Annotated in this window: 47 protein-coding genes; 19 read left to right on the top strand and 28 right to left on the bottom strand. The window is 63.5% G+C overall.

Features of this window, described 5'->3' with window-relative positions:
• Positions 1-64: 64 nt before the first annotated feature.
• Positions 65-721: a hypothetical protein gene (locus AB5Y80_RS17315; RefSeq protein WP_368173255.1), complete on the top strand. Its 657-nt coding sequence runs from the start codon at positions 65-67 to the stop codon at positions 719-721.
• Between the two features lie 285 nt (positions 722-1,006).
• Here AB5Y80_RS17315 and AB5Y80_RS17320 read toward each other — a convergent pair whose 3' ends face one another.
• Positions 1,007-1,321 (bottom strand): hypothetical protein, encoded by a 315-nt coding sequence (locus tag AB5Y80_RS17320; RefSeq protein WP_010674057.1) that lies wholly within the window; start codon positions 1,319-1,321, stop codon positions 1,007-1,009.
• A 285-nt stretch (positions 1,322-1,606) separates the two neighbouring features.
• On the opposite strand from AB5Y80_RS17320, the gene dcuC reads away from it, so the two are divergent.
• Together dcuC and AB5Y80_RS17330 are read left to right on the top strand one after the other, a co-directional pair.
• Complete coding sequence (gene dcuC, locus AB5Y80_RS17325; protein ID WP_368173256.1) at positions 1,607-2,983, top strand: C4-dicarboxylate transporter DcuC; 1,377 nt, start codon at positions 1,607-1,609, stop codon at positions 2,981-2,983.
• Positions 2,984-3,120: 137 nt separating this feature from the next.
• On the top strand, positions 3,121-4,260 hold the full coding sequence (locus AB5Y80_RS17330) for a M20 family metallopeptidase (RefSeq protein ID WP_368173257.1): 1,140 nt from the start codon (positions 3,121-3,123) through the stop codon (positions 4,258-4,260).
• A gap of 70 nt (positions 4,261-4,330) precedes the next feature.
• Here the strand turns inward: AB5Y80_RS17330 and AB5Y80_RS17335 are convergent, their stop codons facing one another.
• The 3 genes from AB5Y80_RS17335 to asnS all read right to left on the bottom strand — a co-directional run bounded on the left by AB5Y80_RS17335 (position 4,331) and on the right by asnS (position 8,210).
• Positions 4,331-4,987, bottom strand: a complete 657-nt coding sequence (locus tag AB5Y80_RS17335; RefSeq protein ID WP_368173258.1) for a hypothetical protein — start codon at positions 4,985-4,987, stop codon at positions 4,331-4,333.
• 126 nt (positions 4,988-5,113) lie between these two features.
• The gene (locus AB5Y80_RS17340; protein WP_041215561.1) at positions 5,114-6,457 is read right to left on the bottom strand and encodes an anaerobic C4-dicarboxylate transporter; all 1,344 of its coding nucleotides are present in this window, start codon (positions 6,455-6,457) and stop codon (positions 5,114-5,116) included.
• A gap of 352 nt (positions 6,458-6,809) precedes the next feature.
• The gene (gene asnS, locus AB5Y80_RS17345; RefSeq protein ID WP_039039869.1) at positions 6,810-8,210 is read right to left on the bottom strand and encodes an asparagine--tRNA ligase; all 1,401 of its coding nucleotides are present in this window, start codon (positions 8,208-8,210) and stop codon (positions 6,810-6,812) included.
• 198 nt (positions 8,211-8,408) lie between these two features.
• Between asnS and AB5Y80_RS17350 the strand changes: the two genes are divergently transcribed.
• Entirely contained in the window at positions 8,409-8,753 is a 345-nt protein-coding gene (locus AB5Y80_RS17350) for a hypothetical protein (RefSeq protein ID WP_042016383.1), read from the top strand.
• On the opposite strand, the gene AB5Y80_RS17355 is transcribed toward AB5Y80_RS17350, so the two are convergent.
• Together AB5Y80_RS17355 and bioA are read right to left on the bottom strand one after the other, a co-directional pair.
• Positions 8,741-9,562 (bottom strand): HAMP domain-containing protein, encoded by an 822-nt coding sequence (locus AB5Y80_RS17355; RefSeq protein WP_042016350.1) that lies wholly within the window; start codon positions 9,560-9,562, stop codon positions 8,741-8,743. The genes AB5Y80_RS17350 and AB5Y80_RS17355 overlap by 13 nt on opposite strands.
• A 135-nt stretch (positions 9,563-9,697) precedes the next feature.
• Positions 9,698-10,972 (bottom strand): adenosylmethionine--8-amino-7-oxononanoate transaminase, encoded by a 1,275-nt coding sequence (gene bioA, locus AB5Y80_RS17360; RefSeq protein ID WP_201889828.1) that lies wholly within the window; start codon positions 10,970-10,972, stop codon positions 9,698-9,700.
• A gap of 193 nt (positions 10,973-11,165) precedes the next feature.
• Between bioA and bioB the strand changes: the two genes are divergently transcribed.
• The 5 genes from bioB to htpX all read left to right on the top strand — a co-directional run bounded on the left by bioB (position 11,166) and on the right by htpX (position 16,015).
• Complete coding sequence (gene bioB / locus AB5Y80_RS17365) at positions 11,166-12,254, top strand: biotin synthase BioB (protein ID WP_368173259.1); 1,089 nt, start codon at positions 11,166-11,168, stop codon at positions 12,252-12,254.
• A complete protein-coding gene (gene bioF, locus AB5Y80_RS17370) occupies positions 12,251-13,447 on the top strand; it encodes an 8-amino-7-oxononanoate synthase (RefSeq protein WP_368173260.1) in 1,197 nt (398 codons plus the stop codon). The genes bioB and bioF overlap by 4 nt, the downstream gene beginning before the upstream one ends.
• Positions 13,437-14,240 carry a malonyl-ACP O-methyltransferase BioC gene (gene bioC, locus AB5Y80_RS17375; protein ID WP_041212694.1) on the top strand — a complete coding sequence of 268 codons (804 nt, stop codon included), beginning with the start codon at positions 13,437-13,439 and terminating at the stop codon, positions 14,238-14,240. The genes bioF and bioC overlap by 11 nt, the downstream gene beginning before the upstream one ends.
• A gap of 108 nt (positions 14,241-14,348) precedes the next feature.
• Positions 14,349-15,029: a dethiobiotin synthase gene (gene bioD, locus AB5Y80_RS17380; RefSeq protein WP_368173261.1), complete on the top strand. Its 681-nt coding sequence runs from the start codon at positions 14,349-14,351 to the stop codon at positions 15,027-15,029.
• Between the two features lie 113 nt (positions 15,030-15,142).
• Positions 15,143-16,015, top strand: a complete 873-nt coding sequence (htpX, locus tag AB5Y80_RS17385; RefSeq protein WP_010674070.1) for a protease HtpX — start codon at positions 15,143-15,145, stop codon at positions 16,013-16,015.
• 80 nt (positions 16,016-16,095) lie between these two features.
• Here the strand turns inward: htpX and AB5Y80_RS17390 are convergent, their stop codons facing one another.
• Positions 16,096-17,898 carry an MOSC N-terminal beta barrel domain-containing protein gene (locus AB5Y80_RS17390; RefSeq protein WP_368173262.1) on the bottom strand — a complete coding sequence of 601 codons (1,803 nt, stop codon included), beginning with the start codon at positions 17,896-17,898 and terminating at the stop codon, positions 16,096-16,098.
• 350 nt (positions 17,899-18,248) lie between these two features.
• On the opposite strand from AB5Y80_RS17390, the gene AB5Y80_RS17395 reads away from it, so the two are divergent.
• Positions 18,249-19,910 carry an NAD(P)-binding protein gene (locus AB5Y80_RS17395; RefSeq protein ID WP_368173263.1) on the top strand — a complete coding sequence of 554 codons (1,662 nt, stop codon included), beginning with the start codon at positions 18,249-18,251 and terminating at the stop codon, positions 19,908-19,910.
• Positions 19,907-23,512: a pyruvate:ferredoxin (flavodoxin) oxidoreductase gene (nifJ, locus tag AB5Y80_RS17400; protein WP_368173264.1), complete on the top strand. Its 3,606-nt coding sequence runs from the start codon at positions 19,907-19,909 to the stop codon at positions 23,510-23,512. The genes AB5Y80_RS17395 and nifJ overlap by 4 nt, the downstream gene beginning before the upstream one ends.
• A gap of 161 nt (positions 23,513-23,673) precedes the next feature.
• Here nifJ and AB5Y80_RS17405 read toward each other — a convergent pair whose 3' ends face one another.
• The 6 genes from AB5Y80_RS17405 to AB5Y80_RS17430 all read right to left on the bottom strand — a co-directional run bounded on the left by AB5Y80_RS17405 (position 23,674) and on the right by AB5Y80_RS17430 (position 28,961).
• Entirely contained in the window at positions 23,674-23,889 is a 216-nt protein-coding gene (locus AB5Y80_RS17405; RefSeq protein WP_005313020.1) for a YdcH family protein, read from the bottom strand.
• Between the two features lie 275 nt (positions 23,890-24,164).
• Entirely contained in the window at positions 24,165-24,755 is a 591-nt protein-coding gene (locus AB5Y80_RS17410; protein ID WP_319901259.1) for a hypothetical protein, read from the bottom strand.
• A gap of 11 nt (positions 24,756-24,766) precedes the next feature.
• The gene (locus AB5Y80_RS17415; protein ID WP_010674075.1) at positions 24,767-26,113 is read right to left on the bottom strand and encodes an MATE family efflux transporter; all 1,347 of its coding nucleotides are present in this window, start codon (positions 26,111-26,113) and stop codon (positions 24,767-24,769) included.
• A 122-nt stretch (positions 26,114-26,235) separates the two neighbouring features.
• The gene (locus AB5Y80_RS17420; protein ID WP_368173265.1) at positions 26,236-28,059 is read right to left on the bottom strand and encodes a SulP family inorganic anion transporter; all 1,824 of its coding nucleotides are present in this window, start codon (positions 28,057-28,059) and stop codon (positions 26,236-26,238) included.
• 70 nt (positions 28,060-28,129) lie between these two features.
• Positions 28,130-28,714: a nucleotidyltransferase family protein gene (locus AB5Y80_RS17425; protein WP_368173266.1), complete on the bottom strand. Its 585-nt coding sequence runs from the start codon at positions 28,712-28,714 to the stop codon at positions 28,130-28,132.
• Positions 28,704-28,961: a GNAT family N-acetyltransferase gene (locus AB5Y80_RS17430; protein ID WP_368173267.1), complete on the bottom strand. Its 258-nt coding sequence runs from the start codon at positions 28,959-28,961 to the stop codon at positions 28,704-28,706. The genes AB5Y80_RS17425 and AB5Y80_RS17430 overlap by 11 nt, the downstream gene beginning before the upstream one ends.
• A gap of 154 nt (positions 28,962-29,115) precedes the next feature.
• On the opposite strand from AB5Y80_RS17430, the gene cysM reads away from it, so the two are divergent.
• Entirely contained in the window at positions 29,116-30,006 is an 891-nt protein-coding gene (gene cysM, locus AB5Y80_RS17435) for a cysteine synthase CysM (RefSeq protein WP_010674079.1), read from the top strand.
• A 14-nt stretch (positions 30,007-30,020) separates the two neighbouring features.
• Here cysM and AB5Y80_RS17440 read toward each other — a convergent pair whose 3' ends face one another.
• From AB5Y80_RS17440 to AB5Y80_RS17455, 4 genes are read right to left on the bottom strand one after another with little or no spacing between them, the layout of a single operon-like run.
• A complete protein-coding gene (locus tag AB5Y80_RS17440; protein WP_323913356.1) occupies positions 30,021-31,205 on the bottom strand; it encodes an iron-containing alcohol dehydrogenase in 1,185 nt (394 codons plus the stop codon).
• Between the two features lie 16 nt (positions 31,206-31,221).
• Entirely contained in the window at positions 31,222-31,749 is a 528-nt protein-coding gene (locus AB5Y80_RS17445; protein ID WP_323888807.1) for a hypothetical protein, read from the bottom strand.
• Positions 31,739-32,329 carry a TetR/AcrR family transcriptional regulator gene (locus AB5Y80_RS17450; RefSeq protein WP_368173268.1) on the bottom strand — a complete coding sequence of 197 codons (591 nt, stop codon included), beginning with the start codon at positions 32,327-32,329 and terminating at the stop codon, positions 31,739-31,741. The genes AB5Y80_RS17445 and AB5Y80_RS17450 overlap by 11 nt, the downstream gene beginning before the upstream one ends.
• A gap of 8 nt (positions 32,330-32,337) precedes the next feature.
• A complete protein-coding gene (locus AB5Y80_RS17455; protein ID WP_103243444.1) occupies positions 32,338-33,768 on the bottom strand; it encodes a coniferyl aldehyde dehydrogenase in 1,431 nt (476 codons plus the stop codon).
• 212 nt (positions 33,769-33,980) lie between these two features.
• On the opposite strand from AB5Y80_RS17455, the gene AB5Y80_RS17460 reads away from it, so the two are divergent.
• Positions 33,981-34,274 carry a hypothetical protein gene (locus AB5Y80_RS17460; RefSeq protein WP_010674084.1) on the top strand — a complete coding sequence of 98 codons (294 nt, stop codon included), beginning with the start codon at positions 33,981-33,983 and terminating at the stop codon, positions 34,272-34,274.
• Between the two features lie 54 nt (positions 34,275-34,328).
• Here the strand turns inward: AB5Y80_RS17460 and AB5Y80_RS17465 are convergent, their stop codons facing one another.
• The 8 genes from AB5Y80_RS17465 to AB5Y80_RS17500 all read right to left on the bottom strand — a co-directional run bounded on the left by AB5Y80_RS17465 (position 34,329) and on the right by AB5Y80_RS17500 (position 42,349).
• A complete protein-coding gene (locus AB5Y80_RS17465; protein ID WP_029314241.1) occupies positions 34,329-34,778 on the bottom strand; it encodes a C40 family peptidase in 450 nt (149 codons plus the stop codon).
• Positions 34,779-34,884: 106 nt separating this feature from the next.
• The gene (locus tag AB5Y80_RS17470; protein WP_010674086.1) at positions 34,885-35,799 is read right to left on the bottom strand and encodes a hydrogen peroxide-inducible genes activator; all 915 of its coding nucleotides are present in this window, start codon (positions 35,797-35,799) and stop codon (positions 34,885-34,887) included.
• Positions 35,800-36,096: 297 nt separating this feature from the next.
• Complete coding sequence (locus AB5Y80_RS17475) at positions 36,097-37,062, bottom strand: alpha-L-glutamate ligase-like protein (RefSeq protein ID WP_039039849.1); 966 nt, start codon at positions 37,060-37,062, stop codon at positions 36,097-36,099.
• Between the two features lie 3 nt (positions 37,063-37,065).
• Positions 37,066-38,604 carry an inactive transglutaminase family protein gene (locus AB5Y80_RS17480; protein WP_010674088.1) on the bottom strand — a complete coding sequence of 513 codons (1,539 nt, stop codon included), beginning with the start codon at positions 38,602-38,604 and terminating at the stop codon, positions 37,066-37,068.
• Between the two features lie 3 nt (positions 38,605-38,607).
• Positions 38,608-39,366: an ATP-dependent zinc protease gene (locus AB5Y80_RS17485; RefSeq protein WP_010674089.1), complete on the bottom strand. Its 759-nt coding sequence runs from the start codon at positions 39,364-39,366 to the stop codon at positions 38,608-38,610.
• 82 nt (positions 39,367-39,448) lie between these two features.
• Entirely contained in the window at positions 39,449-40,426 is a 978-nt protein-coding gene (gene cmoB, locus AB5Y80_RS17490) for a tRNA 5-methoxyuridine(34)/uridine 5-oxyacetic acid(34) synthase CmoB (protein ID WP_053288620.1), read from the bottom strand.
• 3 nt (positions 40,427-40,429) lie between these two features.
• A complete protein-coding gene (gene cmoA, locus AB5Y80_RS17495) occupies positions 40,430-41,167 on the bottom strand; it encodes a carboxy-S-adenosyl-L-methionine synthase CmoA (RefSeq protein WP_167824878.1) in 738 nt (245 codons plus the stop codon).
• 333 nt (positions 41,168-41,500) lie between these two features.
• The gene (locus tag AB5Y80_RS17500; protein ID WP_368173269.1) at positions 41,501-42,349 is read right to left on the bottom strand and encodes a DUF72 domain-containing protein; all 849 of its coding nucleotides are present in this window, start codon (positions 42,347-42,349) and stop codon (positions 41,501-41,503) included.
• Positions 42,350-42,777: 428 nt separating this feature from the next.
• Between AB5Y80_RS17500 and aspS the strand changes: the two genes are divergently transcribed.
• The 3 genes from aspS to AB5Y80_RS17515 all read left to right on the top strand — a co-directional run bounded on the left by aspS (position 42,778) and on the right by AB5Y80_RS17515 (position 47,351).
• Entirely contained in the window at positions 42,778-44,544 is a 1,767-nt protein-coding gene (gene aspS, locus AB5Y80_RS17505) for an aspartate--tRNA ligase (RefSeq protein WP_045525291.1), read from the top strand.
• A 100-nt stretch (positions 44,545-44,644) separates the two neighbouring features.
• Positions 44,645-45,385, top strand: a complete 741-nt coding sequence (locus AB5Y80_RS17510; protein WP_039039845.1) for a YebC/PmpR family DNA-binding transcriptional regulator — start codon at positions 44,645-44,647, stop codon at positions 45,383-45,385.
• A 340-nt stretch (positions 45,386-45,725) separates the two neighbouring features.
• The gene (locus tag AB5Y80_RS17515; protein ID WP_323944981.1) at positions 45,726-47,351 is read left to right on the top strand and encodes a phosphoethanolamine--lipid A transferase; all 1,626 of its coding nucleotides are present in this window, start codon (positions 45,726-45,728) and stop codon (positions 47,349-47,351) included.
• Positions 47,352-47,419: 68 nt separating this feature from the next.
• Here AB5Y80_RS17515 and AB5Y80_RS17520 read toward each other — a convergent pair whose 3' ends face one another.
• From AB5Y80_RS17520 to nagB, 3 genes are read right to left on the bottom strand one after another with little or no spacing between them, the layout of a single operon-like run.
• A complete protein-coding gene (locus AB5Y80_RS17520; protein WP_010674096.1) occupies positions 47,420-48,634 on the bottom strand; it encodes an ROK family protein in 1,215 nt (404 codons plus the stop codon).
• Between the two features lie 4 nt (positions 48,635-48,638).
• Positions 48,639-49,784, bottom strand: a complete 1,146-nt coding sequence (gene nagA, locus AB5Y80_RS17525) for an N-acetylglucosamine-6-phosphate deacetylase (protein WP_039039842.1) — start codon at positions 49,782-49,784, stop codon at positions 48,639-48,641.
• 9 nt (positions 49,785-49,793) lie between these two features.
• On the bottom strand, positions 49,794-50,594 hold the full coding sequence (gene nagB, locus AB5Y80_RS17530) for a glucosamine-6-phosphate deaminase (RefSeq protein WP_010674098.1): 801 nt from the start codon (positions 50,592-50,594) through the stop codon (positions 49,794-49,796).
• 272 nt (positions 50,595-50,866) lie between these two features.
• Here nagB and nagE point away from each other — a divergent pair, with 272 nt between their 5' ends.
• The 3 genes from nagE (at position 50,867) to glnS (ending at position 57,107) form a co-directional block, all read left to right on the top strand.
• Positions 50,867-52,321, top strand: coding sequence for an N-acetylglucosamine-specific PTS transporter subunit IIBC (gene nagE, locus AB5Y80_RS17535; protein ID WP_010674099.1), 1,455 nt, complete (start codon positions 50,867-50,869; stop codon positions 52,319-52,321).
• Positions 52,322-52,443: 122 nt separating this feature from the next.
• Positions 52,444-55,107, top strand: a complete 2,664-nt coding sequence (locus AB5Y80_RS17540) for a beta-N-acetylhexosaminidase (protein WP_368173270.1) — start codon at positions 52,444-52,446, stop codon at positions 55,105-55,107.
• A 338-nt stretch (positions 55,108-55,445) separates the two neighbouring features.
• Positions 55,446-57,107, top strand: a complete 1,662-nt coding sequence (gene glnS, locus AB5Y80_RS17545; protein WP_042878130.1) for a glutamine--tRNA ligase — start codon at positions 55,446-55,448, stop codon at positions 57,105-57,107.
• Positions 57,108-57,158: the final 51 nt, after the last annotated feature.

A 57,158-nucleotide genomic window follows, 5' to 3' on the forward strand; every position in this document is an offset into this window, starting at 1 on the left:
AGTGTTAAGGATAGGGTTATGATTAGCTTCTACATTCTTCATACATATAGCTGATGGAGTAGCTATGTCAGATGTGAGTGCTCTAGCTCTAGCTATCGATATAGTACAGGCTACCATTACTAACGGTGATGGTCGTAGGAAAAATGAAAAAATAAGTGCGGCCGAGGTTGAAGAATTATTTATAAAATACATGTCTCAAGGCTGTAGTACCGTTACTCCTGATTATCTGAAAGGAAGTCTAAGCTATCTGAATCCCAATGCAGAGCAGTTAAAAACCCAAAATTCAGGCAGGGATTGGAGGCATGGTGATCTGATCCCTGATGCCATATCTAGAGTCGTGCCTGTAATGCTCGATGCAGGTAATAGTTATGTACCAAATGCAAGAAATTTTTTATTGAATAGTCTTGCGAGTAGATATTCTAGAGGGTGGAAGCGTTTACCTGCGTATCCCCCAATTCCAGATCTATTTCCTGAAAAATCGAGCTTCAAACCTTGGTTCGCTGTCTTTTCAGACATGATTGGTAATTTTCTTTATTTCTACTACCCTGAAGAGCCGCAAGGAATTATAGAGATTCCTTACTCAGGTATTGACTTGATGGGATTCAAAATTTATTGGCGTCATGGTACACTAGGCCTATCTGACATATTGCAGTGGGTTTATTTAGAATGGGTTGTCAGAACATATGTGTGCTGGGAAATGGACCCAAAGAGTAAACGTTAGCTGTTCTAATTGGTGGCTACGGCTACTCAGCCTACTATTCATGGTCCTTCCATCATCAACGTCTCACAGTTCTTGATGCCATAGAGGGTGGTGGCCATGGGAGATCCTTTGTCTGCGGGCCAGCGGCCCGGAAATCGTGCAAGGGCCCGATTCTGGCATTGTGGCCCAGCCATGGCAACGCTGATGGCCGGATGGGCTGGTTTTACCAGTGAGGCTGGTGGGGGGGTTGGCGGGAGGCAGATAGCCAAAACGCGCCGACGGGCGCGTTTTGGGGGAAGAAGGCTATTAGTGCAGGGTGGTCCACTCGTGATCGAAGACCCGTGCCCGCTCCCAGGGGGCATCCGGCAGGCTGGAGGAGAGGCCGGCGTACTTGCCCACGTCATCCATCACGATGGCGGAGAGAATGGGCAGGTGATTTTCGGTGCAATACATGCGGATGCGTTGCAGCAGGGTGCGCAGTTCATCCTGGCACTGCTCCAGCCCGGCCTGCCTGGCCAGTTTGGAGTAACGAATGGTGGTGCGTTCCTTTGCAGACTCGACGAGGATGTCCCACAGCTTGCAGTCGCAGGTCGGGGTGCCTGCGGTGGCTTGGTTTGTCATAACTCTCTCCGGTGCGAAATGGTCGCTCTGTGTCGACGGGCATCTTGGCCAGTTCACCCCGGCGGGATGTTGATCCAACGCAAACAAAGTGGCGGTTGTCGGTCAGGGATACCCTGGGGAGCATTCTAGATCCAGTTCCTTGATGTTAAATGTCGTTTTTGATTTCATTTTCGGAATAAAAATCTACAACCGTTTGCTTTTTCCATCTTTATTGATGGTGATCAAGAGGAAAGGGGAGATCCCCCACTAGATTGCGCTTCTCGATAATCTTGTCAGGAGTGCACCTTGGAACTCGTCTTCGTCTTGCTCGTGCTGATCGCCGTGGTCTACGGCATCGTCAAGGATTACAACCCGCAGGCGGTGCTGGCGCTGGCGGGCATGGCCCTCTTCACCGTCGCCTACTGGCTGGGACTGCACCCCATTCTGCCCGCCGACAAGAGCACCGGCTTCGCCCTGTTCGACCTGTTCGAGGTGTTCAAGGGGATCTTCTCCTACCGGGCGGCGGGCCTTGGCCTCACCATCATGGCGGTGGCGGGCTTTGCCACCTACATGTCCCATATCGGCGCTTCCCAGGCCCTGGTGCGGGTGGCGGTCAAACCGGTGGCGGGCATCCAGTCCAGCTACCTGATGCTGGCCATCTGCTACCTGGTGGCGGTCTTCGTCTCCCTGTTCGTCACCTCCGCCACCGGCCTCGGCCTGCTGTTGATGGTCACCATGTATCCTGTGATGCGCAACCTCGGCATCAGCCCGGCTTCCGCCTGCGGCGTCATCGCCACCTCCCAGGCGTTCGAAATCGGCCCGACCCAGACCAACGCCATCTTCTCCGCCGGCCAGTCCGGCATGGATCCCACCAGCTATTTCGTCGACTACCAGATCTGGCTGGTGGCTCCCATGTTGCTGGTGACCATGGTGCTGCACTTCTTCTGGCAGCGGCACTGTGACCGCCAGGAGGGCTGGGATCCGGCCCTGCACCGTGGCGAGCACGCCGAGCTGGATGAGCAGGGGGCGGACGAGGTGCCTGCGCCAACCTGGTACGGCCTGCTGCCCATCATCCCCTTCGTGCTGATGATGACCTTCTCCAAGCTGCTGGTGACCAGCATCAGCGTCAGCGTGGAGGTGGCCATGCTGCTGTCGGTCTTTATCGGCATGCTGTGCGAGCTGCTGCGCACCCGCTCGGTGCGCACCGCCTTCGCGGGGCTGTCGAGCTTCCTCGACGGCATGGGCAAGGTGTTCGGCCCCGTGGTGGCGCTCATCGTCTGTGCCGAGCTCTTCGCCGAATCCCTCAAGGCCATCGGCGCCATCGACACCCTGCTCCATTCGGCCAGCAATGCCGGCATCGGCAGCGGCCTGATGACCCTGGTGATGGTGGGGCTCATCATGGTGGCGGCGGTCATCATGGGCTCGGGCAACGCGGCCTTCCTCAGTTTCTCCTCCCTGGCCCCCGCCGTGGCGGCCAAGTTTGGCGTGCCGGCGGTGACCATGCTGCTGCCGATGCAGCTCGCCTCCAGCATCGGTCGCACCGTCTCCCCCATCGCGGCGGTGCTCATCGCCTGTGCGGGCATCGCCAAGGTCTCTCCCTTCGTGGTGGTCAAGCGCACCAGCGTGCCCATGGCGGGGGCCCTGGTGACGGCGCTGCTCCTCAACTATCTGCTGTTCATGTAAAGGCTCTGGTGTAGAGGCGGCGGCCAGCTGATCCACGCTGGCCGACCGCCGTTGACGAGGCGGCGCCGAGTGCCCGCCCACTCTTATCGTTGCAAAAACAGTCTGTGTTTTACGCAGATTGTTCCATGGAGAAGACAATGAACGACCTCAAGCGCCCGTTTTCCCTCGATACCTATCTGGCGGATCTGGCCCCGCTCATCAACCTCGACTGCGGCACCCGCACCCCGGCCGGGGTGGCCCGGGTCGCCGACATCATGATGGAGAAATATGAGGCCATCGGCTGGCAGGTGACCCGCCACCAGTTCGCCGCCGAGTGCGGCCCTTGCCTGGAGGCAACCAATGCCCCGGGGGCGGAGCACTACGATGTCATGCTGGTGGGCCACATGGACACCGTCTTCCCCGAGGGGACGGCGGCCAAACGCCCGCTGAAAGTCGAAGGCAATCAGGCCTTTGGCCCGGGCGTCTCGGACATGAAGAGCGGCCTGCTCTCTACCTGGTATGCCTTGAAAGAGCTGGACCCGGCCGTGCTGGCCAGGCTCAAGGTGCTGGTCTGCTGCAACTGCGACGAGGAGATAGGCTCCCCCTGGTCCAAGGAGTGGCTGGTGGAGCGAGCCAGACAGAGCGGCTGCGTGCTGGTGGCCGAGGCGGCGCGCCCGAGCGGGGATCTCATCAGCGCCCGCAAGGGCAATGCCAAGTACCGCATCACCTTCCACGGCAAGGCCTCCCATGCGGGCTCGGCCCTGGCACAAGGGATCTCCGCCATCACGGAGCTGGCCCACTGGGTGCTCGCCATCAACGAGCAGGTCAACATGGAGACCGGCACCACCATGAACGTGGGGGTGGTGCAGGGGGGCACCGGCGTCAACGTGGTGCCCGACTTTGCCGAGGCGATCGTGGATCTGCGCTTCTGGCGCAACGAAGAGGCGCAGGCGGTGCACGACCGGCTCACCTTCATGGCCAACAACCCCTTCCTCGCCGGTTGCCGGGTCGAGGTGGCGCGCCAGAGCTTCAAGCCCGCGATGCGCCCGAGCGGCGACACCGAGGCCCTGATGGCACTGGTGGAGGCGGCAGGCAGGGAGGAGGGAGTCCCCTTCACCTGGCTGGAGGCCGGTGGCGGCTCCGATGCCAACTTCACCGCGGCGGCCGGGGTGCCGTCCCTCGATGGCTTCGGCCCCATGGGGGGCGGCTTCCACTCGGAGGCGGAATTCCTGCTGCTGGACAGCATCGAGCCGCGCATCCGCCTGCTTAAGCGGGTGCTGGGCAAGCTGGCCAAATAGGTCAACGTTAAGGACAAGCAAAACGGGAGGCCAGCGCCTCCCGTTTTTTATGTGTCGCCCTCGTGAGAGGTCATTCCTCGTCCTCCAGCAGATAGGCAAGGTGTTCCTGGCGCGCCACCTGCCAGTGGCCGAGCGTCAGCGGCGCCGCAAACCCGGGGCCGTCGGTCACCATGGTGTGGTACTCCCCCTGCTCGCCGCAGGCATCGAAGCCCCGGGTTGTCGCCAGTTGCTGCAGATCGCTGAGGGTGCCAGCATCGAGCCTGCGCCCCACCCACTCGGGGGCCAGTACCCGGGTATCGACGCAGGAGAGGTGGGCGACGATGCCGCGGGCCAGCATGTCCGCCAGCAATGCCTCGCGGGGTTGTTGCCAGAGCGGGGTGTGAACGGTGAGCCCCAGGGGGCGACAGCGCTCGCGGATCCAGTTCGGCGCGCCCCCCACGCTGTCGATGTCGCCGGTGACGACCCCATCGAGTTGCCACTCCTCTTTCAATGCCGCCAGGGCCCGCTCATAACCGAGATCGAAGGGCGCTTCGATGGTGACCAGCCGATGGGGCAGTGCGAGGGCCACCGCCTGACGGCGAACCTGTGACAGGGGATGGGCGAGAAAGCGGGGCGCTGGCGGGGCAAAGGTGATCAGGGCCACCACCTGATGGCCCGCTTCCCGGGCGTGGCAGAGGGCCTGCATGGCATCTTTGCCGCCGCTCCAGAGCAGGATGACGCGAGACATGGGGGATTTCCGCAAAGAAAAGAGGGGCCATGCTACCCAGAGTGGGGGGCGATGGCAAAGCGCGGGTCGGAGATGCGGGGATAAAAAAGCGGCTCCCACGGGGGAGCCGCTCGCACTGGATGCCTGTTACAGCAGGATGCTGGTCAGGATGAAGCCCAGGGTACAGGAGGTCACCACCCCGATGAGGCCCGGAATGATGAAGCTGTGGTTGATGATGAACTTGCCAATGCGGGTGGTGCCGGAGCGGTCGAAGCCGATGCAGGCGAGATCGCTCGGGTAGGTCGGCAGCACGAAGTAGCCGTAGCTTGCCGGCAGGAAGGCGATGAGCAGTTTGGGTTCGACCCCCAGCGCCAGCCCCATGGGGGCGATGGCGGTGAGCGCCGCGGCCTGGCTGTTCACCAGCTTGGAGATGAGGAAGAGCACCAGGGCGTAGGTCCAGGGCTGGGCCTGTACCACGTGGGCCAGGGTCTCCTTGAGCAGCGGCATGTGGGCCTGGAAGAAGGTTTCGCTCATCCAGGCGACCCCGAACACGGAGAAGATGGCGACCATGCCCGCCTTGAAGACGGCGCCGTTGGCGATCTCCCCTGGCTTGACCTTGCAGCGCATCAGGATGATGGCGCCGGCGATCAGCATCATCATCTGGATCACTAGGTTCATGGAGAGAGGGCCTGTCTTCTCCTTGATGGTGAAGACGGGGCGCAGCGCCTCATCGGCCCCCAGCAGCACCACGGCAGCGATGGCGGCGAAGAAGATCCAGGTGGACCAGTAGGCCTCTTTCGGGAACTTGGTGTTGAGCAGGGTTTCACCACCGCCGTAGATGAAGTCCCGCTGGGCAGGGTCCTTGATCTTGGCCTGGAACTCCTCGTCCTTGTCCAGATCCTTGCCGCGGCGCAGGCTCCACAGGGCCGCCATCATGACACCCATGAGAGAGGAGGGGATGGCGACCATCAGGATGTCGAGCAGACCGTAGGCCTGACCCACGCCGTGAGCCGCCGCCAGGATGGAGACCATGGAGACCACGGCCACCGAGACCGGCGAGGCGCAGATGGCCATCTGGGAGGCAACAGACGCCACTGCCATGGGGCGCTCCGGGCGGATGTTCTTCTGCAGCGCGATGTCGGCGATGATGGGGAACATGGTGTAGACCACGTGGCCGGTGCCGCACAGGAAGGTGAGGGTCCAGGTCGTGAGCGGCGCCAGCAGGGTGATGTACTGGGGGTGGCGGCGCAGCAGACGCTCGGCCACCTGCATCATCAGGTTGAGACCGCCGGCGGTCTGCAGGGTGGCGGCGCAGCCAATGACCGCCAGTATGGTCAGCATCACTTGCACCGGCGGTTCGCCCGGCACCAGGCCGAAGACGAAGGTCAGCAGGAACAGACCGATACCGCTGATAAGACCCAGCCCCATGCCCCCGAAGCGGGTACCCAGCAGCAAGCAGCCGAGTACCACCAAAAATTCCATCAAGATCATTCCATTACCTCGTGTGTTTTATCCATGTCCCCATCGGCCAGCTGCCCGGGATCCGCTGTCATCAATTACCCCTGAAGGGTTAATGGATATTTTGTCACCCCTAAAGGGGTAAAAAATTGCGTTGCTTCAACAACCGGCTTTTTTCCGATTTAAGTGCATAAAAACTACGGTTCAGCCCTTGAACAGGGGTCGCGTCCTGGCGCACACCAGATAAATGACGGGAAAGATGGGGGAGCGCACAGGGTTGGGAATGCAAAAGGCGGGAATAACGGGGGCGGGAAGAGCGAGGCAGGCATAAAAAAAGCCGACCCCGGGGGGTCGGCTTTTGCACGGCGCGAGTGGGCGGGTCGCCTTAGAACTCGGCAGTGCGGGGAGTACGGGGGAAGGGGATCACGTCGCGCACGTTGCCCATGCCGGTCACGTAGACCACCAGGCGCTCGAAGCCCAGACCGAAGCCGGAGTGGGGCACGGTGCCGTAGCGACGCAGATCGCGGTACCACCAGTAGTCTTCCTTGTTCAGACCCATCTCGGCCAGACGGGCATCCAGCACCTCGAGACGCTCTTCACGCTGGGAGCCGCCGATGATCTCGCCGATCCCCGGGGCCAGTACGTCCATGGCGGCAACGGTCTTGCCGTCATCGTTGAGGCGCATGTAGAAGGCCTTGATGTCCTTCGGGTAGTTCTTCACCACCACCGGGGACTTGAAGTGCTCCTCGGCCAGGTAGCGCTCGTGCTCGGAGGAGAGATCGATGCCCCAGGAGACCGGGAACTCGAAGCTCTTGCCGCAGTTTTGCAGCACGTCGATGGCGTCGGTGTAGTCAATCTGGGCGAAGTCGGAGGCGACGAAGCGCTCCAGACGGCCGATGGCGTCCTTGTCCACGTGCTGGGCGAAGAACTCCAGATCGTCGCGGCGCTCGGTCAGCACGGCGTTGAAGACGTACTTCAGCATGGCTTCGGCCAGGGCGGCGTTGTCTTCCAGATCGGCGAAGGCCACTTCCGGCTCCACCATCCAGAACTCGGCCAGGTGGCGGCTGGTGTTGGAGTTTTCGGCGCGGAAGGTCGGGCCGAAGGTGTAGACCTTGGACAGGGCGCAGGCGTAGGTTTCGACGTTCAGCTGGCCGGACACGGTCAGGAAGGTCTCCTTGCCGAAGAAGTCCTTGTCGTAGTCCACCTTGCCTTCGGGGGTGCGCGGCAGGTTTTCCATGTCCAGGGTGGAGACGCGGAACATCTCGCCGGCCCCTTCGGTGTCGGAGGCGGTGATGAGGGGCGCCGCGATCCAGAGGTAGCCCTGTTCGTGGAAGAAGCGGTGAATGGCCTGGGAGAGGCAGTTGCGCACCCGGGTCACGGCACCGACGATGTTGGTGCGGGCACGCAGGTGGCCCTGCTCGCGCAGGTACTCGATGCTGTGGCGCTTGGCAGACATGGGGTAGGTGTCCGGATCTTCGACCCAGCCCACTACCTTGACCTCGGTGGCCTGCAGTTCGAACGCCTGGCCGCTGCCCTGGGACTCGACAACGGTGCCGGTCACTTCGACGGAGCAAGCTGTGGTCAGACGTTGCACTTCATTCTCGTAATTGGCCAGGGTATTGGGGGCGACGGCCTGCACCGGATGGAAGCAGGAGCCATCGGAAACGGCCAAAAATGAGATCCCCGCCTTGGAATCGCGGCGGGTCCGGATCCACCCTTTCACAGTCAGGGTGGTGCCGACCGAATACTTACCGGCCAGCACATCAACTACGGATGCGTGCGTCATCGAAATATTGTCTCCAGCTTGTTCTTGCAGCGCTATTTGCAACACTAGGGGTCTGGCCCGGGCGCAGTTGGCCCACCATGGCAGACTAAGCCGTTCATCTTACCCGCGCAGGTTTGATAAACAAGCAAAAATGTCGGACCCTTGCGGGGATTTCCCCATGCATCGTGCATGGATCATGGCGGCTGGACGGGGGTGAGGGTGAAGGAGCGCAGGCGGGGGCCGGATGGCTGGATACGGGTGTTGCAGGGGCTGGTGATCCTCTGCTGGGGCGGCTTTGTCGCCCTGCTCTCCCTCTATCACTTCGCCCGGCCAGAGGTGGCTTACGGCTTTCTGGTCTATGGGGGCGTCAAGGTGCGCCAGAGCTGGGACCCCCTGCTCACCCCCTGGCTGGAGCGCGGGCTCTGGGGTTGCTGCCTGCTGACCCTGGTGGTGCTGGTGCTGGCCCGTGGCCGCAGCCGTCGGCAGGAAGATGCCCGCCACGTCAATCTCTTCATCCTGCTGCTGATCCTGGTGGCCTGCCTGCTGCTTTACTACCGGGGCTGAGGGCCGTCGCCGTCATCCAGCCCCTGAGAGGTGGGGCGCTTGCCTATCTGGCGCTCCACGCTGTCGAGCATCTGGTTGTAGGCGAGCGCCACCCGGCCAATCTCGTCCCCTTCATCCCCCTCCAGCCTGTGGCCGAAGTCGTTGCGATCGGTGGCCTCCTCCATGGAGCGGGTCAGCTGGTTGAGGGGGCGGACTATCCAGGTGCGGATGACCCAGAGGGTGAGCAGGAGTCCCAGCCCGAAGATGAGGGTGAGACTCAGGGCCGAGGTGAGGATGTTCTGCTCCACCCGGGTAAACAGGGTGTCGAGGGAGTAGTCAAAACGCACCGCTCCCAGCACGGTGTTTTCCGGCACCTGGTGGCAGCTGGTGCAGTCGGTACCGCGAAAATCCTTTCTGGCCAGCAGCGGGCGGGTCACCACCAGCCGGCTGTGCATGCCGTCATGTTCTACCTCCAGGCTCCCCTTGCCCGCCAGCGCCAGGGCATCAAACCTGTCCTTCGGGGCCTCGACGTCACGGCCCGGCCCGTACTGCTTGTTGACCGCCGCCCCGCGCACGATGCGGGCATCTTCCACGTGGGCGTGATCGAGAAACTTGGCGCGCAGGGTGTCGCGGGCGTCCATCTTGCCAGTCAGCATCAGCATGTTGAGGCCGTCGAAGTAGGCCTCGGTCTGCTCGCGGCTCTGTTCCTTGATGAGGGTCAGGATGAGGTCACGCTCGCGCACCGCCTGATAGGCCGCAGAAAACACCAACACCATGGAGAAGATGAAGAGCAGGAAGAAGTTGATCTTGGCAGCAATGGAGAGGCGCATGGGACTGGTACATCTGTTGGGTAAAACCCGCGCAGTCTACTCTCCTCGCCGGACGGGTTTTGGTGTCTTGCTCACATTCTGATGAAAAAGCGCCAAAAGGCCCTGCGTTCTCATGCAGGGCCCGTTCAGCCGGACTCAATATTCGCCGCTGGTGATGGCCTCGTGGATGGCGCCGGTCAATACCCGCAGCTCCTCGGGGGTGATGACGAAGGGGGGCATCAGGTAGATGAGCTTGCCAAAGGGACGGATCCAGGCGCCCAGCTCCACGAACTTGCGCTGGATGCGCGCCACGTCCACCCGCTCCTTCATCTCCACCACCCCGATGGCGCCGAGCACCCGCACATCCGCCACCGCCGGGTGCAGGGTCAGCTCCACCAGTTCGGTTTTGAGTTGGTGTTCGATGGCTTGCACTCGCGCCTGCCACGGGGAGGCGAGCAGCAACTCGATGGAGGCGTTGGCTACCGCGCAGGCAAGCGGGTTGCCCATGAAGGTGGGGCCGTGCATGAAGACGCCTGCCTTGCCGTCACACACGGTGCGAGCCACATGCTCGGTAGTGAGCGTGGCCGACAGCGTCAGGTAGCCGCCGGTAAGCGCCTTGCCCAGGCACATGATGTCGGGGCTGATCCCTGCCCAGTCGCAGGCAAAGAGCTGGCCTGTGCGGCCAAAGCCGGTGGCTATCTCGTCGGCAATCAGCAGCAGGCCAAACTCGTCGCACAGGGCGCGCACCCACTGCAGGTAGCGGGGGTGATAGAAGCGCATGCCGCCCGCCCCCTGGACGATGGGTTCGAGCACGATGGCGGCAATTTCCTCGTGATGATCCGCCACCAGGGTGGCCAGCTCCACCACGCTCTGCTCGTCCCACTGGGCGTGGAAGCGGCAGCTTGGCGCTTCGACGAAATGGTGTTCGGGCAGGAAGCCCTGGTAGAGCTCGTGCATGCCGCCATCCGGGTCGCACACGCTCATGGCGCCGAAGGTGTCGCCGTGATAGCCGCCCCGAAGGGCAACGAATTTGGCGCGGGGCGTCCCTTTGGCATGCCAGTACTGCTGGGCCATCTTGAGGGCCACCTCCACCGCCACCGAGCCGGAATCCGCCAGAAAGACCCGATCCAGCCCCTTCGGGGTGATCTCCACCAGTTTGCGGCAGAGCTCGACTGCCGGGGCATGGGTCAGGCCGCCAAACATCACGTGGGACATCTTGCCGAGCTGGGCGGTGGCGGCCGCGTCGAGCTCAGGCACCTGGTAGCCGTGCACGCAGGCCCACCAGGAGCTCATGCCATCCACCAGCTCGCGCCCGTCCGTCAGGGTGAGGGTCACCCCCTTGGCGCTGGCCACTTCGTAGCAGGGCAGGGGATGGGTGAGGGAGGTATAGGGATGCCAGACGTGGTGCAGGTCGAATTCTTGATTGGTCATTTTGTGTTCTGTTGTCAATTGATTTGATCTGGTTGGTGTTGACAGTCTACGCGCGCTCTCTACACTAGCCAACAATTTCAGCCACTTGGCTTCGCGCACGCCCTGGCGTCGCGCTGTCCAGCTGGCGGGTCTTGCGGCGAACGCTCTCTTGAGCGCGGCGCAGGATCCCACCAATAACAACCGGAAGCCATGTATGAATGCTCTCACCGCGGGTGCCCACACCCTTCGTCACGACTGGACCCTGTCCGAGGTCCAAGATCTCTTTGCCCTGCCATTCAACGATCTGCTGTTCCAGGCCCAGACGGTGCACCGCGCCCATTTCGACCCGAACGAGGTGCAGGTAAGCACCCTGCTCTCCATCAAGACCGGGGCCTGCCCGGAAGATTGCAAATATTGTCCCCAGAGCGCTCGCTACCACACCGGGCTCGAGACCGAGCGGCTGATGGAGGTGGAAAAAGTGCTGGAGCGGGCCCGGGAGGCCAAGGCCAACGGCTCGTCACGCTTCTGCATGGGGGCGGCCTGGCGCAACCCCAAAGAAAAGGACATGCCCTACATCATCCGGATGATTGAAGAGGTGCGCGGGCTCGGCATGGAGACCTGCATGACGCTGGGGATGCTGACCGCCGATCAGGCGGCGCGTCTCGGGGCCGCGGGGCTCGATTACTACAACCACAACCTCGACACCTCGCCGGAGTTCTACGGCGACATCATCACCACCCGCACCTATCAGGACAGGCTCGACACCCTGGAGCATGTGCGCGGCGCCGGCATGAAGGTCTGCTCCGGCGGCATCGTCGGCATGGGGGAGCAGGCGAAAGACCGTGCGGGCCTCCTGATGGCGCTCGCCAATCTGCCGCGCCACCCGGAGAGCGTGCCCATCAACATGCTGGTCAAGGTGAAGGGGACGCCCCTGGAGAACCAGGAGAACCTGGACCCGTTCGAATTTATCCGCACCATCGCCGTGGCGCGCATCATGATGCCGGCCTCCCACGTGCGCCTCTCCGCCGGGCGGGAGAAGATGAACGAGCAGATGCAGGCCATGTGCTTTATGGCCGGGGCCAACTCCATCTTCTACGGCTGCAAGCTGCTGACCACCCCCAATCCGGACGAGAACAGCGACATGCAGCTCTTCAAGCGCCTTGGCATTCGCCCCGCCCAGCGGGCCCAGAAGCCGGATCAGGTTCAAGAGGAGGAGCTGCTGGCCGAGGTGAGTCGCCAGAGCGAGCCGAGCGAACTCTTCTACGACGCCACTCGTCCCCGCGCAGAAGCCGTCCGTACATGATGACCCCCGTTGTCACCGGCCCCTTTGCACTGGGGCAGGCCCTGGCCGAGCGTGAACAGGCCACCCTGCTGCGCCGCCGCACCCCGGTGGAGGCCGCGAGCGGCGGGCGGATCCGGGTCGGGGGGCGGGACTACCTCAACGTCTCTGGCAACGACTACCTGGGCCTTGCGGGTCACCCCGCCATCAAGGCCGCCTTCGCGGCGGGGGTGGCGCAATATGGCGCGGGCGCCGGCGCCTCGCCCCTGGTGACCGGCTACAGCCGCGCCCACCAGCAACTGGAGGAGACGCTGGCCGACTGGCTCGGGGTGGAGGCGGTGCTGCTGTTCAACTGCGGCTTCTCCGCCAATCAGGCGGTGCTCAAGGCCCTGCTCGGCAAGGATCACCTGCTGTGGCAGGACAGGCTCAACCACGCCTCCCTGCAGGAGATGGGGAGCCAGCTCCCCTGCAAGATGAAGCGCTTTTGCCACAACGACATGGCGGCCCTTGAGCGGCTGCTTGAGCCAAACCGGGGCCTGATCGTCTCGGAAGGGGTCTTCAGCATGGACGGGGATCAGGCCCCCTGGGCTGAGCTGGCCACACTCGCATCCCGAAGCGGCAACTGGCTGATGATTGACGATGCCCACGGCCTCGGCGTGCTGGGTGCCGAGGGGCGCGGCACCCTGGCGGCCCAGCGGGTTGCTCCTGCCAGCGTGCACATCCAGATGGGGACCTTCGGCAAGGCGCTCGGGGTGGCCGGCGCCTTTGTGGGTGGCAGTCGCGAGCTGGTGGAGTACCTGGTCAATTTTGCCCGCCACTATGTCTACAGCACCCATATGCCCCCCGCCCAGGCGTGCGCCGTGCGCCAGAGCATCGAGCTGGTACGTGTAGCCGACGAGGCCCGTGCCCACCTGGCTCGCCTTGTCGCCCGGTTCCGGCAGGGGGCGCAGGCGCTCGGCTGGCGGCTTGGGGCAAGCGATACCCCCATCCAGCCGCTGCTGGTGGGGGAGAGCGTCGCTGCCCTGCAACTGGCCGAGCGGCTGCGGGAATGCGGTGTCTGGGCCGGCGCCATCCGCCCACCCACGGTGCCGGTCGGCACGGCGCGCCTTCGCATCACCCTGTGCGCCGCCCATGGCGAAGATGACGTGGATCGCCTGCTCGAGGCCCTGGGGCCCCGCCCATCCACTGACGAGAGAGGGGGCACCCATGGTGCATGAGCGTTTCCAGTCGGTGGACAAGGCGCAGCTCGCCCGCCGCTTCGGGGCGGCGGCCCGCCACTACGACGCCCACGCCCGCTTCCAGCAGGAGGTGGGGCAGTCGCTGCTGGCGCGCATGGACGAGGGGGGCGTGAAAGAGGTGCGCTCAGGGGCCGGGCTGGATCTGGGCTGCGGCACCGGTTTCTTCCTGCCCGCCCTGGCGCCGCGCTGCGAGACGCTGACCGGGCTGGATCTCGCTCCCGGCATGCTGGCCCAGGCGGCCCTTCGCGGCAGCGGAGCCCGCCTGGTGTGCGGCGATGCGGAGGGGCTGCCCTTTGCCGACCAGAGCCTGGACTGGGTTTTCTCCAGCCTGGCCCTGCAGTGGTGCGAGCGGCCGGCCCAGGCCTTTGCCGAGCTCAACCGGGTGCTCAAACCCGGTGGACAGGTCTTCTTCTCGACCCTGCTTTCGGGGTCACTGTGGCAACTGCGGGAGGCCTGGCGGGCCGTGGATGGTCGTGACCATGTCAATCGCTTCCTGACGTTGCCCCAGTTGCAGCAGGCGGCCCGTGACGGGGGCTTCGAGGCCCCGGCACTCTGCCCGCTGACCTGGTCCCTCGCCTACCCGGCGCTCAGCGGACTGCTGCGCGACCTCAAGGGGATAGGCGCGAGCCAGGTCAACGACGAGCGGTCTGCGGGCCTGGGTCATCGCCAGCGCCTGGTGCGACTGGGGGAGGCCTACGAGCGCCACCGTCAACCGGACGGCCTGCTGGCCGCCAGCTACGAGGTCTGCCTCGGGCGCCTGGTGCGGCGCTGACACAAAAAGACCCGGCGCACCCACCCCTTCAGCGGCAGGACGCGCGCCTGCCTTTCACCATGGATATCGGGGCGCCTCTGCGCCCCTGCACTGCATCGAGGAATCATCATGGGGACATCCTATTTCATCACGGGCACGGACACCGACGTGGGCAAAACCCTAGTGGCCCGCACCCTGTTGCTGGCGCTTGCCGCCAGAGGCATTCGCTGCGCCGGGTACAAACCGGTGTCGGCGGGCTGCACCCGCACCCCGGAGGGGCTTCGCAATCTGGATGCCTTGCTGTTGCAGCGGGCGGCCACGGTTGCGCTGCCCTACGAGCAGGTCAATCCCTATGCCTTCGAGCCGCCCATCGCCCCCCATATCGCCGCCCGTGAGCGGGGGGTGAGCATCCCCTTCGAGGGGCTGTCCGCCGGCTTGCGGGAGATTGAGGGAGCTGGGGCCGAACTCGTCATTGTCGAAGGGGCGGGGGGCTGGTTCCTGCCGCTGGATCATCAGCGTCTGCTCTCGGAGTGGGTCGCCCAGGAGCGGCTGCCGGTGATCCTGGTGGTGGGGGCTAGGCTGGGCTGCCTCAACCATGCCCTGCTCACCGTCAGCGCCATTCGCCAGCAGGGGTTGACCCTGGCGGGCTGGGTCATCAACCGGGTGGATCCGCACATGAGCCGCTACGAGGAGAACCTGGACACCTTGAAAGCCATGTTGCCGGCCCCATTTCTGGGGGAGCTCCCCTTCGTGGACGCGGTGAATGAGGTGGATTTGCACCACTGTCTCGATGTGTCGCCCTTGCTCTGAGGCCAGACATTCAGCAAACATTCATCGAGTCTGTCTATTATCTGGGGCAAGTGTGGCATCGGTCGCCCCTGGGGCGCCCCGAACCATGCATCCATATCTCACAAGGAGTCAATATGAAGCGAATTATGCTATTCCTGGTGACCAACCTGGCCGTCATGCTGGTGCTGGGGGTGGTACTCAATATCCTGTTCTCGGTTCTGGGGATCAACAAGTCCAGCATTTCCGGTCTGTTGGTGTTCTGCGCCGTGTTCGGTTTTGGGGGTTCCTTTATCTCCTTGCTGATGTCCAAGTGGATGGCCAAGCGCAGCTATGGCGTCCAGGTCATCGAGCAGCCCCGCAACGAGACCGAGCACTGGCTGGTGAGCACTGTTGCCCGTCAGGCCCGTGAGGCTGGCATCAAGATGCCGGAAGTGGGGATCTACGACTCCCCCGAGATGAACGCCTTTGCCACCGGCGCCCGCCGTGACGACTCCCTCGTCGCCGTCTCCTCCGGTCTGCTCTACAGCATGAGCCGCGACGAGGCGGAAGCCGTGCTGGCCCACGAGGTGAGCCACGTGGCCAACGGCGACATGGTGACCCTGACCCTGATCCAGGGGGTGGTGAACACCTTCGTGATGTTCTTCGCCCGCATCGTGGCCGGCGTCATCAGCAACTTCTTCAGCTCCAACAACGAGGAAGAGAGCAGCAGCACCGGCGGTTTCGCCTACATGATCACCGTGTTCGTGCTGGAGATGGTGTTCGGCGTGCTCGCCTCCATCATCGTCATGTGGTTCAGCCGTCAGCGCGAGTTCCGTGCCGACGCCGGTGCCGCCAAGCTGGCCGGCCGCGACAAGATGATCGCCGCGCTCCAGCGTCTCGCCCGCGGTGCCGAGCCGCAGATGGAGGGTTCCATGATGGCGTTCGGCATCAACGGCAAGCGCTCCATGAGCGAGCTGTTCATGAGCCACCCGCCCATCGAGCAGCGCATCGCCGCCCTGCGTGGCTGATAGCCAGTCATCTAAAGAAAACGGCTGCCCTCGGGCAGCCGTTTTGCATTCCGGGGACGGGGTTTTGCCCCCCGATCACCCTATTTGATCACCAGATCCGTCAGGGGCACGGCGCAGCAGGCGAGGATCTTGCCCTCGGCCCGCTCGGCGGCGCTGATGGCGGGGGCATCGGGGTGATCCACCTCGCCCGAGACCAGGGTCTGCTTGCAACTGCCGCAGATGCCGGCACGGCAGCTCCAGGGCAGCTCTACCCCCTGCTTGTTGGCCTGATCCAGCACGGTGCCCTGGTTGTTGCCCGCAAACTCCCGCTCGCCGATACGCAGTTGCACCGCCTGATGGGGGCGGGCCACCGAGAGCAGGGCCCCGCCAAAGCTCTCCTGGCGGATGCGCCCGGCCGGTACGCCGAGGGCGGTCAGCCGGTTGGCTGCATCGGCCATAAAGCCGTGAGGGCCGCAGATGAACACCTCCCGCTCCTGCAAACCCCGGATCCGGCCCAGATGATCGTCATTCAGACGGCCGCTGAGCCCCTGCCAGTGTTTGTCAGGCTGGCTCAGGATCAGGGTGAGGGTCATTCCCTGCTGCACCATGGCGTGCAGCTCGCTGGCGGCAGGAATGTCTGCCTCGCTGCGACACAGGTGCATGAAGTGGACGTCACCGAGCTCCCCCCGTAGTGCCAGAGTGCGGGCAATGGAGAGCATGGGGGTGACACCGGATCCCGCCGAGAGCAGCAGCAGCCTGCGCTCGGACCCTAAGTGAAACTCGCCGGCCGGGGGGGCGGCCAGCAACCGGTCGCCCACTTGCAGCTCATGGTGCAGCCAGGGCGAGAGGCGGCCATCGGCCAGCTTCTTGACGCTGATGCTGTAACGCTCGGGCCGCTCCGGCGTGGAGCTCAGGGTGTAGCGGCGTTGAACCCGTGTGTTTTTGATATCGAGGCTGATGGGCAGGTGCTGTCCAGGCAGGTAGTCGGGCAGGGGCTCGCCGTCGGCGGCCTCGAACCAGAAGGTTTCCAGATCCCGGGCCAGGGGTTCCCGGGCGACGCACACCAGCTCCCGCTTTTTCGGGGCCGCGTTGGGGTAGACCGGCGCCCGGGCCCGCTCCAGCACCTCGATCTCGCTGCCCGCTTCAATCCACCCCTCGTTCAGGGCCACCAGATTCTGGCCGAAATAGACCTCACCATCTTCGCCACGGCGGTAGCGGGTGAGGGTGGCCAGCGGCTCTTTCAGGGCATTGAAGCGCTCCGTGCCTGCCTCCACCGTGGTCATGATGCAGCGGCTGCACGGCTTGTCCACCCGAAACTCCACCTCGCCGATGCGGATCCGCTTCCAGCCATCCTCTTCGAAGGGGCGGGTGCCGCTCGCCACCAGGTTGGTACGAAACTGGCTCATCTGGTGCAAGGCATCGGATCTCAGGTTGAGATCCTCAAGGGAAGCCTGGCTGATGAGCAGCAAGGGGTAGCCGTCCGCAAAGCTCACCCGGGTGCCGGTCTTCTCCCGAAAACGATCGGATGCCTCCCCGAGCCAGAGCAGGCGCACCGGCTCCCTCGCCACCCGGCTCAGCCACTCATCGGCGTCGGGCCCGGTGTGCAGGGCGGTAAAGCGATCCTCCCAGACACCGGTGTGCTGAGGGGCGCGACTGAACGCCGCCTCCATGAGAGCAAGGGGGGGCAGACCTGGATAGCGCAGTTGCAGCCCCCCCTGGACGGGGGTGGCCACCACCTGCTGCAACTGGGGATGGGTGCGGGCGGTGATAAAGGTGCCATCCGGTTTGACCACCATGTAGCGGCGATCCCCGGCAAGTCCCTCCTGGGTCACCTGGGCGCGCTCCAGCGGCATGCCTGCCGTCGATTTGATGGGGTAGAGATGTATGCTGGCGAGGGTCGGCATGTCCTGGTCCTTGTGCTGTGGCGATTCCTGTGAAGAGGGGAAGATAACGATTCCTGTCCCGGGCGGCAATCTTCTCCTGCTGCCCACGTCGAGGGCGGCGAGGGGGCTCGGGCAACAGGCCCGAATGGCTGCGGGGTGTGACGGGGATCCGGTTGTGAAGGGGGCGACCCATAAAGCGCAACATTTATTGATCCTGATCCACCATGTCGTACAAAAAACGGCCCATCATCGAGCCAGCTTCCAGTTTCTGACGCTTTCGCTTCTTCCCTCTCCGGCCACCGTCTGCCCAGGCAACACGGTATCAAGCGCATTCGGATGGGGCCTGTCACACAAAAAGAAGAAAGCAATGTATGAGCAAACAACTGGATATGACCCCACAGCCGGATCTCTCCCAGAAAACGGGAACAGGCCCGGTCCGTACCCGGCTGCCCGTCTGGCGGCCGGCCCTGCCACCTTGCAACCACGCCTGCCCGGCTGGCGAGAACATCCAGGCCTGGCTTGCCCTGGCCGAAGCGGGCCGCTTTGAGGCGGCCTGGCAACGACTGATCGAAGAAAATCCCCTGCCTGCAGTCCACGGGCGGGTCTGTTATCACCCCTGCGAAACGGCCTGCAACCGTGCCCAGGTGGATGATGCCGTCTCCATCCACGCCATCGAGCGCTTCCTCGGCGACGAGGCGCTGGCCCGTGGCTGGCAGCCTGCGCCGCCTGCCCCCGCCAGCGGCAAGAAGGTGCTGGTCATTGGCGCCGGTCCCTCCGGCCTCTCCTGCGCCTGGCACCTCAACCGGCTCGGCCATCAGGTGGAGATCCGCGAAGCGGGCCCGCTCGCCGGCGGCATGCTGCGCTTCGGTATTCCCGCTTACCGTCTGCCTCGTGATGTGCTGGATCGGGAGGTGGCCCGCATCGTCGCTGCCGGGGTGACGCTGACTCTCAACCACAAGGTGGAAGACGTGCTCAAGGCGCGCGACGAGGGTGGCTTTGACGCCGTCTTCATGGCCATCGGCGCCCATCTGGCCAAGCGGGTCGACATTCCGGCCCGGGAGGCGGGCAAGATCCTCGATGCGGTCAGTTTCCTCGAGCAGGCGAGCCTGGCGGAGGAGCAGGGTTTGCCGCCCCCCAAGCTGGGACGACGAGTAGCCATCTACGGCGGCGGCAACACCGCCATGGACGCGGCCCGTACCGCTCGTCGCCTCGGGGTCGAGGAGGCGATGATCATCTACCGCCGCGACCGGGACCATATGCCAGCCCACGCCTTTGAAGCCGATGAGGCCGAGGAGGAGGGGATCAAGATCAACTGGCTGCGCACCATCCGCCAGCTCGACAACACCAACATCGAGGTGGAGGTGATGGCGCTGGATGCCGAGGGCAAACCGGTGCCCACCGGCCAGTTTGAAACCCTCGAAGCGGACTCCCTCATTCTGGCGCTCGGTCAGGAGGTCGACCTCTCGGTGCTGGAGAGCATTCCCGGCGTGGGGGTCAACAAGGAGGGAGTGGTGCAGGTGGCTGGCAACCTGATGACGGATGTGCCGGGTCTGTTTGCGGGCGGCGACATGGTGCCCTCCGAGCGCACCGTCACCATCGCCACCGGCCACGGCAAGAAGGCGGCACGCCATATGGATGCCTGGCTGCGCGGTCGCCATTACCACAAGCCGCTCTCCCATTTGCAGGCAGGGAAGCCGCTGGTAGGGCCCGAGCAGTTGCAACTCTGGTTCCAGACCCATGCGCCGGCCAGCAGCCAGCCGGTCAAACCGCCCTCGGCGCGGGACGACTTTGGCGAGATCATCGGCGGACTGGATGAGGTGGCTGCCCGTTACGAGGCGGCGCGCTGCTACTCCTGCGGCAACTGCTTCGAGTGCGACGGCTGCTATGGCAGCTGCCCCGAGCAGGCCATCGCCAAGCTGGGGCCGGGTCTGGGGTATCGGGTGGATGCCGAGCGCTGCACCGGCTGCGGTGCCTGCCACGACCAGTGTCCCTGCCACGCCATCGAGTTGCGCCAACCACAGGAGTCCCAATGAAACATGAACTGATCATGGTTGACGGCAACGAAGCCGCGGCCCGGGTGGCGTACCAGCTGAGCGAAGTGTGTGCCATCTATCCCATCACCCCGAGCTCGACCATGGCCGAACTGGCCGACGCCTGGGCGGCACAGGGGCAGACCAACCTGTGGGGCAACATCCCTACCGTGGTGGAGATGCAGAGTGAAGGGGGGGCGGCCGGCACGGTACACGGCGCCCTGCAGGCGGGGGCGCTCGCCACCACCTTCACTGCCAGTCAGGGGCTGATGCTGATGCTGCCCAACATGTACAAGATCGCAGGCGAACTGACCTCGGCGGTGTTCCATGTGGCGGCCCGATCCTTGGCGGCGCAGGGGCTGTCGATTTTTGGCGACCATCAGGATGTGATGGCGGCGCGCAGCACCGGCTTTGCCATGCTCGCCTCCGGCTCGGTGCAGGAGGCGCAGGACCTGGCCTTGGTCGCCCACAGCGTCACCCTGCAGTGCCGGGTGCCCTTTATCCACTTCTTCGATGGCTTTCGCACCTCCCACGAGGTGAACAAGATCACTGCGCTGCACAAAGATGAAATCCGGGCGCTGATCGACAATGACTGGGTGCGCGCCCACCGTGCCCGGGCCCTCAACCCGGATCATCCGGTGATGCGCGGCACTGCCCAGAACCCGGATACCTATTTCCAGTCCCGCGAGAGCGTCAACCCCTTCTACGAGGCGGTGCCGGCGCGGGTGCAGCAGTGCATGGACAACCTCGGCGAGCTGACCGGTCGTCACTACCGGCTGGTGGAGTACCACGGCGCGTCCGATGCCACCGACGTCATCGTGCTGATGGGCTCGGGGGCGGCCACCGCCCGCACCACCGTGGATTGGCTCAACCGGCAGGATCGCAAAACCGGGGTACTGGTCATTCGCCTCTATCGCCCCTTCCCGGTACAGGCACTGCTCGATGCGCTGCCCGAGAGCGTGCGCCGCATGGCGGTGCTGGATCGCACCAAGGAGCCGGGGGCGGGCGGTGAGCCGCTGCTGCTGGATGTGCAGAGCGCGCTGATCGACGGCTTGCAGCGCGGCCTTATCAAGCGGCTGCCCTGGCTCAGTGGCGGTCGCTATGGCCTCTCTTCCAAAGAGTTCACCCCCGCCATGTGCGCGGCGGTATTCGAGGAGCTGGCATCCGATGCGCCGCGCCCGCGCTTTACGGTGGGGATTGTCGATGATGTGTCGGGCCTCAGTCTGGCCTGGCACCCCATCGGCGATCTGGAGCCCGCCAGCCGGGTACGGGCGCTCTTCTTCGGCCTCGGTGCCGACGGCACAGTCGGCGCCAACAAGAACAGCATCAAGATCATCGGCGAGCTGGAGGGGTTCCACGCTCAGGGCTACTTCGTCTACGACTCCAAGAAGTCGGGCTCGCGCACCGTCTCCCACCTGCGCTTTGGCCCCGAGCCCATCGATGCCCCCTGGCTTATCGAGCAGGCGAGCTTTATCGGCTGCCACCAGTGGGGCTTTGCCGAATCGGTCGATCTGCTGGAGCACGCCGCAGAAGGGGCGACCCTGCTGCTCAATGCTCCCTATGAGCCTGACCGGGTCTGGGCCGAGCTGCCCGAGCGGCTGCGCGCCCGCATTCGCTCCCTCAATATCCAGCTCTATTGCATCGACGGCGATCGGGTGGCCGAGCGCAACGGCATGGGCAATCGCATCAACACCATCATGCAGACCTGCTTCTTCGCGCTGGCCGGTATCTTGCCGCGGGACGAAGCGATTGCGCTGATCAAGGAGAGCATCGAGAAGAGCTATGCCCGCAAGGGGCCCGAAGTGGTCGAGCGCAACTTCGCGGCGGTGGACGACACCCTGGCCCATCTGCATCAGGTGGCCATCCCGGCCGGTGAAGAGCAGATCAGCGACTATCCGCTGCCACTGGCTCCGGGTGGCAGCGAGTTTGTGCAGCGGGTTACTGGCGAGATGCTGGCGGGGCGCGGCGATCTGATCCCCGTCTCCATGCTGCCGGTGGATGGCACTTACCCCACTGCCACCAGCCGCTTCGAGAAGCGGGATATCGCCCGCGAGATCCCCATCTGGCACTCCGATATCTGCATCCAGTGCGGCAACTGCGTCTTTGTCTGCCCCCATGGGGCGCTGCGGGCCAAGTTCTACCATCAGGACTGGCTGGCGAGCGCCCCCGAGGCGGCGCAGTCGGTGCCCGTTACCGCCAGGGGCTTCCCCGACAGCCGCTACACCTTGCAGCTCTATCCGGAGGATTGCACCGGCTGTGGCCAGTGCGTGCAGGCCTGTCCGGTGCGGGCCGGAGCGGATGCCCGCCATCAAGGCGAGAGTGCAGAAGGAGAAAGCCATGAAGGCGAGCGCGCCATCGCCATGATGGACAAGGCGCCGCATCTGGCTGGCCAGAAACAGGCGCTGCGCTGGTTCGAGAGCCTGCCCTGGCCTGCCCGCGAGCGGGTGGATTTCTCCACGGTGCGCGGTGCGCAGTTCCTCGAGCCCCTGTTCGAGTTCTCCGGTGCCTGCGCCGGCTGTGGCGAGACCCCGTACCTCAAGTTGCTGACCCAGCTGTTTGGGGATCGCATGTTGGTGGCCAACGCCACCGGCTGCTCCTCCATCTATGGCGGCAACCTGCCGACCACCCCCTGGGCCAAGAACGGCGAAGGGAAGGGGCCGGCCTGGTCGAACTCATTGTTCGAGGACAACGCCGAGTTTGGCTTTGGCTTCCGTCTCACCGCCGATCAGCATCACGGTCAGGCGGTGGCGGCCCTCGAAGCAATGAAGGGGGAGCTGGGCCCAGAGCTAGTCGAGTCGCTGATCAGCGCCCCGCAGCGGCTGGAGTCGGAGATCCGTGCCCAGCGCACCCGGGTGGCGCAAGTGCGCGAGCGGTTGGAGGAGGTAAAATCCGGCAAGGCCCGCGAGCTGCTCTCCTTGATTGATCAGCTGGTGCGGCGCTCGGTCTGGATAGTGGGCGGCGATGGCTGGGCCTATGACATCGGCTCGGCGGGGCTCGACCATGTGCTCGCCTCCGGCCGCGATGTGAACGTGCTGGTGATGGATACCGAGGTCTACTCCAACACCGGCGGTCAGATGTCGAAATCGACGCCGCTCGGCGCCGTCGCCAAGTTCGCGGCGGGGGGCAAGACCCTGGCGAAGAAGGATGTGGCGTTGCAGGCCATCTCCTACGGCAACGTCTATGTTGCCCGCATCGCCTTTGGTGCCAACCCGCAGCAGGCGCTACAAGCGTTGCGTGAGGCCGAAGCCTATCCGGGCCCGTCCCTTATCATCGCCTACAGCCACTGCATCGCCCACGGCATCGACATGGCGCAGGGATTGGCCCAACAGAAGCGTGCGGTCGATTCGGGCCACTGGCCGCTGATGCGCTACAACCCGGTACTGCGCAGCGCCGGGCAGAACCCCTTCAGCCTCGACAGCCTGCGCCCCTCCATCCCCCTTGCGGAATATCGGCAGCAGGAGACCCGTTATCGGGTGCTGGCCCAGAGCCATCCACAGGAGGCACTGCGGCTGATGCAGGTGGCGCAACAAGTGGCGTGGCAGAAGTGGGCCACCTACGAGGAGATGGCCACCCGCGAGGCCAGCCATTTCCATCCGCCGGTGTGATCATGGGGTGAAACAGGTAAGACAAAGCGGGCCATTGGCCCGCTTCGTTTTCCGGTGCCAAGGGAAGTGGCCGTTGCCGCGCCTTGGGGTGGTCAACAAAAAGCCCGGCGTCGGGCCGGGCTGGCAGGATAAGTTGCTTATCCAGGTATTCGTCGAGGCGTCTAGTGTGGATGTTGTTTGAGGATGTCGTATATCTCCTCTTTCAGTTTAAGTTTCTGTTTTTTCAGATCCTTCACCTCGGAGCTGTAGTCGCTGGCGTGGTGTTTCTCCAGCTTTCTGATCTCCGCATCCAGGTCGTTGTGCAAGTCAAACTTCTTCTGGAAATGGACATCACTGCTCTTCAGTTTCGAGATGAGATCTCTGTACTCCGGAAACATGTAATGAAGCCTCCTTGTTGTCGTTTGATTGTGCCTGCAAGACCAAAGTACCCCTTACTGCCGGGGAGAAACGTGATCCCGATCCAATTCGGGGCCACGGATTTGCTGCATGGGAAGGGCGATTTTTAACTGCTTGAATTACAAGATGATTGCCTGCTGACCCAGGGGCAGCAGAGGAAAGAAGCGGGATCCGCTTCACATTCGGGAGGGGGGGCTGCAACGGGGCGGGCAACAGAAAGGGGCGCGAGGCCCCTGACTGGAAACGGGTGAGCCGTTTACTCTTTTTTCTTTTTCTTCTCGGGCAGGGGCTTGCCGTCTCTGGCAATCACCTTGCCTGCCTCGAAACCGATCTGCGCCGCCAGCTCTTCCAGATCCGGCGCCTTGGCTTCGTTGCCGATGGCGTACTGGTAGTTGGCGATGGAGATCTTCTCCGCCACCGGTGTGCCCGGGACGATGGGTTCGCGCCAGCCCTGACCGATGTGGGCCACCAGGGTGCCGTTCATGATGAGCTCGCCGACGATCTCCTGGGTGGGGATGCCCTTGCCATAGGTGAGGCCCTGCGGGTGCTTCTTGCCGACCAGAGGCTCTTGGCTTGCGGGGATCAGCTTGGTGCGGATCAGCCACTTGGGCGATTTGGTCTTGCCCACCGCCTTGCCGGTCTGGTACTCGTTGATCTTGATGGTCTTGATCATCTGGGCCGTGAACTCCTTGGTCAGGGCCTTCTGGGCTTCGCTGGTCTCGTCGATGACGATGGGGGCCACATACCAGGTCTGGGGAGCCTGCGCCTTGGGGGTCGCCGGGGCGGTTTGCGCCATGGCGAGCGGGCTGAGCAGGATGGCCGTCAACAAGAGTCCGATTTTCTTCATGGTGATTCCGCTTATGTTTCGACAAGAATTTTGTTTTGCCAGCGACGACTGCGCCAGCGCCAGAACATGGCCAGACCGCGCACCCACTCGTCGCAGGCGAGGGCCAGCCAGATGCCTACCAGGCCATAGCCCTGCATGATACCAAGGAAATAGGCCAGGGGAACGGCAATGCCCCACATGGAGACGAGCGCCATGTAGAGCGGGAAACGGGCATCCCCGGTGGCGCGCAGGGCGTTGATCACCACCAGATTGAAGGTGCGACCGGGTTCGAGGATGAGGCTGATGAGGAAGAGCTGCGCCACCTGGGTGATGATGTCGGCGTCGTCGGTGAACAGGCTGATGATGGCGCGGCCGTTGAGGGCGGCGGCGATGGCGATGGCGGCGGTGACGATGAGGCCGAGTTTCAGGCTCTTCATCAGTTGGCGATAGGCCTGATCGAAGCGTCGGGCCCCCGCCAGGTGGCCGATGATGATCTCGTTGCCAAGGCCGATGGAGAGGCCGAACAGCAGGATGAACAGGCAGATCTGGAAGAAGTAGGACTGGGTCGCCAGCGCCTTGTCGCCGAGCAGGCCGACGAAGGCGGTCACCACCATGAACTGCAGCATCCAGGAGAGGTTCTCCCCCGCCGCCGGCAGACCGATGTGCAGCACCTTGTCCAGCATGGCGCGGCTTGGGCGGACGATCTCGGGCAGACGCAGCCGGATGCCGGTCTTGCGCGCCACCAGCCACACCAGCAGCACCACCCCGACGATGCGTCCCGCCACCGTGCTGATGGCGACCCCGGCGACCCCGAGCTGGGGCAGGCCGAACCAGCCGTAGAGCAGCAGCAGGTTGCCGACGAAGGTGATGAGGTTGACGATGAGGGTCACGTACATGGCCTGGCGGGTGTGGCCGTGGGCACGCAGGGTGGCGGCCAGGCAGAGGGCCGCCGCCTCCGGCAGCAGGCAAAGCCCGATGATCTGCAGGTAGAGGCTGCCGTCGCTCATCAGGTGGGCAGGCAGGTTCATCAGCGCCAGCATGGTGCCGGCCCCCGCCATGACGCCGACCGCGGCCACCAGTCCCACCAGCAGGTTGAAACCGATGGCGGTGTGGATGACGACGCGGGCTTTTTCCTTGTCTCCCGCCCCCAGATACTGGGTGATCACCACGCTGGTGCCGATGCTGACGAAGCTGAACAGGGTGATGGCGAGATCGAAGACCTGGTTGCCCACCGCGAGGGCCGCCACCCCCTGATAGGAGACGTGGCCCACCATGAAGGTGTTGAGGGCCCCGGTCAGAAAGTGGAGGGCCAGATCGATGAACAGTGGCCAGGTCAGGGCGAAGAGGGAGCCCGGGCCCGCGTGGGATTGAGTCTGCATGGGATATCCAGGTGCTGGCGATGGCCCTCGTCAGGGCCAACTGGAGGGGCATTTAACACCAAGCGGGGGCGGGGTGCAATCCTGGTCGCAGGAGGAGGGGACCTGCGACCAGGGGATGTGTCTCAGACCGGCGTGGCGCCGGCCTCCTGCTCGCTGGGGCGGGTGAGGCGCGCCGAGTCGGGCAGGTCGTCATCGTGCGGCCAGCGGGTGAGCAGGGCATCCGTGGTGCTCTCCACCCCCTCGTCGTCCCGGAACACCGGCTCCCGGTAGCAGCGGGTCATGCGCAGGGCCTGGTACATGTCGGGGCAGAGGATGATGCCATCCTCGCCGACCCGGATACCCGCCTGTTTGAACCACTGGCTCATCTGGCCGTGCCGACCGGCCATCACCATGTGGATGCCGCGCCGCTTGAGCTCCTTGTGCAGCTCTCCCACCATGCTCATCACGCTGATGTCCTGATGGGTGAAGCAGGCCACCGCATCCACCACCAGGCACCTGGGATTGTGGGGATCCTGCACCAGCAGTGCCAGCACCCGCCGCTTGAAGTAGGGGGCGTTGAAGTAGGTGAGCGGGGAGTTGAAGCGGTAGACCAGGATGCCGGGAATCGCCTTGGCCTGCTCGTTGTCCCCCAGGGTACGCACCACGCCCTCGTCGTCCATGCCGAGCAGTTGGTCGGTGGGGCGCATCACGTTGCGCAGGAACTGGAACAGCCCCAGCAGGACCGCGAGGGTGATGCCCGGAATGACCCCCATGGTGAGCACGCTGACAAAGGTCACCAGGGCGAGCCAGAAGGCGGCGCGGTCCGAGTCGCGCAGGGCCCAGAGGCCGCGAAAATCCGTGAGCGACAGGGAGGCCATCACCAGCACCACGCCGAGGGCGGCGGTGGGAATGTACTGCAGCGGCGCCGTCAGGTAGAAGGTGACCAGGGCGATGACGGCGGCGGCGATGATGGAGACCAGCTGGCTCTTGCCGCCGTTGGCGTCGTTGACCGCGGTGCGCGAATCCGCCCCGCTGATGGCAAACCCCTGGGAGGCGGCGGCGGCCAGGTTCGCCATGCCCAGCGCCCTAAACTCCTTGTCCGCATCAATCTCGTAGCCGTTCTTGGCGGCGAAGCTGCGGGCGGTGAGCATCATGGAGACGAAGCTCACCATGGCGAGGTTGAGGGCGGGCAGCACCAGCTCACGGATAAGCCCGGGGGGAAAGTCCGGCATCTGGAAGGCGGGCAGCCCCGAGCCGATGGTCCCCAGGGTGGCGATGTCGACGCGGCCGAGATTGAACAGCCACACCAGAGCCGCCGTCACCACCATGGCTACCATGGAGGAGGGCCAGGCCGGTCTGTAGCGCTTGGCCAGCAGCAGGGTGAGCAGGGCCGTCAGGCTCATGGCCAGGGTGGGCAGATGGGTCTGGGTAATGTAGCTGGTGCCGTTCAGGAGCCGCTCTATCAGGTAGCGCTCGCTGAAGGTGAAGCCGAAGATCTTGGAGAGCTGGCCCACCATGATGGTGATGGCCACCCCGTTGAGCAGCCCCATCAGGATGGGGCGGGAGAGAAAGTCTGCCAGCACCCCCAGCTTGAAGCGGCTGGCGATGAGGCACCAGAAGCCGGTCATGGCGGTCATGGTCATCACCAGTTGCCAGTGACGGGTGGGATCCCCGGCGGCGAGCGGCGTTACCACGGCGGCGATCACCGCGCAGGTGGCGGCATCCGGACCGACGATGAGCTGACGGGAGGTGCCAAAGAGGGCATACACCACCATGGGCAGGATGCAGGAGTAGAGGCCGACGATGGCGCCCACCCCGGCGAGCTCCGAATAGGCGATGGCCACGGGCAGGGCCACGGCAGCGACCGAGAGGCCAGCGCGAAGATCCGGCATCAGCCAGGCCCGCTGGTATTGCAGCAAGGCGGCGAGCCCCGGCAGCCAGCGCTCGAGAGAGAAGAAGTCGCGCATTATTTAACCCATTGAGTTACAAACATCTTTTTCTTAGTGTGCCCAAGGTTGTCGATCCTTTGCAATCCGCTCATGGCCAGTTCACCACAAGGTCAGGCCAGATGCGTTGCCACTCCTTGGCCCTGACCCGTTCGCTAAAGATACGGCTCTCCTGGCGACAGCGCGGATTGGGGCTCACCACCAGGGACCAGTTGGGGGCAAAGCCGTAGGGGGCCAGCCACTCGAACCCGTCATCTGCCAGCAGGCGGACCCCGATGCAGGTGGGTATCTCCACCCAGTGGCTGAGGGCCGAGAGCGAGCTGGCAAAAGGAGGCACCTGCTGGCGCAGATGCATGCGGGCCTGGTTGCGCACCTCCCACTGCTGGCCCGGCATCCTGGCGGCGAGCCAGGCTTCGTGATCGGCCTCCTTCAATCCAGTCGGATCAGCGCTGTCCAGATAGATAAGATCGATGTCGTTGAGCGGGGTGGGCTCGGCCTTGTGATGGAGGTGATCCCAGATGAGGTTGCGCACAAACCCCGCCCCCAGGGCCCAGTCGGGCAGGGCCAGCTCCCGCGCAGCCCGGAGGCAATCCACGCGCAGATGATCAGCCCGCAGCAGGGCCTCGGTGCAGGCCCGCAGGTGCGCCTCCCGCAGCGGCCCTGCGTCAACCTGCATTGCGGCGCAACCAGACGTCGATGTAGCTGCAGCTCGGCACTATGGTAAGCCCCTCAGAGAGGGTCCAGTCGTAGAAGCGGCGGGCCAGCTTGTCGGCAATCCCCTGTCCGCGCATCTCGGGGGGAACCTGGGTGCTGTAGGCGTCCACCGTGGTGGCGTCCAGCCGGCGATAGGCAAGGCGGGAGAGCTTGCCGTCCACGGTGCAGACAAACTGCTGCTGATCGGCCTGGTGAAGGATGTCGCTCATCGGGAGTCCTCTCTGGGTGAATGGGAAGATCAGAACATGGCGGACAGGGTTTGCCAACGCCATTCTTTGCGCCCATGGCGGGCTCGCTTACACTGGCCGGCCTGCGAATGGTCGCAAGGCAAGGTATAGAACATTGAGAGAGGATGGATCCGTCATGGCCTTCGCCACCCTGGACGATCTGATAGGCAACACCCCGCTGCTGGCGCTGCGCCGCATCAATCCGCACCCCGGCGTCACCCTGCTGGTGAAGCTGGAGGGCAACAACCCCGCCGGCTCCGTCAAGGACAGGGCGGCGCTGAACCTCATCAGGCAGGCAGAGGCGAGTGGTCACTTAGCGCCAGGAGCCCGGCTCATCGAGGCCACCTCCGGCAATACCGGCATCGCGCTGGCCATGGTGGCGGCGTCCCGGGGTTACCGGATGCGACTCATCATGCCGAGCAACATGAGCCAGGAGCGGCGCGACGCCATGCAGGCCTACGGCGCCGAGCTGGTGCTGGTGGAAGAGGGCATGGAAGCGGCGCGAGACCTCGCCCTGGCCATGCAGGCGCGGGGGGAGGGGCTGGTGCTCGATCAGTTCAACAACCCCGCCAACCCGGATGCCCACTACCGCTCCACCGGCCCCGAGATCTGGCGCCAGAGCGGCGGGGCGGTCACTCACTTCGTCTCTGCCATGGGCACCACGGGCACCATCATGGGGGTCTCCCGCTACCTCAAGGAGCAGAACCCGGCGGTGGCGGTGATCGGCCTGCAACCGGCCGAGGGGAGCCAGATCCCCGGCATTCGCCGCTGGCCCGAGGCCTACCGGCCCGCCATCTTCGAGCCTGCGCGGGTCGATGGGGTGCTGGATGTGACACTGGAAGAGTCCCTCGTCATGATGCGCCGCCTGGCGCGGGAGGAGGGGATCTGCTGCGGTGTCAGCTCGGGTGGCGCGGTGGCCGGGGCCTTGCGGGTGGCGGCGGAGATCGGGCAGGGGGTGGTGGTGGCGATCATCTGCGATCGGGGGGATCGCTATCTCTCCACCGGGGTCTTCACCCCCGATGTCTGACGGGCAAGGGGCCGCTACTCCCAGGCCCGCTCCAGCAGGGCCAGCAACTGTTCCCTGTCCGCATCCTTGCGGTTGTAGAGCAGGGCGCCGTCGTTGATGGCGAGATCCCGGATCCCGGGCAGCAGCGCCTTGTCGGTGAGGCCCGCCTCCCGCAGGGTGCGGGGCAGCTTGACCGTCTGCCACAGGGTATCGCGCAGTGCCTGCAACGCCTCGATGGTGGCCTGGGGTCTCCCCTCGGCCGGGGTCGCGGCAAAGCGCTCCGGCCCCACCAGGGGCAGCAGCAGGCGGGCCAGCTCGGGGTCGATGCCGGGCCGGTTGTAGTCGAGCACGGTGGGCAGGAAGAGGTTCATACAGAGGCCATGGGGCAGGTGGCAGCGCGCCCCCAGACTGTGGCCGAGGGCGTGCACCAGCCCCACCATGGAGTTGGAAAACGCCATGCCCGCCAAGGTGGAGCCCTCTGCCAGTTGCAGCCGCAGGCCCTTGTCCGTCGGGTGGGCCAGCACCCTGGGCAGGGCGGTGGCAATCTTCTCCACCGCCATCAGGGCCAGGGCGTCACTGACCGGGTTCTTGCCGTTGCCGATGAAGGCCTCGATGGCGTGGGTCATGGCATCCATGGCGGTGGCGGCGGTGATGGGCAGCGGCAGCCCCAGGGTGAGGCGGGGATCCAGCACCGCCAGCCGGGGCAGCAGGAAGGGGGAGGTGAAGGGCACCTTGCGCCCGCTCCCTTCGTCCTTGATCACCGCCACCAGGGTCACTTCGGAGCCGGTCCCCGCCGTGGTGGGGACCACCGCCAGGGGGTTGAGGGGACGGGTCAGGCAATCCGCTCCGGCATAGTCGAGCAGCCGCTCGCCCCCCAGAGTCGCCAGTATGTTCACCGCCTTGGCGGTGTCGATGACGGAGCCGCCGCCAAGGGCCAGCAGGCTGTCACAGCCCAGCTCCCGGTAGTGGCGGGCGATCCGCTCCACCACGGCGGTGGAGGAGTCTGCCGGGATCTCGTCCCAGATGGCGGCGACCGGCAAGGCCCCTTCGGCCATCACATCGGCCAGCAGGGTGGCGAGCCCGCTGCCGCTGACCCCCTTGTCGGTGAGAAGCAAGGGGCGGCCAGCTCCCAATCCCCTCAAGGCATCCGGCAACTGTTCCAGTGCCTGCTCCCCCGCCATCAGCTTGACCGGGCAGAAAAAATCGTAATAACGGCTCATCCCGTTCTCCTCGTGTTCAACCGGTCAGCAGACCCAGATAGATGTGGCAGGCCCGCGCGAGCTTGCGATGCGGGTCCGGGTAGTGGCGAAGCAGGGGCCGCGCGATGAAGGCGGGCAGGATCAGGCTCTGCAACTGCTCAAGCGCCCGCACCAGGTGCATGGCCGCGTCGAGATCCCCCTCCACCAGCAGCCGGTTTTCGCAAAAGGCCTGGTTGATGCCGAGGCGAAAGCTGAGGGCGCGAAAGGCGACGGCGGGGTGCTTGAAGCGCACCCGCAGGAGGTGGTGGCTGTCATGGGCACAGGTCGAGTGCGCCCTGCCAGCCTCCTCACCGCAGTGCCAGCGCCCCGCGAACTTGTAGAGACTCAGCCCCCGGGTCATGCCGTTTACCTCCAGCCTGATGGTGAGGCCGTCCGGCAGGGGGGCAAGCTCGCGGCGCACCGCCTCGTCGACCCGGGCGGCGCGGCACAGAGTGCGGCCGATGATCCAGAGCAGGCTGCCAATCCAGAGGCGTCTGCCGGTGGCAAGCAGGGCGTCAGGGCGCATGGGAACCTCCGCTGATGGCGGACCAGAAGAGGGTGAAGGCGTTCTCCTGCCAGTGGGGGTCTTCTCCCAGTTCAGGCTGATCGACAAAGAGGGAGGCGCAGGCCAGAAACTGGCCCTGGCACACCTCCAGCATCAAGGCAGGCGGGGCCGACATCAGCTCGCCGCTGGCCTGGCCCCGGGCGAGCAGGCTCGGCAGAAAATGCAGGGTCTCCGCCAGGATCTGGCTGCGCAGGGGGCGGGCCAGCAGGGGGGAGTGGAAAAAGCCCAGCACGAACCTGAGCTCACGGGGGTGAGCCTGCATCCAGCCCATGGCCTGGTGCCAGTAGTGGCGGGCCTGCTCCTGGAGCGGCAGGGCGGCATCGGTCTCGGTGATGGCGGCGCCAAGGCGCAGCTTGATGTCCTGGTAGAGGCTCTGGATCAGCACCTCCTTGCTGGGAAAGTGATGAAACAGGGTGCCATTGGCCACCCCGGCCGCCTTGGCGATGCGGGCGGTGGCGGCGCCCTGCAGGCCATCCTCCGCGCACAGAGCCAGGGCGGCATCCAGGATCTGGCGGCGTTTGTCGGTCATGGTTTCTCGCATCTCGCCTCCTAGCGCAGGAACAGGGCCATCATCAGCCGCTGGTACCAGCGCCGATAGGGGGGGTGAATGAGGGAGCCTGTGCTGAAGCGCCCGCGGCGCAGCACGGTCTTGGCCTTGGAGAAGGTGAGAAACCCCTCGCGGCCGTGATAGTGGCCCATGCCGGAGGGACCGATGCCGCCGAAGGGGGCATCGTCCGCCGCCACCTGGAACAGACTCTCGTTGATGGCCATGCCCCCGGCGTGGGTCTCCCGAATGAGGCGGCGCTGCAGCGTCTCGTCCAGGCTCATGAGATAGAGCGCCAGGGGGCGGGGCCGGGCCGCCACATAGGCCAGGGCCTCCTCGATGTCGTCATAGGGCACCAGGGGCAGCAGGGGGCCGAAGATCTCCTGCTGCATCACCTGGCAGTGGCCGGGTACCTCGGTCAGCAGGTGGGGCACCAGTCTGCGGGTGGCGTCATCCCGGGCGGGCGTGACGCAGGGGTGGATCTGGGCGCCGGCCTGCCTCGCCTCCTCCAGCCAGGCGGTGAGCCGCTCGTACTGGGGGGCGTTGATGATGGCGCCATAATCCGGGCTCTCGAGCCCTTTGGGGTAGAGGCGGCGAAAATGGGCCTGATAGGCCTCGATGAAGGCCTGCTCCTGCCCCCTCGGCAGCAGCACGTAGTCGGGGGCCACGCAGATCTGGCCGGCGTTGAGGCTCTTGCCGAAGATCATCCGCTCCACCGCCAGGGCCAGGGGCATGTCGGGGGCGATGAGACAGGGGCTCTTGCCGCCGAGCTCCAGGGTGAGGGGGGTGAGCTGGGGGGCGGCCGCGGCCATCACCAGCCGACCCACCGCCGTGGAGCCGGTGAAGATGAGATGGTCGAAGGGGAGGGCGCTGAAGGCGGCCGCGATCCCCGCATCCCCCTCGATGACCACCACCTCGTCACCGCCGAGGGCCTCATCGAGCAGGGTGCGCAGCACGGCGTTGGTGTGAGGGGTGAACTCGGAGAGCTTGATCATGGCGCGGTTGCCGGCGGCGAGGGCGCCGATGAGGGGCCCGAGGCTCAGCATCACCGGGAAATTCCAGGGCACCATGATGCCGACCACGCCGAGGGGCTGATAGTGCACCTCGACCCTGGCGGGGGCCAGCAGCAGGCCGGAATGACGGCGCTCCGGTTTCATCCACCCCTTGAGCCGTTTCAGGGTGTAGTTGATCTGCATGACGCAGGGGAGCACATCGGCGATCAGGCTGTCGTAATCGCTGCGCTGGCCGTAGTCCCGGGCCAGGGCCTGACACAGTGCCTGCTTGTGGCGCAGCAGCCCCTGCTTGAGGGCGTCAAGTCTGGCGAGGCGGGACGCCAGATCCGGCATGGGGGTGGCCTGGCTGGCCTGCCTGAGCCGATGCAGCTGCTCGGGGAGGGAAAACTTGTCCGGTGAGGCGGGGGTGACGGTGGTGTCCATGGCATGCTCCGCACGAAAAGTGACCGACTGATTAGTCGGTCCAAATCTAGCGATTCGTTGCCGACTTGTAAACTGGGCGAGGGCAGAGGGTGGCTGCCAGTGGGCAGCGTTGCCCGGAACTGTGTCCGGGCTCCCACTTTTGAGGCATCCGGATTGGCCTTCTATCCAATAAGGGGTAATTGTGAGTTACCAACTCGGAGGGAGAACCGCACATGACCAGGGAATTGCATAGCTTGCTGGCCCGGCTGGATGACGTGATCGCGCGCATGCCGGACAGTTTCAATACCTATGAGTTTGCCCAGAAGCTGGCGCTGCAACATCAGCAGGAGTATTTCGCCGCGGGCCACTCCCTGGCGGGCCAGGAGAAGAACCTGCTGCGCCTGCTCCACGAGAAGATTGCCCTGGCGCTGGCGAGCCATGAGGGCGTCATCGAGGGGGCCCTGCTGCCCTGCATGACCCCCTGGGGAGAGCGCGCCACCTCGCCCCGCTGGCACCGCAAGCACTGACCCGACAACAACATGAAAAGGCCCCTCGGGGCCTTTTCATGTTTGGGGTCGCACCTACTGGACCAGCCTGCGGGCCTGCCAGTAGCGGCTGTTCCAGTAGACGTTGTCGAGGCGCGAGCGGATCACGCCCTTGCTGGTGGAGGCGTGGATGAACTCACCTGCCCCGGTGTAGACCCCGACGTGGTACTGCTGCCAGCCGGTCTTGAAGAAGACCAGGTCCCCGTGCTGGAGACGGTATCTGTCCACCGGGCGGCCGAGGCTCGCCTGGGATTCCGTGGTGCGGGGCAGGGTGAAGCCCAGCACCTGGCTGTAGGCGAGCTGGGTGAAGGCGGAGCAGTCGAGACCGGCGCGGCTGGTACCGCCCATGCGATAGGGCACGCCGCGCCACTGCTGATAAAAGTTGTCGAATGCGCCGCTCTGGCGCACGGGAGGGGGAGGCTCCGGCGTGCTGGAGCAGGCGGCGAGAAGCAGGGCCAGCAGGGGCAGCAGCAAGGTGCGAAACATCTCAACTCCTTGATAGGGCACGGGGTTCATCATAGACGATGATCCTGCCTGGAACCTGAATGACAACGGCATTGACGAGTGGCCGCCTGTGGGGGCAGCCACTGGATCACCCCGCCGGTTTGGGGGTAATGAGCGGCGTCAGCAGCTCGGCAATCTTGTAGAAGGTCTGCACCCGGGTGGTGCTGGGGCGCCACACCAGGCCTATCTCCCGATAGGGTTTCTCCCCGGGCAGGGGAATGGCCACCAGGTCCGTGTTGTCGAGGATGCCCGCATCTATGGCCATCTGGGGCAGGAAGGTGGTGCCAAGACCGGCCCCCACCATCTGCACCAGGGTGTGCAGGCTGGTGGCGGCGAAGGGGTTGATCTTGCTCTTGTCCCGCAGCCGGCAGGCGCTCACCGCGTGCTCCGTCAGGCAGTGCTCCCGCTCCAGCAGGAAGATGCTCTGGTTGGGCAGCTCCTTGTAGTCGAACGGCATGTGCAGGCCCGCCGCCATGTGGGAGGGCATCACCATGTGGAAGGGATCCTGGCCGACGGTCTTGCTGTGGAAGCCGCCGATCTCCACCGGCAGCGCCAGGATCAGCAGATCGAGCTGCCCCTGCTCCAGCTGCTTGAGCAGATTGGTGGTGGTGTCTTCCCGCAGCAGCAGCTCCAGATCCGGATAGGCCTTGCCGCACACCTGCAGCAGCTTGCTCAGCAGGAAGGGGGCGATGGTGGGGATGCAGCCCAGGCGCACCGTGCCGTGCATGACGCCCCCCTGCTGCTGCCCCAGCTCCATCAGATCCCGGGCGTCGGAGAGCAGGTTGCGCGCCCGCGCCACGATCTCCATGCCGACCGGCGTCATGATGAAGCTCTTGTGATCCCGCTCCACCAGTTGCAGGTTCATCATGTCCTCCAGGGTCTGGATCCCGGTACTCAGGGTCGACTGGCTGACATGGCAGGCCTTGGCGGCGCGGTTGAAATTCTTGTGCTCGTCCAGAGCGACCAGATACTGGAGCTGCTTCAGGCTGGGCCAACGTTGCATAGGAGAAACCCGATCGATGCTATCTATTTGATTTGATTAATCTACCATCGAGAAGCCCCGTTGTCGTCGACAAATCGGTGCCCCCTGGCAGGCGCACTGCCTCACGCACATGGGGTGGCCTGCGCCGATGGGCTGGTCACCCCTCATTGGTCAGGAGCTTATCCCCTTGTGCCGCGCCATTGAAGGGGCGCCGCCATGGGATGTGACGGGGATCGGCCTTCGGGCGGGGCGCCCTGCACGCAGGGGCGGCCATAAAAAAACGCGCCGGTGGGCGCGTTTTTGCAGAAGGGGGGCGGACTATTCGTCGAAGATACCGAAGTGATCCTTGGCGAAGTTGACCCGCTGCTCCACGTTCATCTTGACCTGACCCAGCTTCTCGATGGTCTTGAGGTTGGGCACCAGGCCGCGACCGTTGGCGATCTGGATGGCAAGGCCCGGACGGGCGTTGAGCTCCAGCAGCATGGGGCCGCGGAACTTGTCCAGCACCATGTCGGTCCCGATATAGCCAAGACCGGACATCTCGTAGCAGGAGGCCGCCAGGTTGAGCAGGGTGTCCCAGTGGGGCACCTTCAGATCGTAGAGATCCAGGCCGGTGTCCGGGTGGTGGCGCAGCGGGTTGCCAAACTGCACCGCCCGCAGGGCGCGGCCGGTGCGCAGGCACAGGCCCACCCCCACGGCGCCCTGGTGCAGGTTCGCCTTGCCGTCGGAAGCCGAGGTGGAGAGGCGCATCATGGCCATCACCGGGAACCCCTTGAAGATGATCACCCGGGCATCGGGGACCCCTTCGAAGGAGTAGCCGTCGAACACGTCGTCGAAGTTGATGAGCCCTTCCACCAGCGCCACGTCGGGCTTGCCGCCGAGGGAATAGAGCCCCGCCAGGATGTTGGAGACATGGCGCTCCAGATCCTGGCCGTTGGCGGCGCTGCCGTTGGGCTTGTAGAAGAGGCCGTCCTCCTGGCGCAGGATCACCAGGATCCCCTTGCCGCCGGAGCCGCGGGCCGGCTTGATGCAGAAGCCCGGCCAGTCTTTCACAAGCTCGGTGATGCGAGTCACGTCGTGCTGCTCGCGGATGGTGCCGATGAGTTCAGGCACCGTCACCCCCGCATCCAGCGCGATGCGCTTGGTCTTGAGCTTGTCATCCACCAGCGGATAGAGGCGGCGCGGGTTGTAGCGGCTGATGTAGGAGTGGTTGCGCTTGTTCATGCCGAGGATGCCTGCCTGGGACAGGCTCCACGGACTGGTGTATTTCTGCCAGAACCACATCTGTTACTTGTCCTTACCCGGGGTGGCACCAGACTTCATCTCGTCCACCAGCGGCTTGAAGCGCTTGAGCTCGCTCAACTTGTAGCCGGTGTAGTTACCCATCAACAGCACGGTCGCCATCAGCACCAGCTGCAGGCCGAGGAAGTTGAAGGTGAGGTGACGAATGAGCTCGTTGTCCATGGCCAGGTAGGCGATGACCGCCACCAGCAGGGAGCCGCCGCCCTGGCGGAACACCTCTTTGGGCCCCTCTTCTTCCCACAGGATGGACATGCGCTCGATGGTCCAGGAGAGGATGATCATCGGGAAGAAGGTGATCTTCATGCCGTCGGTCAGCCCCAGCTTGAAGGCGAACGCCGAGAAGATGCCGATCATCGAGATCACCATGATGATGATCGCCGATATCCGGGCGACCAGCAGCAGGTTGAGCCTCGAGAGGTAGGAGCGGATCACCAGGCCGGTGCCGACGATCAGCAGGAAGCCGATGAGGCCGGTGACCAGCGAGGTCTGGATGAAGGCGACCGCGATCAGCACCGGCATGAAGGTGCCGGAGGTCTTGATCCCCACGATGACCCGCAGGAACACCACCATGAGCACGCCGATGGGGATGAGCAGCAGACCCTTGAACAGGGCTTGCTCTTCCAGGGGCAGGCTGTGGATGGAGAAGTTCATCATCTCGGATTTTTCGAACTTCTGGGCCAGGGCCACGTTGACCGGTTGCTCCTGCTCGATCATCGAGAAGGTGACGCGGGAGTTGTGACCGCCGGTGACGTCCAGGAGGGCGCCGGAGTTGTACTCCCACAGCAGCAGGTTGGCCGGTTGACCCTGTTCACCGCTTTGCGGGTTGAACAGCTTGTAGTCGGTCGGGCTGTTGAAGACCTGCAGGTAATCCACCAGCTCCTGACGGCGACGGCCATCTTCCAGGCTGAGGGCGTGAACCACCCGGGCCGGGACGTCCGCGTTGTTGAGCAGCTCGGCAATCAGATTGGCGCGGCTCTTGTGGGACTTGAGCAGCTCGGCGTTCTGTTCCTGCTTCTCGATCTCCTTGATGATCTCGCGGGTCAGGGTGTAGCCGTCGGCGGAGCGCTCCTGGGCGCGCTCCAGGATCTGCTTCATGGCCGTGGCGTAGGGCTCGCTCTCGATCTGCTTCTCGATGGCGGGCGGCTGCGGGTTGGCGGCGGGCTTGGCATGGGCATCGGCCATCATGTCGACCCGGTAGTAAAGCTCCTGACGGCCGGAGGCGGTGCGGATGGACCACTCGGCGCGGGCATCCCCGTCTTTTTCCACGAACGACAGGCCATAGCCCGGGCTCGCGGCGTTCTCGTTCATCAGGGTGAAGCCGGGCTGGGTGCCCGGAATGGCCAGGGAGGCGATCACCGGCTCGCCGGTGGCCTCGAACTCGAGCTTGGCTTCGATGGACCAGATCTGGCGCTTTTCACCCGGCGTGAGCGGGACGTCCAGCGCGATGTGATGATAGAAGGTCATCCCCAGGCCGACGATGTAGAGCAGGGCGACCAGCAGATAGAACGGCTTACGGGAAACCATGGATTATTTCACATCCTTGAGCTTGGGTTTGGGTTGGATATATTCGCGGGCCACGTCGACCACGGCGATGTCTTTGAGGAATTCACGGCCCAGCAGCACGGGGAAGGTCATGTCGCTGCGGTCCTTCAGGGTAAATTCGGCCTTCTCGGTCATGTCGCCGATGCGCACGGCGAGGCGGACCACGGGGCGTCGGTCGAGATCGTCGGCGGAAGCCTGACGGACCCGTACGTGACGCACCAGGGGCGCTTCAATCTGGATCTTGTCGTCCATCTCCTGGTGGCTCAGGAAGAAGCGCACCCAGTTTTTACCGTTGCGCTCGAAGATGGTGATCTCCTGGGCGCTGATGGAGGAGGTGGTGGCGCCGGTGTCGACCCGGGCCTGGAAGGCGTCGTTGGCGGCGTCAACCCAGATCCACTCCGCTTCACCCACCAGCAGCTTGCCATCGACGGTGTGGCCCTGGCTCGGCGCCGGGCACTTCTCGGTGGGAATGGGCATGGCCTTGGGCGGCTCGGGGGGTAGGGTAGCCAGCTTGCTGTCGACTTTTTTCACGGACTCTTTCATGTTGGTGACATCGGTGTTGAGCTGAACCAGCAGGTGCTGTTGCTGCACATACTGCTTCTGTTGCTGTTCCATGGATGTTTGCAGACGTTGCTCGCTCAACGAGATCTCGTTGCGCAGCTCGGCCAGCGTCAGGGTCGGGGCCGGGGGGGCTTTTTCCATACTGACACACCCGCCGAGACTGAGCAGGGAGAGCAGGGTCATTCCTTTTAATTTGCTTTTCATGTCATTCATTTAACTGTGCTTCCTGGAATTGGGTCAGTGTAACTTCCACAGCCGCCATCGGCTAGTCTTTGGCCTTTCTGGCGATCAGTACGGCACGTTTGGGTGCCGGGTATCCTTCGACCGTGAGTGCAGGATTGTGTGGATCCAGATAGTCACTCAGGGACTCGTTAATCATCCAGTCGGTACGACGCTGTTCGTCGGTGCTGGTCATATTCTCGTCGACGATGCGCACATCGGTGAACCCGCAGCGCTCGACCCAGCGTGTGAGGGCCGCGCTCGAGGGGAGGAACCAGACGTTGCGCATCTTGCCGTAGCGATCGGAGGGCATCAGCACCTGGTTTTCGTCGCCGTCCACCACCAGGGTCTCGAGCACCAGCTCCCCATCGTCTTTGAGCTGGTTGCGCAACTGCTCGATGTGCTCGATGGGAGACTTGCGATGATAGAGCACTCCCATGGAGAAGACGGTGTCAAAGGCCCGCAGCGCCGGCAGCTCCTGGATACCGAGGGGCAGCAGGTGGGCGCGCTGGTCGTTGCCTGCGAAGTGGCGAATGGCTTCGAACTGGCAGAGGAACAGCGGGCTCGGGTCGATGCCGACCGCCAGTTTCGCCCCTTCCCCCACCATGCGCCAGAGGTGGTAGCCGCTGCCGCAGCCCACGTCCAGCACGTAGCGGCCCTGGAGCGGGCTGATGTGGGGCAGCACCCGATCCCACTTCCAGTCGGAGCGCCACTCGGTGTCGATGTGGATGCCGTGCACATGGAAGGGGCCCTTGCGCCAGGGCATGAGCTGGCGCAACAGGCTCTCGGTCTTCTTGCGCTCACCCTCTCCCAGGCTATCGGGGCCGCCGATGGCGACCCGTTCTTTGAGCTCGATCCGGCCGGGGGCCACGACGGGCAGCTTGGCGAGGGCGCGGTTCCAGCGCGGCAGATCCCCGTGCAGGTTGTCGTGCTGCCAGGCGTGCAGCTGGGCGGGCAGGGTGTGCAGCCAGTGGCTCAACCGGTTCTTGGCGATCAGTTGATAAAAATGGGCGAAATCGATCATGGCTTAGTTGGTGTCGCTGGCTTTGATGGCAATCATGGAGCCGAAGTTGAAGCACTGGAACCAGAGGTCCAGGTGGGTGAAGCCGGCGTCCCGCAGGCGCGCCTGATGGACCGCCAGGGTGTCGGTGCGCATCACGTTCTCAAGGGCGGTGCGCTTCTGGCTGATTTCCAGCTCGCTGTAGCCGTTGGCCCGCTTGAAGTCGAGGTGCAAGTCGATGAGCAGCTCGTTGACCTGCTCGTCATCGAAGCGGAACTTCTCGCTCAGGATGAGGATGCCGCCGGGGCGCAGGCCGTCAAAGATGCGCGCGATGAGGGCGGCCCGCTTCTCGGGGGCGACGAACTGCAGGGTGAAGTTGAGCACCACCACGGAGGCGTTCTCGATGGGGATGTCGCAGATGTCCGCCTCCACCAGATCCACCGGTACCTCGGACTTGAAGCCCGAGAGGTGGGCGCGGGCCCGCTCGATCATGGGGTGGGAGAGATCCACCGCCGTGATGTGGCAACCGGGCTGGGTGACGTGGCGGCGCATGGCCTGGGTCGCGGCGCCGAGGGAGCAGCCGAGATCGTAGAGGCGGCTCTGGGGCTGGGCGTAGCGGGCGGCCATCATGCCGATGGCGGAGATGATGTTGCTGTAACCGGGCACCGAGCGCTGGATCATGTCGGGGAAGACGTCGACGACCTGCTCGTCAAAGCAGAAGTCTCCCAGACGGGCGATGGGGGCGGCAAAAATCTGATCGTGCATGCTGACGCAACCTGACAGCCGGTGTGGTGGGCGGCTGTTTTATTCAATTGAATCTTGGGTGGACGGGCATCGAAATGGCGTCGTCACCGGTTGACGAACGGGGTGGCTTGCTCCGGGATCCTTCGGGCTGCCCCTGTTCGCAACGGGCCATGGTCCGGGCCCTCAGGGTGCCGGGCTGGGGTGGGCAACGCATTGCCATGCACCCAGGCCCGGGACCTTACTTGGGGCGCTAGTGTAGAGGAAAGGCGGGCGTTTGTCTTGACGCCAACCCCGGTGGGACCACAAAAAAAGCGGCTTTTTTTGGGGACGGAGAAGGGGCGGAGAGGGGGTCGCTCAAAAGGGCAGCACCCCCTGGCGGGCGCGATCGTTTTCTCCTGGCCAGGGGGCCATCTCCTGGCCGAGCAGGCGGCTGATCTGCCGTGCGAGTTCGGGGGCCCGGGCATTGTCGGCGGTGTGGACAAAGAGGTAGAGATCCTTGCCCTCCTGGAGCCATTGTTTCCAATGTGGCAACCATGGTGGCAAAAAAGGGTGATTGTCCTCGATTTGAGGCAAACCAATCAGGCGCACCACCGGGGCACTCCCTGTGGCCAGCAGATGGACCGGCAACCTGGGTTTCTTGCCCTGGGCATCGATCATGGCGGCCGTGGTGGCGGGCACCGAGAAGAGCGGGCGGCTGTCGAGCATGATGCGATTGATGCTCCGCGCCATCAGCATCCGGTTGAGGGCCCGTTCCGCCTCCCCCTTGGCGAAGAAATCGGGGTGGCGCACCTCGAGGGCATAGGTGAAATCTTGGGGCAGCCGCGCGAAGAAGGCATCCAGACGGGCCAGCCCCTCTGGCCCGAAGCGGGCGGGCAGTTGCAGCTTGAGCAGCCCCAGCTTGTCATGCAGGGGGGCCAGCAGGCGGATGAAGGCCGTCACCTGTTTGTCCGCGCTCACCAGATCGCTCTGGTGACTGATCTCCTTGGGAAACTTGAAGCTGAAGCGAAAGTGGTCGGGGACCGCATCGGCCCAGCGCTGCACCGTCTCCGGGGTCGGCGAGGCGTAGAAGGTGGTGTTGCCCTCCACGGAGTTGAACACCCTGGCATAGTCGGCGAGGTGCTCGGCGGGCCTGGCATTCATCCCCAGCAACTGGCCGGGCCAGGCCGGGTGTGACCACTGGGGCAGGCCCAAATAGAGGCTCATGATGGTTCCTGTCGGCAGGTTGGCGCACTTTTGCCCTCCTTTTTGCGCCAGAACAACAAAAAACTGGGTAAAGGGGGCTGCGGGCCATTTTACCCAAATGGAGGTTTTCCTCTATAATGCCAACCCTTTTGTTTGCCACATTGTCGTAATGCGCGCGACCGAGCCCCCGGGTGACGATGATCGCGGCCCGGCAGTGGCCAGACAACGACGCCAGCCGATACCCCGGCGCCCACTCGTCATCCCGGTCGGGAGCGGGGGCATGTCTGGGGCGGCGGCAAGAATCCGGCTCGGGGAGCCGGATGACCCGAGACAGATTTCAAACCGGGCAAGAAGCAGGATCTGGCCAGCTGTGAGACAGACGGTGCTTGCCAGTCGTGCCCGGCGACCCAGGATGAACCGTCTCTCTACCATTTCGAAGGAAGAAGTCCATGCGCTCTATCTATTGCGGACAGGTCAATGAGGCCCATGCCGGGCAGACCATTACATTGTGCGGTTGGGTCCATCGTCGTCGTGATCTCGGCGGCCTCATCTTTATCGACATGCGCGACCGCGAGGGCATCGTGCAGGTGTTCTTCGATCCGGACAAGCCGGACGCCTTTGCCCTGGCCTCCGAGCTGCGCGGCGAGTTCTGCATCCAGGTGACCGGTGTGGTGCGTACCCGCCCCGACTCCCAGCGCAACAGCGACATGGCCACCGGTGCCATCGAGGTGTTCGCCCACGAGCTCACCATCATCAACCGTGCCGAGCCGCTGCCCCTTGACTTCAACCAGGTCAACAGCGAAGAGGTGAGCCTCAAGTACCGCTACCTGGACCTGCGTCGTCCCGAGATGGCCAAGTACCTGAAGACCCGTGCCAAGGCCAGTGCCTTCGTGCGCCGCTTCATGGACGAGCACGGCTTCCTCGACATCGAGACCCCGATGCTGACCAAGGCGACCCCGGAAGGGGCCCGTGACTACCTGGTGCCGAGCCGCGTGCACAAGGGCAAGTTCTACGCCCTGCCGCAGTCCCCCCAACTGTTCAAGCAGCTGCTGATGATGTCCGGCTTCGACCGCTACTACCAGATCGTCAAGTGCTTCCGCGACGAAGACCTGCGTGCCGACCGCCAGCCGGAATTCACCCAGATCGACGTGGAGACCTCCTTCATGACCGCACCCCAGGTGCGTGAAATCATGGAAGAGATGATCCGCAAGCTCTGGCTGCACATCCTGAACGTGGACTTGGGCGACTTCCCCATCATGACCTTCGACGAAGCCATGCGCCGCTTCGGCTCCGACAAGCCGGATCTGCGCCTGCCGATGGAGCTGGTGGATGTGGCAGATCTCTTGACCGAGGTGGAGTTCGCCGTGTTCGCCGGCCCCGCCAAGGATCCGAAAGGCCGTGTGGCGGCTCTGAAGGTACCGGGCGGCGCGGAGCTGTCTCGCAAGCAGATCGACGAGTACACCAAGTTCGTCGGCATCTACGGTGCCAAGGGCCTGGCCTGGATGAAGGTCAACGAAGCCGGGAGCGGCCTCGAAGGGGTGCAGTCCCCGGTGGCCAAGTTCCTCTCTGACGCCATCGTGCGCGAGATCCTGGCCCGTACCGGCGCGATGGACGGCGACATCATCTTCTTCGGGGCCGATTCCAAGAAGGTGGTGTGCGATGCCATGGGCGCCCTGCGCCTGAAGGTGGGCCGCGATCTGGGCCTGGTGGAGAACGTCTGGAAGCCGCTCTGGGTCATCGACTTCCCCATGTTCGAGGAAGATGGCGAAGGCGGCCTGGCGGCCATGCACCACCCCTTCACCGCCCCGAGCAACCTAGGCCCGGCCGAGCTGAAAGCGAACCCGGTGGGCGCTTACGCGAACGCCTACGACATGGTGATCAACGGCTACGAAGTGGGTGGCGGCTCTGTGCGTATCCACAACAGCGAGATGCAGTCCACCGTGTTCGACATCCTGGGGATCACCCCGGACGAGCAGCGCCTGAAGTTCGGCTTCCTGCTGGATGCCCTGAAATACGGCACCCCGCCCCACGCCGGCCTGGCCTTCGGTCTGGACCGCCTCAGCATGCTGCTGACCGGCACCGACAACATCCGGGATGTCATCGCCTTCCCGAAAACCACGGCGGCCGCCTGTCTGATGACAGACGCCCCGAGCTTTGCCAACCCGGCCCAACTGGGCGAGCTGGCGATTGCGACCACCGTCAAGGGTGACGAATAAGCCGTTATCGGCAACAAAGGCCGCAGCGATGCGGCCTTTCCCGTTTCCCCCTGGGCGCAACCAGTGTTACTGAAATTTCCAACTATAACGGAGAGTCCCTATGGCAGGTCACAGTAAATGGGCCAACATCAAACACCGCAAGGCGGCGCAAGACGCCAAGCGCGGCAAGATCTTCACCAAGCTGATCCGCGAAATCACCACCTCCGCGCGTCTGGGTGATGCCGATCCTGCCAACAACCCCCGCCTGCGTGCGGCGGTGGCGGCAGCCCTGACCAGCAACATGACCCGCGACACCATCAACCGCGCCATCCAGCGTGGCGCCGGCGGCGGTGACGGCGAGCAGCTCGAGACCATAGTCTACGAAGGGTACGGCCCGGCCGGTTCCGCCGTCATGGTGGAGTGCCTGACCGACAACCGCAACCGTACCGTGGCCGAAGTGCGCCACGCCTTCAGCAAGTGCGGCGGCAACCTGGGGACCGACGGCTCCGTGGCCTATCTGTTCACCAAGAAGGGGGTGCTGACCTTCGTGGGCGCCGATGAAGACGCCCTGATGGACGCCGCGCTGGAAGCCGGTGCCGACGACGTGGTAACCGAAGAAGATGGCACCATCGAGGTCTACACCACCCCGAACGACTTCGGCACCGTGCTGGACGGTCTGGAAGCCGCCGGCTTCAAGCCCGAGAGCGCCGAAGTGACCATGATCCCCTCCACCGAGGCGGAACTGGATGCCGAGACCGCGCCCAAGCTGATGCGCCTCATCGACATGCTGGAAGATCTGGACGACGTGCAGGAGGTGTACCACAACGGCTCCATCTCCGACGAGATCGCCGCGACCCTGTGATCCCTCAGGGCAAAGGGGAGGGCGACCACAACGGTTCTCTTCCCCGGCTCCGACGAGATTGCCGCGACCCTGTTCAGGTTCGCGAACACACAGGTGCGACACCTTGTTCACCTTCGCAAAAACGGCAGCTCGGGCTGCCGTTTTTTTATGTGCCAGACCGCGCCCCTCCCCTTGTGGTTCGATTTCCTCTCTTAATGTTCGCTTAAGTTTGCCGTCCTAGGATGACCCCGTATCTGGACCTCCCTGGCTCTTGTCCTGTTTTTCAGGGCCGAGTGTCGGGATGGTCACCACGAAGCCTGCTGGCAGGTTGTTAGTTCCACTGGTTTGTCGGAGTCTCTCTATGCGTCTCACTCTGGGAGTGATGAAGGTCAATCTGTTGCTGGTGCTGCTGTTTGCACTGGTCTTCAACTGGCCCATTTTCCTGCACTTTTATCGCATCCTCACCGCCCTTGAACACGTCAAGGCGGGGTTTGTCCTCTCCATACCCCTGGTGCTGGTGGCGGCCCTCAACGCGGTGTTCCTGCCCTTTACCTTCCGCTATCTGCTCAAGCCCTTCTTCGCCTTGCTCATCATGACCGGCTCCCTCGTCAGCTACGCCATGCTCAAGTACGGGGTGATCTTCGACATGGGCATGATGCAGAACATCATCGAGACCAACAGCGGGGAGGCGGGATCCTACCTCAACGGCTCCGTGGTGCTCTGGTTCCTGCTGACCGGCCTGCTGCCGGTGCTGGTGCTGCTGTGGGTGAAGATTGAGTATCCCCGTCCCTGGTACAAGGGGCTGGGTCTGCGCCTCGGTTCCATCGCCCTCTCCTTGCTGTTTCTGATGGGGGCTGCCGCCCTCTATTACCAGGATTACGCCTCGGTCGGGCGCAACAACAAGTCCCTCGGCAAGGAGATAGTGCCCGCCAACTATGTGCACGGGCTCTACAAGTACGCCCGGGATGTGGTCTTCGCCACTCCCATTCCCTACCAGCAGATCGGCACCGATGCCAGGGTGATCGGCCAGCACGAGAAGCCGACCCTGATGTTCCTGGTGGTGGGGGAGACGGCTCGCAGCCAGAACTACTCCCTCAACGGCTACAAGAAGGAAACCAACGGCTTCACCGAGAAGGAGGCCAATGTGGTCTCGTTCAGAGACGTGCGCTCCTGCGGCACCGCCACGGCGCTCTCCGTGCCCTGCATGTTCTCGAACATGACCCGGCGCGGCTATGACGAGGCCAGGGCCCAGTCCCAGGACGGCTTGCTGGACGTGCTGCAACATGCCGGGATCTCGGTGCTCTGGAAGGAGAACGACGGCGGCTGCAAGGGGGTGTGCAAAAACGTTCCCACCATCGAGATTGAGCCCAAGGCATTCCCCGCATACTGCTCCGGCAATGCCTGTCATGACGAGGTGCTGTTGCAGGGGCTGGATCAGCAGATCGCCGACATGCAGGGCAAGCAGGGCAGCAAGCTGGTGGCCTTCCACCTGATGGGCAGCCACGGTCCGACCTACTATCGCCGCTACCCGGCCGCCGATCGCGTCTTCCTGCCGGACTGCCCGCGCAGCGACATCGAGAACTGCAGCAACGAAGAGCTGGTGAACACCTATGACAACACCATCCGCTACACCGACAAGGTGCTTGCCCAGCTCATCGACAAGCTCAAGAGCCTGGAGAGCCAGTACAACGTGGGGCTGGTCTATCTGTCGGATCACGGTGAATCCCTCGGTGCCATGGGGCTCTATCTGCACGGCACCCCCTACAAGTTCGCACCGGACGATCAGACCCGGGTGCCGCTCCTGACCTGGTTCTCTCCCCAGTTGCAGGCAGACCGTCAGCTCAATCTGGATTGCCTGCAACAGGAGGCAGCCAGCAAGCGCTTCTCCCACGACAACCTGTTCCACTCCATGCTTGGCATCATGGACGTGCAGACCCAGGTCTATGACGGCAAGCTGGATCTGTTCAAGCCGTGCCGGGCGGGGTGAACCGGCGAAAACAGACCATAAAAAACGGCAGCCACTGGCTGCCGTTTTCGTGTCCGAAGGGGTGGGCCTTACTTTTGCTCCATGATGATCTGCAGCAGATCCCCTTCCAACAGGGAGCGCTTGACCAGGGCGAAGCCGCCGATGGTGGGCTGGTTCTGGAAACGCGCCTTAACGATGGGCAGGCCGCGATGGAAACTTGGCAGAGACTGGTGCTCGACACAGCGGCGGATGGCCGGGATCAGGATCTCTTCGGCGGCGGTGATTTCACCGGCGATGAGCACCTTCTGGGGGTTGAACAGGTTGACCGTGATGGCGATGGCGCGCCCCAGGTGCTCCCCCACGTTCTCGATCACGCTGCGGGCCAGCTCGTCACCGGCCACCGCCGCCTTGCACACCTCCTGAATGGTGATGTGCTTCTCTTGCAGCGAACTCAGGTGACCGCGGCTGATGAGCTCCTTCACCTTGTCGACGATGGCCTCGTTGGAGGCGATGGTCTCGAGGCAGCCGAAGTTGCCGCAGTGGCAGCGCTTGCCAAGGGGTTCGACCTGGATGTGGCCTATTTCGCCGACGTTGCGGTTCTGGCCAAGAAACACCTTGCCCTTGGTGATGATGCCCGAGCCCGTCCCCTGGTGGACACTCACCAGGATGGAGTCCATGCAGTCGCGGGACTCGCCGAAGAAGTGCTCGGCCAGCGCCAGCGAACGGGTGTCGTTGCCCACGTAGCAGGGGAGGTTGAAGTGGTGCTCCAGGAGCTTGGCGAGCCCCAGGTTGCGGATCTGGTAGGTGGGGGTGTAGATGACCATGCCGGATTCCGGGTTGACCAGACCCGGCATGGTCAGCGCGATGCTGATGAGGTTGCGGCTGCGATCCTGATTGGCGTCGATGAAGGCGCCAATCTCCCGCAGCAGCATGTCCACCACCGGTTGCTGCTCGATCTCGGTCACCTGGGTGATGTGCTGATCGAGCTCCTTGCCGTCGAGGTCATACAGGGAGAGCTGCAGGTAGCCGCGACCCAGCTTGGCGGACACAAACTGGAAGCGATGCTTGATGGTGGTCAGGGAGATGGCGCGGCGCCCGCCAGTGGAGGCTTGCGGCGAGGTTTCCCTGATGAGGCCGTGCTCGATCAGTTGCCGGGTTATCTTGGTCACGCTGGCCGGGGCCAGCTGACTCAACTCGGCAATTTTGACCCGCGAGATGGGCCCCTGCAGGTCAATGAGGCGATAGACGACCGCACTGTTTACCTGCTTGATAAGATCTACGTTTGCTATTTGTCCGCCAGTCATAGTGTCACTGTGTTGTGTAGTGTCCGTTAACCACGGTCCCGCAGACCGCGAAGGCCTGATCAAAGACGGTGAGGTTGGCAATTTTTCCGACCTGGATACTACCGAGACGCGAGTCCCATCCAATGGCACGAGCGGGGTAAAGGGTGGCCATTCTCAGTGCTTCGTCGAGCGGCAATCCGACCTGTTTGACCAGATTTTCCACCCCTTCGATCATGGTGAGGGCGGAGCCGCCGAGTGTACCATTCTCATCGACGCACTGACCATCGCGGAAATAGACGGTTGCGCCGCAAAAATCAAATTTCTCAAAGCCTTCCGGTGCGCCCGCCGCCGCGGTGGCATCGGTGACCAGCACCAGCCGCTCCCCCAGCATCCTGTGTGCCAGGCGCACGTTGGCCCAGTGTACGTGGTGGCCGTCGACGATGATGCCCGCATAGACATCCTTGCGATCGTAGATGGCACCGACCACGCCGGGCTCGCGACCATTCAGGGTCGGGGTCATGGCGTTGTAGAGGTGGGTGGCAAAGCGCATGCCGTTGTCAAAGCCCGCCATGGCCTGGTCGTAGTTGGCGGCGGTGTGGCCGGCGGAGACCAGGATGCCGGCCTCCACCAGACGGCGGATGTGCTCGGGCTTGTTGCGCTCCGGCGCCAGGGTGATCTTGGCGATGGCGTCCGCGTTGTCGCAGAAGAAGTCAATCATCTCGTCGGCGGGCTGGCGGATCTGTTCGGCCGGGTGGATCCCCTTGCGCTTGAGGTTGGTGTAGGGCCCTTCCAGATGGACGCCAAGCACCTCGTTGGGGTGGGCGGCCATGTAGTCGCGGGTGACGGCGACGGCCTGCTTCATGTCCGCATCCGGGCTGGTGATCAGGGTCGGCAGGAAGCTGGTTGTCCCGGATTTCAGGTTGGCCGCCTGCATGGTGGCCAGGGTGTCCGTGGTGATGTGACCGTTGAACATGACGCCACCGCAGCCGTTGAGCTGGACGTCGATGAAGCCGGCGCTGAGGTTGGCGCCCTGGAGGTCAATCTGCTCGATGCCAGCGGGCAGTTCTGCCTGGCGGGAGATGGCGACAATCTTGTCGCCATCGATGACCACGCCATAACCGGTCAGCACGCAGCTGCCGGTGTAGAGAGTGCAATTAGTCAGAGCGTACATGGGAGCTCCTCAGAGGTGCTTGATGTTGTCGGCTTCCAGTTGCTGGAAGTAGCGCACCGTCTTGACCTTCAACTCCATGGTGGAAGGTTCGTCGCACACCACAATCCCTTTCGGATGCAGTTGCAGGGTGGAGATGGTCCACATGTGGTTGACGCTGCCCTCCACGGTGGCCTGCAGGGCCTGGGCCTTGGCGTGACCGACCACCAGGATCAGGATCTCTTCGGCGTCCATCAGGGTGCCGACACCCACGGTCAGGGCCAGCTTGGGCACCTGCTCCATGTCGCCGCCAAAGAAGCGGGAGTTGGCGATGCGGGTGTCTTCGGTCAGGGTCTTGACCCGGGTACGGGAAGCCAGGGAAGAGGCCGGTTCGTTGAAGGCGATGTGGCCGTCATTGCCGACGCCGCCCATGAACAGGTGGATCTTGCCGTAGGACTTGATCTTGTCTTCGTAACGCTGGCACTCGGCCACCAGATCCTCGGCGTTGCCATTGAGGATGTTGATGTTTTCCGGGCGAATGTCCACGTGATTGAAGAAGTTGTTGTGCATGAAGCTGTGGTAGCTCTCCGGGTGTTCCTTGGGCAGCCCCACGTACTCGTCCATGTTGAAGGTGACCACGTTCTGGAAGCTCACCTCGCCGGCTTTATGCAGCTCAATCAGGCGCTTGTAGGTGTTGAGCGGGGTGCCGCCAGTGGGCAGACCCAGCACGAAGGGGCGCTCGGCAGTGGGTTTGAACGCATTGATGCGGTCAACGATGTAACGGGCAGACCAGAGACCCACCTGGCTGGCAGACTTCAACGGGATCAGGCGCATTCTATATACCTCAGTACGGTTGCCGCACAGGGAGTGACGGCAAGGGACCAGACACGGATTCAAGTTGTTTTATAGCGTAAATAAAGATTGCGAACTAAGCCACATCTATCGGCTACCTTTATCTCTGTTGAGTGATAATGATCACGAAAGCTGGTTTATTAATTTGCGCAGCGAAATAAAACACATAGACTGCCAATCAAGCCTTGATGGCTTATGCGTCGAACGTGATAAGCACTTAATTTCTAGAAAAACACCAACTAAGGAGAGGAACCGTGAACATTCTCGGTTATTTGCAAAAGATCGGCCGTGCCCTGATGGTGCCGGTAGCGGTATTGCCTGCCGCCGCGATCCTGATGGGGATTGGCTACTGGATTGACCCGAACGGTTGGGGTGGCGGAAGCCCTCTGGCTGCGTTTCTGATCAAGGCGGGCGCCGCCATCATCGACAGTATGCCCATTCTGTTCGCCGTCGGCGTCGCTTACGGCATGTCCAAGGATAAAGACGGTTCCGCCGCGCTGGCCGGTCTGGTCGGCTTCCTGGTGGTCACCACCCTGCTGAGCCCGGGCGCCGTGGCCCAGATCAAGGGTATCCCGGCCGACCAGGTGCCGGCAGCCTTTGCCAAGATCAGCAACCAGTTCGTCGGCATCCTGTGTGGTGTCATCGCCGCTGAGCTCTACAACCGCTTCAGCAGCGTGGAGCTGCACAAGGCGCTGGCTTTCTTCTCCGGTCGTCGTCTGGTGCCGATCGTGACCTCCGTGGTGATGATCGTCGTCTCCTTCATCCTGATGGCCGTCTGGCCGGTCATCTACGGTGGCCTGGTGAGCTTCGGTGAATCCATCGTCAGCATGGGCTCCACCGGTGCCGGCATCTACGCCTTCTTCAACCGTCTGCTGATCCCGGTCGGTCTGCACCACGCCCTGAACTCCGTGTTCTGGTTCGACGTGGCCGGCATCAACGACATCCCGAACTTCCTGGGTGGCCAGTCCTCCATCGACGCCGGCAAGGCTGTCGTGGGCGTGACCGGCATGTACCAGGCCGGCTTCTTCCCCATCATGATGTTCGGTCTGCCGGGTGCCGCACTGGCCATCTACCACAGCGCGAAGAAAGAGAACAAAGAGAAGGTTGCGTCCATCATGATCGCTGCCGCCTTTGCCGCCTTCTTCACCGGGGTGACCGAGCCGCTCGAGTTCTCCTTCATGTTCGTGGCGCCGGTACTGTACGTCATCCATGCCCTGCTGACCGGTATCTCCGTGTTCATCGCAGCCTCCATGCACTGGATCGCCGGTTTCGGCTTCAGCGCCGGTCTGGTGGATATGGTGCTCTCCAGCCGCAACCCGCTGGCGACCCAGTGGTACATGCTGCTGGTACAGGGCCTGGTCTTCTTCGGCCTCTACTACGTGGTCTTCCGCGCCGTGATCGCCAAGTTCAACCTGAAAACCCCGGGTCGTGAAGATGACGAAGCCGTGCCGGTACAGGCTCAAACCACCGACCGTACCGAGCTGGCCAAGCAGTATCTGGAAGTGCTGGGTGGTCAGGACAACCTGGTGACCATCGACGCCTGCATCACCCGTCTGCGTCTGACCCTGAAAGACCGCAGCATCGTCGATGAGCGCAAGCTCAAAGCCCTGGGCGCGGCCGGTGTGGTCAAGCTCGGTGAGCAGAACCTGCAGGTGATTCTGGGCCCATTGGCCGAGATCATCGCCGGTGAGATGAAAGCCCTGCGTTAATCGAGCGACTCGCTCACCTCAAGTCTAAGTCCATTGTTGACATAACTAAGGGCCCCGCCTCGGGGCCCCATATAAAAAAAGCCAAGAAAATCCAACCTTTACTTCAAATGAGAGCAGCAGTTATGAACTTGAAACATTCTCTGTTAGCCATTGCCATGTCTACCGTTTTCGCCGGTCCCGCACTTGCAGCCGATGCTGCCAGGCAAGCGGTGGTCGACGCCCTCGCCAGCAACCTCGTCGTCAAGTACGAAGTCGTCACCAATGACGGTGCCGGCGCCGGTCTTGACTGCCAGGCGCTGGGCTCCGAGTGGGCGAGCTGCGGCGTTGCCAAGCTGCACCTGACCAATACCGGTGCCGACGTCACCTCCAAGGACTGGAGCATCTATGTCTCCTCCATCCGCCGCATCCAGCGGGTGGACAACGACCAGTTCACCATCACCCACCTGACCGGCGACCTCTATCGTTTGACGCCGACCGAGAAGTTCCAGGGCTTTGCCAAGGACGCCACGGTCGAGGTGCCCCTGGTGGTGGAATACTGGGTATTGTTCGAATCTGACATCATGCCGAACTGGTATGTCGCCAGTGAAGGGGCCGAGCCGAAAGTGCTGGCCAGCATGAGCAACATCGACGATACCAGCACCTACGAGAAGCCGATGCCGGCCGATGGCTGGAAGCGCACCAAGGATGACAACAACATCCTGATGAACAGCGAGACCCGTTTCGCCGCCAACCAGACCAGCACCTTGCTGCCTGCCGGCAAGATTGACGACCGCATCCTGCCAAGCCCGATGAAGCAGGTGGTCAAGGCCGGCCCGCAAATCGACTTCTCCACCATCAAGCTCAATGCCCTTGACCTGCCGAGCGATCGCGCCGAGGCCCTGAAGGCGCAACTGACCAAGCTGGGTGTTACCCTCTCCGACACCGGCTACCCGGTCACCATCAAGCTCGGCAGCAAGCTCAAGCAGGCCGAAGGCTACGACATGACCATCGGCAAGAAGGGCACCGTCATTCAGGGGCACGACGTTGACGGCGCCTTCTGGGGCGCCCAGTCTCTGATCTCTCTGCTGGGGGTTGACGACAAGCTGGTGAGCCAGATGAGCGTCGAGGATGCGCCGCGCTTTGAATACCGGGGCATGCAGACCGACGTGGCCCGTCACTTCCGAAGCCCGGAGACCATGAAGAAGCTGGTGGATCAGATGTCCGCCATGAAGCTCAACGTGCTGCACCTGGGGCTGACCAACGATGAAGGCTGGCGTCTGGAGATCCCGGGCCTGCCGGAGCTGACCGACGTCGGCAGCCAGCGTTGCCATGACGAGTCCGAAACCAAGTGCCTGATGCCGCAGCTTGGCTCCGGCCCCACCAGCGACAACCAGGGCTCCGGTTTCTACAGCAAGGCGGACTACATCGACCTGGTACGCTATGCCAAGGCCCGCGGTGTGACCGTGATCCCCGAGATCAACATGCCGGCCCACGCCCGTGCCGCCGTGGTCTCCATGGAGGCACGCTACAAGCGTCTGATGAGCGAGGGCAAAGAAGCCGAGGCCAACCAGTTCCGTCTGACTGACCCGGCCGATACCTCCAACGTCACCTCGGTACAGTTCTACGACAAGATGTCCTTCATCAACCCCTGCCAGCCGGGTGCCGCCACCTTCGTTGCCAAGGTGATGGACGAAGTGGCCCAGATGCACCAGGCCGCCGGCCAGCCGCTGACCGCCTGGCACTACGGTGGTGACGAGGCGAAGAACATCATGCAGGGCGGTGGTTACCAGGATCCGGCCGTCACCAAGAAAGAAGATCTGGTGGCCTGGAAGGGCAATGTCGACTCCAGCAAGCAGGACAAGCCGTTCGGCAAGTCCCCCATGTGCCAGAAGATGATCGACGATGGCAAGATCAAGGACGTGGCCGAGCTGCCGGTCTACTTTGCCAAGGAAGTGAGCGAGATGGTCAAGGGCCACGGCTTCTCCACCCTGCAGGCGTGGGAAGATGGCCTGAAGTACGCCACGGATGCCAGCGTATTCGCTACCGACAAGACCCGGGTCAACTTCTGGGAAACCCTCTACTGGGGTGGTTTCAACGAGGCGATGAAGTGGGCGCACAAGGGCTATGACGTGGTGCTCTCCAACCCGGATTACCTCTACTTCGACTTCCCGAACGAGGTACACCCGGCCGAGCGCGGCTACTACTGGGCAACCCGCTTCAACGACACCCGCAAGGTGTTCGCCTTCGCCCCGGAAAACCTGCCGCAGAACGCCGAGACCTCGGTTGACCGCGACGGCAACGCCTTCGTGGCCAAGGGTGACCAGGATCCGGTCAAGTTCAAGGGGATCTCCGGTCAGCAGTGGAGTGAAACCGTGCGCACCGATGCCCAGTACGAGTACATGGTCTATCCGCGTATCTTCTCCGTGGCCGAGCGCGCCTGGCACAAGGCCGGCTTCGAGCTCGATTACGTGAAGGGTCGCGAGTTCTCCGGCACCACCAAGCACGTGAACAAGGCCACCCTGAACAAGGAGTGGAACCAGTTTGCCAACGTGTTGGGTCAGCGAGTGCTGCCCAAACTGGACCAGGCCGGGGTGGAATATCGCCTCTCCGTACCGGGTGCCAAGGTGGTGAACGGTGTGCTGGAAGCGAATGTGGATCTGCCGGGTCTGCCCATCCAGTACAGCCTGGATGGCAAGAGCTGGAGCGCCTACGACGCTGCCGCCAAGCCGACCGTGGATGGCAAGGTCTACCTGCGTACCACCAGCTTCGATGGCAAGCGCACCAGCCGCGTCACCGAGCTGAACTGATAGCTCTCAATCCATAACGCAAGGTGGGTCGCAAGACCCGCCTTTCCCAAGGTCGATGGCCATCGGGTTTGGGAAAGGTTGACTCTGCGTGTGAACCTTTGTTGTGTGTGTTTTGTCTGTTTTTCATCACTTGAGACCCCGCCCCGTGCGGGGCTTTTTTTGATCAGGATCTCTGCAATTTCTCCCGTTTCGCCGTTTTTGGTGCGCCAATGACCCGAATTGGCCAAATTCAGGTTGAGGCAGGGCGCGTAATGAGGGATCATACCCGGCTTGACGGCGGGGGTATGAGGGTGCCAGCCGGCACAACGTCCGCCAGTGACGCATTTTTGAGGTGAGCCATGAGTCAGGCGAACAGCCCAACTAACTTTATTCGTCAGATCATTGATGAAGATCTGGCAAGCGGTAAGCACAGCAGCGTGCATACCCGTTTCCCGCCGGAGCCGAACGGTTATCTCCATATCGGCCACGCCAAATCCATCTGCCTGAACTTCGGCATCGCCCGCGACTATCAGGGTCAGTGCAACCTGCGTTTCGATGACACCAACCCGGCGAAGGAAGACATCGAGTTCGTGGAGTCCATCAAGCAGGACGTCCAGTGGCTGGGCTTCCAGTGGAGCGGCGAGATCTGCTACTCCTCCGACTATTTCCACAAGCTGCACGGCTACGCCATCGAGCTCATCGAGAAGGGACTGGCCTATGTGGACGAGCTCTCCCCGGAGCAGATGCGCGAATACCGCGGCACCCTGACCGCCCCTGGCAAGAACAGCCCGTTCCGCGATCGCAGCGTGGAAGAGAACCTGGCCCTGTTCGCCAAGATGAAAAACGGTGAGATGGCCGAAGGCTCCGCCTGCCTGCGCGCCAAGATCGACATGGCATCCCCCTTCATGGTGATGCGCGATCCCGTCATCTATCGCATCAAGTTTGCCCATCACCACCAGACCGGTGACGAGTGGTGCATCTACCCGATGTATGACTTCACCCACTGCATCTCGGACGCCCTGGAGGGGATCACCCACTCCCTGTGTACCCTGGAGTTCCAGGACAACCGTCGCCTGTATGACTGGGTGCTGGACAACATCAGCATCGACTGTCACCCCCGTCAGTACGAGTTCTCCCGTCTGAACCTCGAATACACCGTTATGTCCAAGCGCAAGCTGAACCTGCTGGTAACCGAGGGGCACGTGAACGGCTGGGACGATCCGCGCATGCTGACCGTCTCCGGTCTGCGCCGCCGTGGTTACACCCCGGCCTCCATCCGCGAGTTCTGCAAGCGCATCGGTGTGACCAAGCAGGACAACATCGTCGAGATGAGCATGCTGGAAGCCTGCATCCGCGACGATCTCAACGAGAACGCCCCGCGCGCCATGGCCGTATTGCACCCGGTGAAGGTGGTGATCGAGAACCTGGCGGCCGACGAGGTGCTGACGGCGCCTGCGCACCCGAACAAGCCAGAGATGGGGACCCGTGAGCTGCATTTCTCCCGCGAAATCTTCATCGATGAGGCGGACTTCAAAGAGGAAGCCAACAAGCAGTTCAAGCGGCTGGTGCTGGGCAAGGAAGTGCGCCTGCGCAACGCCTACGTCATCAAGGCCGAGCGGGTCGAGAAGGATGCGGACGGCAAGGTCACCTGCATCTACTGCTCTTACGACCCCGAGACCCTGGGCAAGGATCCGGCGGACGGCCGCAAGGTGAAAGGGGTGATCCACTGGGTCAGCGCCACTCACTCCCTGCCGGCCGAAGTGCGTCTCTACGACCGTCTGTTCAAGGTGCCGAACCCGGGCGCAGAGGATGACTTCGAAGCGGCTCTGAATCCGGAATCCCTGGTGATCATCGAAGGGGCCCGGGTGGAGGCTTCCCTGAAGGATGCCAAGCCGGAGTTTGCCTACCAGTTCGAGCGTGAAGGTTACTTCTGCGCCGACAACAAGCTCTCCAGCGCCGAGCGCCTGGTGTTCAACCGCACCGTGGCCCTGCGTGACGTCTGGGGCAAGGCCGAGGTCTGATAGAAGAGGGCAGGGGAAACCCTGCCGCTTCTGGTCCGGATTGCGGACACA

The sequence above is a fragment of the Aeromonas sp. R2-1 genome (assembly GCF_040908425.1).
Taxonomy (GTDB): Bacteria; Pseudomonadota; Gammaproteobacteria; order Enterobacterales; family Aeromonadaceae; genus Aeromonas; species Aeromonas caviae.

Bases quoted from the DNA above. Each gene is read 5' to 3' on its own strand.
- AB5Y80_RS17315 (WP_368173255.1), top strand. From the start codon at position 65: ATGTCAGATGTGAGTGCTCTAGCTCTAGCTATCGATATAGTACAGGCT.
- AB5Y80_RS17320 (WP_010674057.1), bottom strand. From the start codon at position 1,321: ATGACAAACCAAGCCACCGCAGGCACCCCGACCTGCGACTGCAAGCTG.
- AB5Y80_RS17330 (WP_368173257.1), top strand. From the start codon at position 3,121: ATGAACGACCTCAAGCGCCCGTTTTCCCTCGATACCTATCTGGCGGAT.
- AB5Y80_RS17335 (WP_368173258.1), bottom strand. From the start codon at position 4,987: ATGTCTCGCGTCATCCTGCTCTGGAGCGGCGGCAAAGATGCCATGCAG.
- AB5Y80_RS17340 (WP_041215561.1), bottom strand. From the start codon at position 6,457: ATGATCTTGATGGAATTTTTGGTGGTACTCGGCTGCTTGCTGCTGGGT.
- asnS (WP_039039869.1), bottom strand. From the start codon at position 8,210: ATGACGCACGCATCCGTAGTTGATGTGCTGGCCGGTAAGTATTCGGTC.
- AB5Y80_RS17355 (WP_042016350.1), bottom strand. From the start codon at position 9,562: ATGCGCCTCTCCATTGCTGCCAAGATCAACTTCTTCCTGCTCTTCATC.
- bioA (WP_201889828.1), bottom strand. From the start codon at position 10,972: ATGACCAATCAAGAATTCGACCTGCACCACGTCTGGCATCCCTATACC.
- bioB (WP_368173259.1), top strand. From the start codon at position 11,166: ATGAATGCTCTCACCGCGGGTGCCCACACCCTTCGTCACGACTGGACC.
- bioF (WP_368173260.1), top strand. From the start codon at position 12,251: ATGATGACCCCCGTTGTCACCGGCCCCTTTGCACTGGGGCAGGCCCTG.
- bioC (WP_041212694.1), top strand. From the start codon at position 13,437: ATGGTGCATGAGCGTTTCCAGTCGGTGGACAAGGCGCAGCTCGCCCGC.
- bioD (WP_368173261.1), top strand. From the start codon at position 14,349: ATGGGGACATCCTATTTCATCACGGGCACGGACACCGACGTGGGCAAA.
- htpX (WP_010674070.1), top strand. From the start codon at position 15,143: ATGAAGCGAATTATGCTATTCCTGGTGACCAACCTGGCCGTCATGCTG.
- AB5Y80_RS17390 (WP_368173262.1), bottom strand. From the start codon at position 17,898: ATGCCGACCCTCGCCAGCATACATCTCTACCCCATCAAATCGACGGCA.
- AB5Y80_RS17395 (WP_368173263.1), top strand. From the start codon at position 18,249: ATGAGCAAACAACTGGATATGACCCCACAGCCGGATCTCTCCCAGAAA.
- nifJ (WP_368173264.1), top strand. From the start codon at position 19,907: ATGAAACATGAACTGATCATGGTTGACGGCAACGAAGCCGCGGCCCGG.
- AB5Y80_RS17405 (WP_005313020.1), bottom strand. From the start codon at position 23,889: ATGTTTCCGGAGTACAGAGATCTCATCTCGAAACTGAAGAGCAGTGAT.
- AB5Y80_RS17410 (WP_319901259.1), bottom strand. From the start codon at position 24,755: ATGAAGAAAATCGGACTCTTGTTGACGGCCATCCTGCTCAGCCCGCTC.
- AB5Y80_RS17415 (WP_010674075.1), bottom strand. From the start codon at position 26,113: ATGCAGACTCAATCCCACGCGGGCCCGGGCTCCCTCTTCGCCCTGACC.
- AB5Y80_RS17420 (WP_368173265.1), bottom strand. From the start codon at position 28,059: ATGCGCGACTTCTTCTCTCTCGAGCGCTGGCTGCCGGGGCTCGCCGCC.
- AB5Y80_RS17425 (WP_368173266.1), bottom strand. From the start codon at position 28,714: ATGCAGGTTGACGCAGGGCCGCTGCGGGAGGCGCACCTGCGGGCCTGC.
- AB5Y80_RS17430 (WP_368173267.1), bottom strand. From the start codon at position 28,961: ATGAGCGACATCCTTCACCAGGCCGATCAGCAGCAGTTTGTCTGCACC.
- cysM (WP_010674079.1), top strand. From the start codon at position 29,116: ATGGCCTTCGCCACCCTGGACGATCTGATAGGCAACACCCCGCTGCTG.
- AB5Y80_RS17440 (WP_323913356.1), bottom strand. From the start codon at position 31,205: ATGAGCCGTTATTACGATTTTTTCTGCCCGGTCAAGCTGATGGCGGGG.
- AB5Y80_RS17445 (WP_323888807.1), bottom strand. From the start codon at position 31,749: ATGCGCCCTGACGCCCTGCTTGCCACCGGCAGACGCCTCTGGATTGGC.
- AB5Y80_RS17450 (WP_368173268.1), bottom strand. From the start codon at position 32,329: ATGCGAGAAACCATGACCGACAAACGCCGCCAGATCCTGGATGCCGCC.
- AB5Y80_RS17455 (WP_103243444.1), bottom strand. From the start codon at position 33,768: ATGGACACCACCGTCACCCCCGCCTCACCGGACAAGTTTTCCCTCCCC.
- AB5Y80_RS17460 (WP_010674084.1), top strand. From the start codon at position 33,981: ATGACCAGGGAATTGCATAGCTTGCTGGCCCGGCTGGATGACGTGATC.
- AB5Y80_RS17465 (WP_029314241.1), bottom strand. From the start codon at position 34,778: ATGTTTCGCACCTTGCTGCTGCCCCTGCTGGCCCTGCTTCTCGCCGCC.
- AB5Y80_RS17470 (WP_010674086.1), bottom strand. From the start codon at position 35,799: ATGCAACGTTGGCCCAGCCTGAAGCAGCTCCAGTATCTGGTCGCTCTG.
- AB5Y80_RS17475 (WP_039039849.1), bottom strand. From the start codon at position 37,062: ATGTGGTTCTGGCAGAAATACACCAGTCCGTGGAGCCTGTCCCAGGCA.
- AB5Y80_RS17480 (WP_010674088.1), bottom strand. From the start codon at position 38,604: ATGGTTTCCCGTAAGCCGTTCTATCTGCTGGTCGCCCTGCTCTACATC.
- AB5Y80_RS17485 (WP_010674089.1), bottom strand. From the start codon at position 39,366: ATGACCCTGCTCTCCCTGCTCAGTCTCGGCGGGTGTGTCAGTATGGAA.
- cmoB (WP_053288620.1), bottom strand. From the start codon at position 40,426: ATGATCGATTTCGCCCATTTTTATCAACTGATCGCCAAGAACCGGTTG.
- cmoA (WP_167824878.1), bottom strand. From the start codon at position 41,167: ATGCACGATCAGATTTTTGCCGCCCCCATCGCCCGTCTGGGAGACTTC.
- AB5Y80_RS17500 (WP_368173269.1), bottom strand. From the start codon at position 42,349: ATGAGCCTCTATTTGGGCCTGCCCCAGTGGTCACACCCGGCCTGGCCC.
- aspS (WP_045525291.1), top strand. From the start codon at position 42,778: ATGCGCTCTATCTATTGCGGACAGGTCAATGAGGCCCATGCCGGGCAG.
- AB5Y80_RS17510 (WP_039039845.1), top strand. From the start codon at position 44,645: ATGGCAGGTCACAGTAAATGGGCCAACATCAAACACCGCAAGGCGGCG.
- AB5Y80_RS17515 (WP_323944981.1), top strand. From the start codon at position 45,726: ATGCGTCTCACTCTGGGAGTGATGAAGGTCAATCTGTTGCTGGTGCTG.
- AB5Y80_RS17520 (WP_010674096.1), bottom strand. From the start codon at position 48,634: ATGACTGGCGGACAAATAGCAAACGTAGATCTTATCAAGCAGGTAAAC.
- nagA (WP_039039842.1), bottom strand. From the start codon at position 49,784: ATGTACGCTCTGACTAATTGCACTCTCTACACCGGCAGCTGCGTGCTG.
- nagB (WP_010674098.1), bottom strand. From the start codon at position 50,594: ATGCGCCTGATCCCGTTGAAGTCTGCCAGCCAGGTGGGTCTCTGGTCT.
- AB5Y80_RS17540 (WP_368173270.1), top strand. From the start codon at position 52,444: ATGAACTTGAAACATTCTCTGTTAGCCATTGCCATGTCTACCGTTTTC.
- glnS (WP_042878130.1), top strand. From the start codon at position 55,446: ATGAGTCAGGCGAACAGCCCAACTAACTTTATTCGTCAGATCATTGAT.